Genomic DNA, 48921 nt, shown 5'->3' on the forward strand with positions numbered 1-48921 from the left:
CGCCCGAGGCCGGCGCGGCGACGCTCGATCGCGGCGGGCCCGGCCCGGGCGAGGCGTCGGCCCCGCTGCTGGAGCGCGGCACGGGCGGGGGCGAGCCGCTGGCGGGCCTGCGCGAGGGCGCCCGGGCGCCGGCGCTCGACGGGGCAAGCTTCGCGGGCGTCTCGGCCAGCCGTGCCTCGAGCGTGGTCTATGCGGTGGACGGCAGCGGGGCGATGGTCACCAGCCTGCCCTTCGTGCTCGAGGAGCTGCGCCGGTCGGTCTCGGCCCTGGGCGACGACCAGCGGTTCGCCGTGGTGCTCTTCGGGCGCCGCGCGAGCGATGAGGACGCGGGCGTGCGCGCCTTTCCGCCCCAAGGCCTGCGCCGCGCGACGCCGGGCAGCAAGGCCGAGCTGTTCGCCTGGCTCGACGGCGTGCAGGCCCGCGGGGCGAGCAATCCGCTGGACGGCCTGCTGGCGGCGATCGATCGCGAGCCGGAGGTGGTGTTCCTGCTCTCGCGGAGCATCCGCCGGACCGATGGCAGCGGCGTGGGCGGCTCGACGGGCGCGGGCGACTGGGGCCCGGGCCGCGAAGCGATCCTGAGCGAACTGGAGCGCGCCAACCCGGTGCGCAGGAGCATCTTCGGCCCGCCCGCGAGGCTGGTGCAGGTCAAGTGCGTGCAGTTCCTGGAAGAAGACCCAACCGGCGTGATGCGCGCCATCGCGCGCGAGCACGGGGGCGGGCCGGGCTCGTACCGCCTGCTGCCCGAGTCGGAGCTGCGCCGGCGATGAGGGCGTGGTGCGTCGCAGCGTTGTGGCTGGTTGGTGCGGCGGCCCAGAGTCCGGTCCAGGCGCAGGATCCTGCTGGTGAGCGCGCTTTGATGGTGGCGCGCGTCGACGCGGCGGTGGCCAGCGCGGCCCGCCCGGGCGCCACGGCGCAGGAGCGCATCGCCGCGCTCGACCTGGCGATCGCCGAGCGGGCCGCGCTGATGCGCGCCCTGCCCGAGGACGCCCACGCGCCGATCTGGATGCTCGACCAGGCCGCCGACGAGCTGGCCCGGCTGACGCTCTCGCTGGCCGATGCGCGGCTGGTGGTGGGGCTGATGGGCCAGTGGCGCCGCGACGAGGCGCTGCGCGCGGCCGAGTCGGCCTACGGCATGGCCCGGCGCGCGGGCGAGCGCATCGAGGCGCGGTTCGAGCGGCAGCGGGCGATCCTTGACGCGGGGGGCGAGCTGGCGCCCGGCGATCGCACGCTCAACCGCCGGCTGGCCGAGACCGAACAGGCCGTCCGCCGCCCGCTCTTGATGGGCCGCGCCATGGCCCTGCGCGTGGCCGGCGGGGGGCGCGATGCCGACGCGGCCGAGGCGGCCAACCTGCTGGAGGGCCTGCGCGTGGGCTCGGGCGAGGCGGCGGCGATCCGCGATGCGTCGCTGGCGATCGCAGAGGTGCACCTGCCCGGTCGCAAGCAGCGGGCGCTCGAACGGCTCGACGCGTTGCGCGCCGGCGAGCGGGCGCCGCCCGGCTCGCCCACGCACGCCGAGGCGGCCCTGCTTCGCGCCCGCCTGGAACGCGGCGTTGATGCGCAGGCCCGCGCGATCGCCGACGCCGCCGAGACCCTGCCGTTCGTTGATCGCCAGGGCATGGTCGATCCGGCGCTGCTGGTGCTGGCCACCGAAGCGCGGGCGCGGGTGCTCGTGGAAGGCGGCCGCCTGGAATCGGGCGCTCGTGCGTTGATGGGCCTGGAAGAACGCGCCGAACTCGGCGGGACGCGCGCCCAGCGCGCCGGGTTGGCCGATGATCGCCTGGCGGCCATCGCGCAGGTCTACGACGGCTGGGCTGCCGTCGCGCCCGACGTTGTTCTCCGCGCCGCGCGAGCGCTGGTGGCGCAGGATCGTCCGGATCTGGACGAACGGGCCATTCCGCTGCTGGTCGGACTGATCGAGCGGGACCAGACGGGCGATGGGGCGGATGACGGGGCGGGCGCGGCGATGGCCGAGCGCGTTCCGGCGATGGAATTGCTGGCCCGGCTCTGGCTGGCCACCGCCCAGGACGCGAGCGAGGATGACGCCACTCTGGCGCGGCGCACGGCGGCGCTGGGGCTCGTGCGAGCGCTTCTCGACGAGCCCGAGGCGAACCTCGATGGACTGTTGCCGACGGCCGCCACGCTTTCGCTCGGACGGGCGGGCGAGGCGCTCGAGCCCGCGGACCGGCGCGCGCTGCTGGATGCGGCGCTGCGGCAGGCCCCCGGGCACGCGTCGGCCGATCGCTGGCGGCTGGGCCTGGCCGCAAGCTTGATGGCCGCCGACCGGGACTGGCGCCGGGCGCTGGACCTGGCCCAATCGGCGATGGCCAGCGACGATGCGCGGACGCGGGCCGACGCGGTGGCGCTCGCTGGTGCGGCCCACACGCTGCTCGTCGGGCGCGCGGGCGACGATGCGGCATCGCTGGAGACGCTGGAGGCCGCCCTGAAGTTTGCTCGGGCCCACCCGGAGGCGACCGAGATCGATCCGGCAGCGCTGGGCTTGCGATTGGCCTCGGCGCTCATCGATCGCGGACGCCGGGAAGACGCCGTGGGCGTGATCTCCGCGGTCAAGGACGTGCCGGGGCTGGATGCGCTGATCCTGCGGGCCCGCGCCAGCGACGTGCTCGATCTGCCCGAGCAGGCATTCGCGGCGTACCTGGAGGCATCCGGGTCGCTGCAGCCGGATGACCCGAAGGGACGCTACTGGCTGGTGTGGACGCGGCTGCTCGAACTGCTCAACGACGAGCGGCGGGTGCGCGCCGGCGCCGGGAGCCAGCGCAGCGCCGAGCAGATCGAGGCCCGTCTTCGCGGCTACCTGCTGAAGCTGCGCGGCATCGACGAAGAGCTTGGCGGCGAGCCGTGGGGCCAGCGCCTGCGGGCGGTCGAAGCCAGCCTCGATCGCTGAGGGTGCTGTTGCGATCCCTGACTCGAATCAGACTGATTCAGAGTTCCTGCTCGAGCCAGGCGAGGAACTTGTCGGGGCTGGCGTAGCCCTCGAGCATCGCCACGGGCTTGCCGTCTCGCAGCACGATGGTGCTGGGGAAGGCACGCACGCCGAGTTGCTCGAGCGTGGGCATGGCGACCTGGGTGTCGGTGCCGTCGATCATCACCGGCTGAGCGCGCTGCGAGAGCAGTTCACGCACGCGATCATCGGCAAGCGTCGATCGCTTGAGTTCCTGGCAGGGCCCGCACCAGTCGGCGGTGACGACCGCGACGACGGGAAGGTCGGCGCCGAAGGTCATGGACGACAGATCGGTCGTTACCGGCATGAACTCGGGCGCCGGCGCGGGCGGGCCACCACCGACGATCATGCGGGCCAGCAGCAGGCCCGCAGCGACGACGATCGTGAGCGTGAAGAAGATGCCCGCGATGGGCCGCCCCGATCGGGTCTGTGGTTCCTCGGTGACTGGGGGCTGCGTCGTCGCGTCGTCCATGGCGGGTCCTTTCCGTTGCGGTGTGCGCAGCGGCCCAACCGACGAATCGGCGGCTCTATTCGCGTGCGGGGCGGCACTCGAGAAGCAGTTTCGGGTTATTGGATGAGCAGCGTCTCGGCCAGATCGTTCAAGCTGACGACGCCGACCGGCTTGCCGTTCTGCACCACGATCGCCAGGTCGGCCTCGGCCGCCAGGATGCGCCGGATGGCGACCACCGAGGGCGTGTCGGGCGACACGAGCACCGCCGGACGCAGCCGATCGGGCTCGGTGGGTTCGCCCGCCAGCAGCGAAATGGCCGACGCGACGCCAAGGACGCGGCCGTGGCCATCGGTGACGGGCACGGTCGTCGCCGGCGTGGGGCCCAGTGCACGACGGATGCGCTGGTGCGACCAGTCGGCGTGGACCTTCTGTGCCATCGACCAGGACAGCATCTCGTCGCCCACGCGGCCGCGGCCGAGTGCCAGAGCGCGGTCGAGCAGGGTGGAGTGCTCGTCGCTCATCCCGGTGGGGCCGCCCGCTTCCTTGAGGATGTTGGCCATGCGTTGCCGCGCGTCCGACGAGCCACCCAGGCCGGCGCCGCCGATGAGCGAGGTCATCGCGCGGCCCGCCAGCATGACCAGCGGCACGACCCCCAGCATGACGTAGAACACGCGTAGGCCGCGCAGGATCGGCGCGAACAGGTACGTCAGCCGGTCGGCGCCGGTGCGGAACAGTTCCTTGGGCAGTGACTCGCCGAAGATCAGGATGATGGGCGTCACAACGACCGATTGCACGACGAGCGTCAGGATGGGGCCCATGCCCGCCGCACCGAGCAGGGCCGAGACGCCCAGCACGCCGATGTAGTTGCAGACGTTGTTGTGCACCAGCAGCGTGGACAGCAGGCGATCGGTGCGACGGATCTCGGTGCGCAGCGTGAGTGCCGCGGGATCGCCGCCCAGCGCGCGGGTCTCCAGTCCCAGCCGACCCAGCGAATAGAGGCCCATCTCGAGCCCGCTGGCCAGTGCCGAACCGAGCAATCCCAGCAGGGCGACCAGCGACCAGATGACGGCTTCGCCGCTGCTCACTTTGAGGCCTCCGGTTGCGACGGTGGCTCGAGCACCTGCGACGAGAGTCGGAGCAGCACGCGATCGATGGTGCGCCCGGAGACCACTTCGACCTCGACGTGCACGGGTCCGAAGTCGACCTGATCACCCGGCTCGGCCAGGCGTCCGAGCGAAGCCATGACGGCTCCGGCGATCGTCACGGCCTCGGGCGGCAGGTCGAAGTCCTGGGCGCGATGCTCGGTGAACAGGCGAGCCAGTTCGCTGACGGGCATGCGTCCGGGCACGCTCCAGCAGCCCAGGCCAACCATGATGATGCCGTCGGCCCCGGTCTCGCCGTGTTCGATGGGCATGCCGACCAACCCGCGCAACAGGTCGGCAAAGTCGAGCAGTCCGGTGCTCTCGCCATGCTCGTCGACGCACACTGCGGTGCGTGCCTTGCGTTCTCGAAGCTGGTTGAGCACGCGGTCGAGCCTGGCGTTCTCGGGCACATAGATGGGCTTCTCGAGCATGGGTCGGCCGCGTGCGAGGGTCGCCTTGACGTCGAGGATGCGCGTGATCGTGGCGCCGCGATCATCGAATACCGGCAGGCGATGGGCGCCGGTGCGATGCACGAACTGCACGAGGTCGCCGATGGGCATGTGCGGCGACACCGCGGGCAGGTCGAGTCGCGGCGTCATTGCCACGCGGGCCCGGACGTTGCTCAACCCGACGACGCCCTCGAGCAATTCCTGCTCGTGGTCGTCGATCGTGCCGCCGTGTGCGCCTGCCCGGATGAGCGTGCGGATCGCCGACGCATCGTGGGGCGTGTAGATAGGCGCCAAGTGGATCAATCGTGAGAGCGGCGCCACGACGAGGGCGTCGATGGCCATCAACAGGCCGCCAAGTGCAACGCTGACCGACATGAGCATGGGCGCTGCCAGGCGCGCCCAGCGCGTGCGGAACGTGTCGGCCGCGAGCTTCGCGAGGATCTCACCGAAGAGGATGATCGAGACCAGGGGCAACACCGCCGCGAGCACGCCGAGCAGCGGCGATCGCGTGGTCTGGAGCAGCAGCGCCGCGGCTGCGAAGTACAGCACGTTCACCACCATGTTGAGCAGCAGAACGCAAATGAGGAGGCGTCGTGGCTTGGCCAGCAGGTCGTCGATCGTCTTGGCCGCCTTGGGCGTGTGACGGCGCAACGCCACGCGCTCGCCGTGGGTCAGGCCGAACAGGGCGGTTTCGCTGCCCGAGGCGGCGGCCGAGCCGACCAGCAATACGGCCATCAGGGCGATGAGCCCGATGGCAAGGCTGCTCCCGCCTTCGGCGGCGGCTTGCAGGCCTTGGGTCATCGACTCGGTCGAGGTATCGGTGCTGGGCGTCATGGGTCGGCCTGCGCGAATCAGGCGTCCGGTGCGTGCGCGGGCACGCCCACCTGCTCAAGCATTCGCTCGAAGTATCGCCATTGCTGGAGCACCCCGGCGGCCGTTGACGCACGCATCGGGTCGAGCGGTTCGCTACCCGAGCCGAGCAGCGTGCCCAATTCGGCCGCGAGATCGGCCCTCCGGTCCGTCGCCCATTGGCGCCAGCGCGCCACGGCGTCCTCGTCGCCGGAGGCCACGGCTTCTTCGGCTTCCTGGCGGACCTCCAGGATCTCGGCCAGGAAGTCCGGCGAAAGAGGTGGCGCCTTCGCATCGGGTGCTCGAATTGCCAGAAGGGCGCGAGCACGTCTTTCGGGGTCCAGCAGGGTCGTTCGAGCTTCGTTCAGGGTCGAAGGATCTGCGTCGCCGTCGCCCGCGGCAAGATCCGGATGGGCCTTGGCAATGCGTGCGAGGTACGCCTGTTCGATTTTTGATCGGTCTAGATCGAAGCGTGCGGGCAAGCCGAGAATGTCAAACGGGCTGCTTGGCATGGAGCAGACAGGATAGGCCGGGCTCGATTTGGGGTTGACCCGTCGGCTCGAATCGGCGAGGATGACCCCGGCGGAGGGGCCGGTATCGCGGGGACCGGCATGGAATGGAGGCCGACCTTGCCATCACATCACGTCGGGATCGTGGCCGTGAGCCCCGAGGGCGCCGTCCTTACGTACCGCCAGTTCCACCGCCACGCCACGCGGATGACCATGCCCGAGGACCGTCCGTGCGTCACCATGCACGGCGAGCCCTTCGACCAGTATCTTCGCGCCATCGGCGAACAGGACTGGGAATCTGTGGGCGTCTTATTGAGGCGGTCTGCCGAGTGTCTGGCGGCGGCGGGGGCCCAGTTCTGCCTGACGCCCGACCACGTGGTGCAGCACGCCGTGCAGATGGCCGAGACAGGCTGCCCGATTCCCTGGCTGACAATGGCATCGCTGTTGGCTGATCAGGTTGGCCAGGATGGCCGTCAGAGCGTCGGAATCCTCGGCACGCGGATGGTCACCAACGGATCGGCCTACCAGACGCACCTGGGTTTGCGGGGCGTCAAGGTCATGACGCCCAGCCCGGAAGAGGTCGACGAGGTCGACTCGATCATCTTTCAGGAACTCGTGCTGGGTGAGACGCGTGAGGCCTCCCGGCGACGGCTGGGCGAGATCATCGGTCGCCTGGCCGACCGCGGTGCTGAAGCCATCGTGATGGGCTCCAGCGAGGTTCCCCTGCTGCTTTCGAGCTCGAATTGCCCGCTGCCGCTGTACGACCCGGGCGAAATCCAGGTCGTCACGGCGGTCCAAAGGGCCGTGGGACCTACGGCGGCCTAGCGGTGCTGAAACCGTACAGAGGCAGGACCTGCGCGGTTCCCGGGCCTTGGCCTGATAGCCGGATCTCGACAAGGTGGAGTGCAACCCTGGCTCGCTCGGGGGCGAATACGTAGGTGACGAGACGCTCGGGTTGGAAAAATGGGCTGGACAAGTGGGGGTGCCCGCTGGTATCCTGACCCCGAGCAGATCCGCGTGCAAGGCGGGAGCCGTCGACAGGCGGTATCCTTCGCCGACCGAGAGCGTACACGGTCGAGCGCAGGCCCTGCATCCCGCCCCACGTGAGCGTGCCGGTGAACCACGTCACCGGTGAACAAGCAGGCCCCCTGACCGACCAGCCCCGGGCAGGATGGCAACCGCACCAACCCCGCCAAGGGTCCCACGAGCACCCCAGCCGGCCAGACGCCGATCCATAACTGGAGCATCATCATGAGTGGCCAACGTACCGGTTCGTCCCGCCACGCCAAGTCCACCTTCGGCCTTGGCCGTCTCAGTTCGCTGTATCGCTCGGCCGGCAAGGCCCTGAGCCAGCAAGGGAGCACCGAGCGTTCCGGCACGGGCCAGATCGTCGAGCAGTTGGAAGCCCGCATCCTGCTGGGTGGCGACCACCCGAGCTTCGAATTGCCGCTGACGCCCACCTCGGGCACCGAGATCGTGCTCGACGGCATGACCGGCGAAGGCACGGTCGATGGCGAGATCGAGGACGTCACGCCCGCGCTGGCCGACGATCTGTTCCGCTTCACGGCCCCGCAGACCGACTTCGTGACCGTTTGGGCCGACACGCTCAACGTGGCGGGCGGCTCCGACCTGGACTCGCGCGTCGAGATCTACGACATCGACGGCATGTTGGTCGCGCAGGGATCCTCGCAGGGCGAGTTGTCCGACGGGCTGTTCACCGATGGCTGGGCCGGGTTCCTGGCCGAGGCTGGCGAGACCTACTTCGTTCGCGTGCTCAGCGACGTCGACAACGCCGGCCAGATGACCACCGGCGAGTACACCGTGCGGGTCGACGCCATCACGAACACCGACCTGGTGATCGAGACTGATCCCATGCCCACGCCCCCGGCCCGATTCGGCGCCGGCTCGGCCGCGGGCAGCCTGACGATGGTCGGCGAGGACGTGGTCTACCGGATCGAGGCTGGCAGCGACAGCGCGTTCAACTCGCTGGCGACGTTCTACGCCGCCCTTCCCGCGATGCCGCCCTCGCAGCTCGACACCCGGATCGACATTTACGACGAGCAGGGTCGCTTCGTGGCCGGCGACAGTGATACGGGCCGTTTGCTCACCGGCTTCGAGGTGGTCGAGTCGGCCGCCGACGCCGTGTTCTACGTCCGCGTGCGCAGCGACCGCTTCGATTCGACCGATCCGAGGTCGACGGGCGCCTATCAGCTCAACGCCGAAATGGCGGCGACGACGGTCGATATCGACCCGGTCATCCGCCGTGGCCAGGTGACCGACGCCATCTCCAGCGCGTTCGACACGCGCATCTACCGATTCACCACGCAGGGCTCGGGACTGACCTTCGTCGGCGCGGTGGGCACGGGCCTGGTGCCGCTGCCCGAGCCCGCAGTTCGCCTGTACGACAGCAACGCCACGCTCGATGGCTTCAGCGACCTGGCCGGCATTGCCGACCTGCAGATCCAGCTCGATGGCAACACCGAGTACTTCGTTGTTGTTGAAACCTTCGACAACCCGCCCGGCGGCCAGTACGACCTGCTGATCGAGAGCAACCACACCTTCCTGCCGACGCAGGACGTGGATGATCACGTCGATCGCCTGGAAGGCGATGATCCCGATGGCAACCCCATCGAGTTCTCTCCCGGCGAGGGCTACACCAACCCCGATCAGTTTGATCTGGTCCGGCGCCAGTTCGATGCCGCCACGCCGCTGCGATTCAGCGATCCCTTCCTCTACACCCGCACGTTCGTCGACCCCAACGGGCTCTTCGACGACGTCGTGAACCCGGTGGCCGATCGCTCCTACGTGCAGCAGGCCCTGGGCACCGGACGCATCCACAGCTTCGGCGACACCGACCTGTTCCAGTTCACGCTTCCCGTAGACATGCTGGGCGACTACGCCGGCGACGATGACGATGCGGGCGACGCGCTCTTTGCCGGCGGCGAGGGCTCGTTCATCATCAAGGGCACCGACAACGACACCGGTGGCCCGATCACGCGCGACTTCCTGGGCATCTGGGATGCGCAGGACTGGTGGCCCGTCCGCGCTGGCGTCGACATGACGATCTACACGATGACGACCTGGGAGTACGATCCCTCGGCCGACATCGGCGGCACGGCGCTCATCCTGGGTGGTGAGTTCCAGTTTGCCGACTTCCAGGCCGCTCCGTTCATCGCGGCGTATGCCTACGACCCGACGCCCGGCGTCGAGGAATACGTGCTCACGCCGCTCGCGGGCGGGCTCGACGGCGCGGTCTTCGACTTCGGCGTCTTCGACCTGGACCCCGAGGACGACATCGAGAGCCAGCTCATCGTGGGCGGCGAGTTCACCGGCGGCATCCGCTCGTACACCGTCCAGCCGGGCGACTTCATCGCCGATGGCGCCTTTGCGCCGCTGCCGGCCCCGGCTCCGCCGGCCGGCGGCAACGTTTACGCCATCGAGGTATGGGATCCGGCCGATCCGGAGATGGGCGATCCCAACGAGTTGGGCCTGTACTACGCGGGCGACAGCGGCGTGGTGCGATCGGTGGTGCTCGAAGACGATGGCCTGGCCGTCGGACCGACCATCAACATCGGCCTTGGCGCCGGCGATGGCATCGTACTGGACATGAAGACGATCCTCATCCCGCAGGACGAGGGCGATCCGATCCAGGCCATGGCAATTGGCGGTACCTTTGATGATGTCGAAGGCAACGGCGCGAACAACGTGGTGCTCGTGAGCGTCGACCCCGGCGCCGCGATGGGACCCGGCGAGTTCGATTTCGACATCATGGGCGGCGGCGTCAACGACACCGTTCGCGCCCTGGAAGCCTGGGACCGCGACGGCTCGGGCGAGGACCTGTTCGACGAGTTGATCGTCGGCGGCGACTTCACGGCGACCGACTTCGGCCAGCCCCTGGGATTCATCGGCTCGTTCGTTCCCGGTGGCGGGTGGACGTCCCTGGGCTCGGACCTGCCCTTCGGCGGTCCGATCGACTTCAACGCTCCAGTGCACAGCCTTGTCGTGTTCGTGGACCAGGAATTCGGCGTGGGTTCGGCGCCGTTTGCCGAGAACCCCGTGCTGTATGCCGGCGGCGAGTTCACGCTTGCCGATGGCCAGACCGTCTCGCGCATGGCCCAACTCACGTTCGATACGGCGCTGCTGGTGTGGACGTGGACGCCCATGGGGCTGGGCTCGACCGACACGGTCTTCGCGCTGCAGAACTTCAACGATGAACTGCCCGGCGTGTGGGACCGCGACGACCGGCCTGCGACGCGTGTCTCGCTGGTTGTCAGCCCCGACTTCCTGCCCGGTGCGCAGACTTTCGTTCGCATTTACGACTCGGCCTTCCGCGTGGTGTATACCAACGACACCATCGCACCGCCGTTCCCCGATCCCTCGGGCGCGTTCGATCCGTCCATCCAGGGCTCGGAGTTCAGCGCCGACGATTTGGTCATCGACATCGGCGACGGCCAGGAATCGCAGTTCTGGGCCGGCGAGAAGTACTACCTCGAGATCAGCTCGGTGGGTGGCAACGGCCGCTACAACGTGTCCATGATCGTCGATGCGCTGCCGCCCGACGTGGACGGCGACGGTACGTTCGACGACGTCATCAGCCAGTATGCCGAGCCGGGCGGCCTCGACCTGATCCGCTCGGAGTTCGACGCGGCTCCCGAGATCGTGCTGGGCTCGACCGGCGCCGGTGACGGCCGGAACTTCCTGGGCTTGCCCAACGCCGCGTACCAAGTGCGTCAATACGACGTGACGCCCAGCGGTTTCCTGGTGACGCAGTACCAGGAACTGGGCGCCATCGAGCGCATCGAAGACTTTGACATCTACTTCTTCCGGGCGCCCGACAACGGGATGACCGAGATTCGCCTCGCGACCCAGCAGATCACCGATGAATTCGTCGAGGACATCGTTGATCTGAATGTCTTCCCGCCGGCGCTCGACCGCCGCATCGTCAACAAGACCTACGACAGCCCGCTGGACGGCAAGATCCGCGTGTTCAACAACGACCTCCAGCTGCTGGCCACCAACAACGATAATGAGGGCTTTGCCGGCGTTCGCCAGGAGCAGCCGATTGGCACGCTCGACCTGACCGGCGACAACGCCGACTTCTTCTACGGCGACAGCGGCAACGGCGAGATCGAGGGCCGCGTGTTCAACAACGTCGACCCACGCGTGGTGGTGCCCACCGAGCGTGGCGAGGTGTACTTCATCGTGGTCGAAAGCGGCCAGCTCGACGCCTACTCGAGCGATCCGGACCTGGTCGACTGGCGTCGTGCCCTCGGGTCGTACGAACTGCTGATCAACAGCTCGCCGAACCTCGAGTTTGCCGACGACCACCAGGACTTCAGCCCGCTGTTCTTTGACTTCTACACCTACGACACGCCGCTGGCCATCGACGAGATGGGCCAGGGCGAGATCCGCGGCGAGATCCGAACCCGCTCGGGTGGGGTCGAGGACAGCGACGCGTTCTTCGCGTATGCCGTGGGTACCGGAGACGTGACCGTCACGGTCAGCGCCGATGTGCCCACCGAGTTCCAGCCTCGCGTGACGATCTACGACAGCGAGGGCAACGTTCGCGTGAACCCGACAGCGGCTACGCGGACCGCGCCGGCCGAAGTCACGTTCTTCGCCAACAAGGGCGATCAGTACATCATCCGCGTGGACGCGAACGTGGGCCTGCAGGGTCAGTACACCGTCGAGGTCGACGGCGCACCGGCAGCCGACGACTACGCCGACGCGCATCGCCCGATCGACGCCACGGAGATCGAGATCCTTGACTTCCTGGGCCTGGGAGAGATCTCGGGTGCCATCGAGAACCCGGGTGACACTGATATCTTCCGCTTCACGACGCCCGGCTACGACGAGCTGACCATCGACGTCGAGTCGACCAGCTTTGGCTTTGACCCGCTGGTCCGCGTGTACGAGGTGAGCGAGGATCCTGCGGGCAACCAGATCTTCCTGCAGATCGCGTTCAATGACAACATCAACGCCGGTACCGTGAACTCCCGCGTGACGTTCCCGGTCACCGGCGCCGATCGCACGTCGTCGGCGACGATGCGGACGTACAACGACTACTACATCGTGGTCGAGGGTGCCGATCAGCAGGGCAGCAGCGGCACCTACGACCTGACCATTACCTCGACGCCCACCGACGACCATCCCGACGAGGGCGAGTTCGCCTTCGCCTCGCCCCTGAACGTTGCGCCGCTGACCGGCCAGGGCGAGCGTGCGGGCGTCATCGAGACTTCCGACGACACCGACCTCTTCGTGTTCACCGCTCCTGGCGGCGGCGAGGCACTGCTCTCGGCCGTCAGCAACGAGTTGAGCACCCTGCGTCCGACGATCCGGGTGTTCGACGCCGACTTCAACCCGGTCATCAACCTGGGCACCGGTACCGATGCAACGGTCATCGGCCCCGACGCGATCTTCTCGGCCGCGAGCTTCCGCTTCGACGTGACCCGCTCGGCCCAGTACTACGTGCTGGTCGGCAGCGATGGCACGGGCGGCGTGACCACCGACACCGGGTCGTACTCGCTCAACGCGACGACGCCCACCGCCGACGAGACGCCCAACGAGGGCGAGTTCGAGATCGCTCGCGAGATCGGTCTTTCGACCGAGACGGGCGATGGCCAGGCCGACGGCATCATCGGCACGGTGAACGATACCGACCTGTTCTTCTTCGACACCATCGTCGATGCATCCACGACGCCCCAACAGCACGTCGTGCGGGTCGATGCGACGGACGAGATGGTGACCCCGGTGCTGAGCGTCTTCGACGCGGGCACCAGCCTGCTCACGCAGATCGTCGACGGCGGCGCGGGCGATCTCGCGCCCGAGGCGGGCGTCATCGAGACCAACATCGTGGCGTCGGGCATGCCCGGCCAGCGATTCTTCCTGCTCGTTGAGCTCGACGATTCGAGCATGTTCCCCACCGGGGCCTACACGGTTTCGATCGATGGTCCGACGCCCGACGTCATCCCGACGCCCGGCGATGACCACGCCAACCGCGGCCAGTTCAGCCAGGCAACCGTCATCGAACTCGATGAGCGCACCGGCAACGCCGAGATCACCGGCCGCATCGACCCGGCGCGCGACAGCGACCTGTTCCGCATCAACCCATTGGCTGGCGGCCGGACCTTTGTCCAGGTCGTCACGCCCACCGGTGCGTTGCTCGACGTCGACCTCACCGTGTTCGAGCAGGTCGGCGGGGGCGCCACGCCCGCGCAGATCGCCAAGGACACCACCGGGTTCCAGGGCGTCAACGCCTCGGTCGAGTTCGACATCGCCGGTGCTGGTACGCCCTACTACCTGCTCGTCAGCGGCCTGAACTCGGCCACGGGCGAGTACACCCTGCGGATCGACACGCAGCCCGAGACGTTCTTCCTCTACTACCCCGAGGGCTTCGTCAACGATTCGATCAGCGAGTACGTGTCGATCAGCAACCCCAGCCAGAGCCAGTCGGTCAGCTATACCATCCGCCTGTACTACGAAAACCCCGATCTTGGCGAGATGACCCTCGTCGAGAACGAGACGCTCGAGCCGGGCAGCCGTGGCGGCGTCACCATCGCCGACCGTGGGCAGTTCATCTTCCCCGGCGTGGCGACCGACGAGCCCTACTCGATCGTGATCGAGTCAGATGGCCAGCTCGGCGCAACGCTCTCGCACTACGACTTCGAGGGTGCCGTGGGCGAGGCGTTCACGCCCGTCACCAGCGACACCTGGGCCTTTGGTCGCCTGGAGCGCAGCCCCGGGCAGGTCGAGTCGTTCCTGGTCTTCTTCAATCCCAACGACCACGACGTGGTGGTGACCCTGAGCACCGTCGTTGCCGGCAGCGAAGTGCAGATCCAGCAGACCGTCCAGGCCTCCAGCCGAGGCGGTTGGGAGTTGAGCAACCTTGGTCAGCTCCCGCTTGGCGTGTTCGGCGCCACGCTCACCAGCGAGCCCGCCGATGGCTCCATTACCGAGAGCATCGGCATCGTCGCCGCCCTCAGCCAGTATGACCTGGTGAACGGCGAGGCATTCGGCGTGCTGGGTGACCCGACCGGTGGGGCCACCTTCAACGTGGTGCCCAGCTTCACCTCGGGCGCCGAGGTGACGGGCGAACTCGTCCTCTACAACCCCAACGATTCGATCGCTACGGTCACCATTACGAGCGACTACATCACCGCGCCGCTGCCGAACGTCCGCGTGTCGCGCGAGATCGGTGCGGGCCAGACGGTCGTGCTCCGTGCCGCGGACCTCAGCCTGGCTGCGGACGTGTCCGCCGGCCTGACCATCGAGTCGAGCCTGCCGCTGGCGGGCGTCTCGCTCGAGCGTCAGAACGGCGACGCCAACGCGATCGCCACGCAGAACACCGCCGCGTCCACGTGGTTCTTCGGTGACGCATTCCTCAACAGTGCCGAGGCTGGCCTGACGTACTTCGAAACGCTCAGCTTCTTCAACCCCACGGGCGAGTCGATCGCGGTCGAGATCACCCTGTTCTTCAACGATGGCTCCACCGAGAACACCGTGCGTCAGGTGGGTGCCGGCGGGTTCAACAACCTGCGTCTGGACACCTTCGCCCCGATCATCGATCGTCAGGCCCTGAACTTCTTCTCGATCCAGGTGAGCTCGAACCTGCCCATCATCGCTTCGCTGACTCACTACGACCTGGTGCTCGACGGTGGTTGGACCAACGCCGGCGCGCCGCTGGGCCTGACCAACCCGCTCGAGCGCATCATCACCTGACGCCTCGTTCGGATCGGTCTGCGACAATTGAAATAGCACACGCCCCCGGGAATCGCTTCCGGGGGGCGTTGTGTTTATGGTCTCGGAATGTTCGATCGGCTCAGGGCACCGGGCGACGGACGTCGCGAGGCGTGGGCTTGGGGGCCTCGTTCACGGGCTGGCCCTGGGCGATCGGGAACCCGGCGTCGGACCACTCCACCACGCCCCCGCCGAACAGACGCGTCTGGTCATATCCGAGCACCAGCAGCCGCTTGGTCATGGCCCGCCCGGATAGGGCGCCAGGGCCTTCGGCATACACGATGATGTGCTCGTACTGGCTCACGTTCGGGTCCGTGCGAGACTGGAGCGCCAGGTCTGGCAGCGTTACGTGGACGGCGCCGGGCAGCCTTGCCCCCTCGAACGCATCCCGGCGGCGGGGGTCGACGAGCATGAGCAGTGGCTCGTCGGGGTTCTCCTGCTGTTCGAGCCAGAGCAAGCGAACCTCGGTCAGCGACACGTTTTCGATGTCGGCGTCGGTGATGCCCATGTTGCAACCGCCAGCGGCGACCGCCAGGCACAGCCCGAGGGCGGACGCATGACGCATGGCGTTTCGCGGATCGATCGCAGTTGTAGGGGGCATCCTGTATCCTTGTGTTTCCGTTCCGGAACCTTGGAAATATTGGCTGGGTGGGTCACGTTATGCGATCACCCGTCTCGCGGGATCAGCCGGAGGTGCGCTTGGACACAACGCCTGCAATCGTCGCGATCTTGGCAACCCTGGCGGCGTCTGCCCTGCCCGCCGTGGCCCAGGATGCCGAAGACGTCTCCAAGGTAGAACTGATTGCAGAGGCAGCCGAGGTGCATCCGGGGCAGACGGTATTGCTTGGCCTTCGCTTCGAGTTGGCCGACCACTGGCACATCTATTGGGACGGACGCAACGATACCGGCTTTGCCCCCATGGTGGACTGGACGGTGCCCGAGGGTGTGAGCGTGGGCCCCATGCTCTGGCCCGCACCGCAGCGATACGTGTCGCCCGGCAACATCCTGGACCATGTCTACGAGGGGAGCCCGACGATCCTGGTGCCCGTGACGATTTCACCCGACGCGGCAGCCGGCACGAGCCTGGCAATCTCTGGCGAAGTTGAGTGGCTGGTGTGCAATGACATCTGCCTGCCCGGCTTCGGCCCGGTGTCCACGGAACTGAACGTTGTAGCACCTCAGGGCGATGCGGGCGAAGAGCAGGGCCGCCTGTCGACTAACTCCGACTTGGGCAAGGCGGCCGCGAAGCTGCCGGAGCCCATTACAGAACAAACCGCTCCGGAAGAGCTTTCGCTGCATTGGAGCGATGAGGCGGTGAGCGTTCGATTTGCGGGCGCCTCGGCGATGGCGTTCTACCCCGCCATGGCCTCGGCCTCGCTCGTCTCGACGCTCGACGACGGACAGGTCGAGCGTGACACGCTCATGCTCCGGCTTGCACCGGCAGAGCGCGACCTTTCGACGGCCGACGAGCGACGCCTCGTGGGCGTTCTGGAGGTGCGTCGCGGCGATGGACCGGCCTCGTGGTATCAGATCGACTTCGGACCCGATGGCCTGAAGTCGCCCGAGAATGCACGGATTCTGACTCGTGTCCGCCAGCGCGTGGGGCAAAGCTCTGCGCGAGGCGGTTGATAAACCATTGCATCGAAACCGGCCGAACACCCGGCCCAGAGGAACAAGGAGCCCGACATGGGATGGCTGAAACGCAACGGCATGGCGATGATGAGCACGATCGCGGCGGTTACCGCCGCCACGAGCCTTTCCGTGGCCCTGGCCGGCCAGGATGGCAACATGAACGGCCAGGCGGCCCAGCAGGGCGTGACCGCGGGCGAGAAGGCTCCCATGTTCACCCTGAAGGACCTGGACGGCAAGGAGCACAGCCTCAAGGACGTGCTGGCTAAGGAAAGCACCAAGGCCGTCGTGATCGAGTGGTTCAACCCTGACTGCCCGTTCGTCAAGAAGCACCACCAGACGGCCAAGACGATGAAGGAACTGGCCAAGAAGTACGCCGACCAGGGCGTCGTGTGGATGGCCATCAACTCCAACTACCCCGGATCTCAGGGGTCGGGTGAAGAGCGAAACAAGAAGGCCGTCGAAGAGTACAAAATCGAGTATCCTTTGCTGATGGATCCCGAGAGCAAGGTCGGCAAGGCCTATGGCGCCAAGCGCACCCCCGAGATGTACGTCATCGCCAAGGATGGCACCGTTGTCTACCACGGGGCCATCGACAGCGACCGCAGCGCACGCACCATGGGTGAGGTCAACTACGTCGACGAAGCCCTCAAGGCTCACCTGGCCGGCGAGACCATCGCCAACAGCCGCACGCAGGCCTACGGCTGCACCGTGAAGTACCGCAACTGAGCGTCCAGACTCTTGCGACCCGTTCGGGCGGGCGTTAATACGCCCCCCCGGGCTTCGTTTCAGGCCAGCCGCCTCGACCTCCGATCTATGATCCGGACATGGCCCAACTCCTCCCCCTGTTTTCGACCGTTTTCGACCTGCTGCTGGTGGTGGTGGGCTTCGGGCTGATCATCGTCATCCACGAATTGGGCCACTTCGTGGCGGCCCGCTGGGCTGGCATCCGCGTCTTCGCGTTCGCCGTCGGATTCGGCCCCGCGATGTTCAGCTATCGCAAGGGTCTGGGCATTCGCCGGGGCAGCAGCGAGCCGGCATACCGGGCCATGCTGGCCGATCGCGGGCTGACGATCCACCAGGAGCCGCCCAGCGATGTCAGCCCGACCGAGTATCGACTGAACTGGCTGCCCTTCGGGGGCTACGTCAAGATGCTGGGCCAGGAGGACGCCAACCCCGGCGCCACCAGCCACGCGCCCGACAGCTATCAGCGATGCCATCCCGCCAAGCGCCTGGTGGTCATCTCCGCGGGGGTCGTTGCCAACGTCGTTCTCGCGGCGTTCATCTTCATGTTCGTATTCATGATCGGCTTGAAGACCGAGCCGCCGCGTATCGGGGCGGTCGCGTCGAACGGCCCCGCGGCCGCGGCGCAGCCGGTCGAGCAAGACTCCGTCGAGCCGGGGCTCAAGCCGGGTGACACGGTCCTCCGGATCAACGGACGGGAAGCGCGCAGCTTCAACGACCTGATGCTTGCCACCGCCATGGCGACTCCCGGCAGGCCGATCGACCTCGTGGTGGAGCGCGATGGCTTCGATCAGCCGCTGGAGTTCATCGTTGAGCCTCGGAAGAGTGAACTCACAAATCTCCAGGACATCGGCGTCGCGCCCGCCCGGTCGACGCGGGTGTACAAAGATGGTGGCGACCGGGCGGGCTACGACCGCGTCATGCAGCGGCTCGGCCTTGAGGGCGTTCCTCCGGGCAGCACGCTCGTGTCCGTCGAGCCGGCCGGTGGCACGGCCCGGCCGATCAACGATGCCGGGCTGTTGTCGGAAGTCTTCGCCCAGTCGCAGGGCCAACCCGTGGTGCTCGAATTCGAGCAGGATGGCCGGACCAGCCGCGTCCGGGTCGAGCCACGGCCCGAGTTCCAGGAAACGCTGGTGTCGATGCCGTCGGGCGCCAGTTCCCCCCAGACCCATCTCATCGGGCTGACGCCCGTGATGACCGTGGGCGAACTCGACACGGTCGCCCGGGGCTACGAGCAGGGGCTGCGGACCGGCGATCTGTTCGCACGTCTCGGCTCGCTGGAGTACCCGAGCATCACCGCTGGCATCGCGGAAATCAAACGCCACGCCGGACGAGACATCCCCATCGTCGTGGTCCGCGAAGGCAAGCAGGCGTCGCTAAACGCAAGCGTGCAGCGCGACGGCACCATCGGCTTTTATCCAGATCAGGATCTCGATGCTGCCAGGGTGTCGCTCCCGCCAGCGGGCTTCGAGTCGCGCCCGATCGCCATCGATCGTCCGGGCCTGCGAATTGCCTCGGTGGATGGCCGAGCGGTTTCGGACTTTGCGGAGATTCGTTCGGCGTTGATCGACGCAACGGCGGAAGCATTCGATCGCGGATCTCTTGCAGAGATACCGGTGAGCCTGTACCTCCCCGAAGACGCCGAGGGCGCAGAGCCTGTGCAACGCACGCTCTCGTTGACCGCCGAGCAGGTGGCAGAACTCCATGAATTGGGATTTGGTCCGCCAGCGGGGCTGCTGAGCATTTTTCAGCCCGCCGAGTTCACGCTTCGGGCCGATGGACCCATCGACGCGATCGGCGTGGGCCTGGCCGAGACGCATCGCGTGATGATGATGACCTACCTGACCTTTGCTCGCCTGGTGCAGGGCAGCGTGAAGGTCGAGCACTTGAAGGGGCCCGTGGGCATCGCCCACCTCGGCACGCGTGTGGCGGACCGTGGGATCATCTGGCTACTTTTCTTTATGGCGCTCATCAGCGTGAACCTGGCGGTCGTGAACTTCCTGCCGTTGCCGATCGTCGACGGCGGCCAGTTCCTGTTCATCCTGTTCGAGTGGGTGCGGGGCAAGCCCGTGCCCGAAGCCGTGCAGAGCGTGGCAACCGTCGCGGGCTTGCTGCTTATTGGCGCGGCGTTCCTCCTGGTCACGTTCAACGACATCCGAAACGTCTTCACCGGGCTCTGAACGGTGGAGGGCGTGCTCGGACTCCTGCTGCTGCTCTTCATCGGCGCGGCGATCTACTGGCTCGCGCTCGTCGTCCTGACGGCCCGCACGCTCACCCATCCGTCCAGGCAGACCTACGCCAGCGCCGTCGCACGCGGCAGGCCCGGGGATCCGAGCGAACTCGACGAACCGAGAGGCTTCGAGACCTGGACCCTGCAGAGCCAAGGTAGGGAGTTGGCGGTCTGGGACGTCGCCGGCGAGGTAGAGGATGGGCCAGTGGCCATCATGACCCATGGCTGGGGCAGTGGCAAAGTGCATTCGATACGGCGCCTTTCCCTCCTGGCCAGTCTCTGCTCGCGCGTGATCTTCTGGGACATGCCCGGTCATGGCGAGAGCGGGGGTCGATGCACGTTGGGCATCCTCGAGACCGCCGACCTGCGCGCCCTGATCGATCGCGTTCGCGATAATCGGCCGCTGGTGTTGTGCGGGTCTTCGATGGGGTCGGCCGTCACGATCGCAGCCGCGGCCGGCGCCAACGGCATCGCACGGGTGATCGTCGAAGCGCCGTATCGTCTTCCGGTGACGCCGGCCCGCAATGTCATGCGATTCCAGCGCTCCCCGATCTGGTTCAATCTCAAGCCTGCCTTGGCCTACATCGGCTTGGCCTCGACGGGCCGCTGGACTGGCCCGGGCCTGACCGGTCCGAACCGGCAGCCGTTCGACCGCGCCGCCTTCGCGGCACGGCTTACCTGCCCCCTGCTGGTCTTACATGGCGATGCCGACCCAACCTGCCCGATCGAGGACGGTCGGAAGATCGCAGAGGCATGCCCGCAGGGACGATTCGTTGAAATTCCCGGCGGAACCCATCAGAACCTGTGGAAGAATCCGCCGTGCCGTGCGATGATGGAGCGTGAGTACACCAACGCCATCGCAGCCATCGCTCAAACCTGAGTTGCTCCGCCATCTGGTGGGGGTGCTCGACCTGACCACCCTCGAGGCCACCGATACCGCCCAACGCGTCCGGAAGCTGTGTGCTACCGGACTCGATCCTCTCGGCGACGGGTCGGCCACGGTTGCGGCCATATGCGTGTATCCGACCATGGCGCCCTCTGCAGCCGAGGCGCTGGAAGGCTCGGCCGTGAAACTCGCGTCCGTTGCGGGCGCCTTTCCCAGCGGCATGAGCCCGCTGCACCTCCGCGTCGCCGAGGCAGCATGGGCATGCGAGCAGGGGGCCGCGGAAATCGACATGGTGATCAGCCGGGGCGAATTCCTGGCAGGTCGCGTTGAGCGCGTCGTCGAAGAGGTGTCCGAGATCCGCGATGCCGTCGGCGAAGCCCGGCTGAAGGTCATCCTCGAGACCGGTGAACTCGGCGGCGATGGCAACATTCGCGCCGCCAGCGAACTCATCGCGCCCCTGCTGCGAGACGGCGACTTCATCAAGACGAGCACGGGCAAGACCCAGCCAGCCGCCACGCTCGATGCAACGGGGATCATGCTCGACGTGCTGGCCGAGTGCTGGCGGACTGGTGGCCCACGGGTCGGCCTCAAGGTCGCGGGCGGAGTGCGCACGGCCCACGACGCGATCGCGTACTGGTCTCAAGCGGCACGAGCGATGTGTGATCATCGGGAATGGCACGCGCCGAACAGCCAGTACTTCCGCATTGGCGCGTCCAGCCTCCTGGACTCGCTTCGTAACTCAATCCATCAGGGGCCGGACGAGCCCAGGTAGCGTTCCAGGAGATCCTGCCAGCCGGCGCTGCTGGTTTCGGCCAGAATAGCTCGGTTGATCGCCTCGCGTTGGTCGCTGCCCTCGGGCAGGGCCATGCCGTAACTCTGCGGTGCGAAGGTTGCCTCGAGCACGCGAACCTCTGATCGCTTCCGAGCCAGCGAGCGCAGGACCGGTGCGTCGTGAACCACGGCATCAACCTCACCATCGGCCAGCATCCGCAACGCGTCCTCGACCGACTCGACCTCCCGCGGTCGCACACCGTTGTCACGAAGGTACTCCGCCGCGGTCGTGCCCTGTGGCGCGGCAACGCGCACGTTGGGCAGGTCTTCGGGGCCGCGAACCTTGCCATCCAGCGCGCCCACGGTGATGGCGCTCGCGATTCCTCCGGTGAAGGCCGCGATGATGATGATGCTCGTGAACATCCAGATCAACGCAATCACCCGGCCGGCAAAGGTCACGGGCGCCTTGTCTCCATATCCCACGGTGGTCATGGTCACGGCGCTCCACCAGAAGCCGTCTCCCAGCCCTCGGACGCCGCCGGGGAACTGTTCGCTGTTGGCCTTGCGTTCGAACAACCACATGAGCAAGCCGCTGATCAGGAGCACGAGCGCCAACGCGCCCACCGCCTGGAGGAACGCAAGGCTGACCAGGCCCCGGGCGATCGAGAAAAGCCCCGCACCGCCCGAGTTCGAGCTGTCTACGGCGATGCCCAGGCCCGAATTGAAGTAGGCGTGCGTAAAGTCCATCTCGGCTTCGCGCTCACGCGAGATGGTCAGCGCCGCGATTCCCACGTCCGAGTCGCCGCTGCGTACCGAGTCCAACGCGTCCTTCAGCGTCGTGACGTTCCACTCGGTCTGCACGCCCAGTCGGTCGGCCACGCGATTCCACAATTCCACGTCGATGCCGGTCAGGCCTGCGTCACCGTCCTGGATGACGAACGGGGGCGTGATCGTCGTGGAAACGCGGAGCGTTTGGGGCGTTTCCGCGGCTGCATCTTGACCAAAGACTGGGGGCGCCAGCATTGCAAACAACACTGTCACGAGCAGGAGAACGTGTTTCATGTGCTCACGTTACGGGCCTCGGGCAAGTCAGGCCACCGCGCTCGATCCTTGCGGGACCTTACCCATCATCGCGCGGGGCCACCACGACACGCCGACGAAGATCGGGCACCATGATGCCGCCCGGCTCTTCGACCGTCACGGCGAACAACGCCACGCGTCCCAGATCCAGCGCCGGATCGATCGGCACGATCACCTCGCCATCGGCCGTTGCGTTGAACACGCCGCCGCTGACCTTCTGCTCCATGCCGCGATCGTCGATGACCCACACCTGGTATTGCTCCTTGGTCGGGTCATTGACGTCAAGATTGACGAATCGCAGGTAGCCCTGCTCCAACTCATCGTTCCAGACGACGTCGCCGCGCACGTCCTGTTGCTCGGCCGGCGAGTCGGGAAGGTCGAACGGCGTCCAGGCGAGCCTTACCGAGCCGGGAAGTTCGAGCAGCTTCTGGCGATTCGCCGCCAGGGTTGCCGGGTCGACCGGTTCCTCGTAGCGCGCGATGCGAAGCTCGGCCTGTTCCAGGTCGCTCGTGGCCGTTGCCAGCCGTTCGGCCAACTGGAGCCGCCGTTCTTCCGCGGCGGCCAGGGCGGTCTGGGCCTCGTCGAGTTCGCCCTGACGCGAGTCCAATTGCGTGCGCAGCTCGGCCAGGAACGCCTGGTTCTGTTCGACCTGGGCCCGAGCCCGCGAGAGCTGCGTCTCCAGTTCGGCGATGCGATCGTTCTTGCCCTGCATCGTCACGGTGAGAACGGCCAGCCCGATGCCCGCGCCCACCATGAGTGCCGCGGCGATGCCAAGCAGCGCCCAGGGAACGCGCATGGGCTTTGAATCGTGCGATCGAACATCATCGATCTTCGGACCTTCGTCTTCACGCATCGCGGCCTGTCCCTGCTGCTCGATCGCCGATGCCAAGGCCGCGGGCAAGCGCTCTTCCTCGGCCATGGCGGCCAGGGCCAGCGCTTCGGCTTGTTCATCGGCAGTCACGGGCTCGAAGCCGGCGGTGTCGTGTGGGCGATGCACGCTCATGTTGCGGCCCCTCCCATGTCCTGCCGCTTGCTCGCTGGTTGCTGCCCCTCGGCCCGTACGTCCTCACGGATCCTGGCCAATCCCCGGCGGATGTGGCTCTTGACCGTCCCCAGCGGAATGCCGGTGGCGTCTGCGATCTGTTCGTGGGTGTGGCCCGAAACGATGAACAATCGGAGCACGATTCGCTGTGGTTGCGGCAGATTCTCCAGGGCGGCGGCGGCTTTCCGGACGTCATCGGCATCGCTCGACGTCCCCGGAAGCGGGCGATCGTCGATCTGGCCGTCGAGGCGATCGGCGTCCACCGCGGTCTCTCGCGCGGGTCCGACCCGCCGCAGCCGATCGATGACCCGCCGACGGGCGATCACCGCGATGAACGTCTTCTCGCTGCCCTTGCCCGGGTCGAATCGATCCGCGTGCTTCCAGATGGAGGCGAACACGTCCTGGACGACTTCCTCGGCGTCGTGCTGCTGCGCGGGTCCGGGGAAGCGCGCCCGCACGATGCTCCACACGAAGCCGCCGTAGGCGTCGATGAGCGGGCGGACCGCCGACGCGTCGCCGCGGGCGATGCGCTCCAGCAGCGACTGCCGATCGACCCTCGCCGCCTCGAGTTGGGGCGCCGCGCCCGTCATGGTCCAGAGTGTAACCCCGGGCCGCAGAAAAGCGCGGCGCCGGTGCATCGCAAACCGCCGCGTGCGCGAACCGGGCATCCGAAGACGAAAGAGAACCCACCACAGGAGGAAGACCCCCATGCGCTGCTCGCACGCCCTGACCATTGCCCTCGCCGCCGCCGGCCTGGCCGCCCCCGCCCACGCCCAGCTCGTCTACGGCCTGACCGACACCCAGTCGCTCGTGACGTTCGACGCCGCCAGCCCCGGCACGATCCAGGGCGGCGCGTTCCTCAGCGGCCTGGCCGGCGGCGAGCGGGCCATCGGCATCGACTTCCGCCCGGCCACCGGCGAGCTGTTCGCCCTGGGCAGCCAGAACAACCTGTACACCGTCAACCCGGGCACCGGGCAGGCCACGCGCATCGGCTCGGGCTTCAGCGATCGCCTCGATGGCTCGAGCTTCGGCTTCGACTTCAACCCAACGATCGACCGCATCCGCGTGGTCAGCGACGCCGACCAGAACCTTGTCCTGAATCCCATCACCGGCGGCAGCACGATGGTGACCGACCTCTTCTATCGCGCCGGAGATATCAACGAGGGCGCCGACCCCAACGTCGTCGGTTCGGCGTACACCAACTCGGTCCCGGGCGCGACCACCACGCAGCTCTACGGCATCGACACGGGCCTGGACGTCCTCGTGCGGCAGGACAACAGCGCCGGCACGCTCGACACCGTGGGCTCGCTGGGCGTCGACCTGACCGACGTGGTCGGCTTCGACATCGACGGCGCCACCAACACGGCCTACGCCGCCGTGCAGGACATCGCCCTGGGCCGCTCGACGTTCTGGTCGATCGACCTGGACACCGGCGCGGCCACGCAGATCGACGAGATCGGCGGCGGCGCGCTCGTGGGCTCCATCGCCATCGTCCCCGCGCCCGGCACGCTGGCCATGCTCGGCCTTGCTGGCGTTGTCGCGACACGCCGCCGACGCTGATCGCGCCCTTTCCTTGCCGGCAGCGCCGGCGCTTGTAGCTTCGCAATGAGAGCGCCGCCCCGATCCGTCGGGGCGGGACACCACGCATCGAAGGAGGAACCCATGCATCCCATCCACGCCATCACCATCGCGGCCGGGATCGGCCTGTCGTCCACGCTGGCCAGCGCCCAGCTGCTCGAGTACGACTTCGTCATCAACGTCGAGCAGACCGTGCCCCGGGCCGACGTCGGCGCGGCCACCCCCTCGGGCACCGGCCTGGTGACCCTCGACCTGGCCACCAACGAGCTGACCTGGGACGTCGCCTACCAGGGCCTGACCGGCGACATCGTCGACCCGGGGGCCCACTTCCATGGGCCCGCCGACTTCGGCGAGACCGCCGGGGTCGAGGTCTTCTTCGCCGGCGGGCCCAGCGGCGTGCCCCTGCCCCAGCCGGCCAGCGGGCGGCTCATGGGCTCGACCATGCTCACCGCCGACCAGGCCCGCGACGTCCAGGCGGGCCTCTGGTACGTCAACATCCACACCGCTCTGAACCCCTCGGGCGAGATCCGCGGCCAGGTCATCCCCGCCCCGGCGAGCGCCGCGGTGCTCGGCCTGGCCGGGCTGACCGCCCTGCGCCGCCGGCGCTAGGGCCCGAGCCCGGCGATCCGCGGCCCTGCTGGCCTCGGGATCGCGGGGTTTCCCGAACAGTTCCGCCCCATTGGGCGCCAAGAGCCCCATGCACCGCCCCCGATCGGACCCGATCGGGGGTTTTTCGCCATTTCTGGGGGTTTCTGCGTGCCCGATCGCGCCGAGATCGTCGCGATTCGGCGGCCGACCATCGAGAGTCGGCCGCTGACTCTCGATGGTTGCCCGCCGATCATCGTGAATCACGGCGCGATCCACGACGCTCGGGCCCGGATCATCGTGGATCACGGCCCGATCCACGACGCCCAAGTCCCGATCCACGACGCCCGGGTCCTGATCCACGACGCTCAGCCGCCGATCCACGACGCCCAGGCCCGGATCGGCGACGCCCGGCTCCCGATCCACGACGCCCGCGTGCCCGGCCCGGCCGCTTCCCGGTCCCACTCCGCGGCGGTCTGTCGCGTTCGCGACGCGGCGCGGCCCGCGGGGGTGCACATGGAGTCAAGTTGCCCCACCCCGGGCGCGGGCCAAGATCTCTTTGTGCCCCGCGCGACCACCGGCGCGAGCCCGCGGCCGCCGGCGGGGCCGAGCCGCGAGACACGAGGAGGCCTCCCCATGCCACGACGCCAGATTTACACGAACCCCGCCGCGATCATGATCGCCGCCGGCCTGGCCCTTTCGGCCGCGCTGGCCATCCCCGCCTGCCAGCGCGAGAGCGCCGCCGCGCGCACGCCCGCGGCGATCACCGCGCCCACCACCACGCCGGCCCTCTACGCCGGCTTCGGCGGCTACCACAGGACCGTCAGCACCGACTCGGCCGAGGCCCAGCAATGGTTCGACCAGGGCCTGCAGCTGCTGTACGGCTTCAACCACGACGAGGCGATCCGCAGCTTCCAGCGCGCCGCCGAGATCGATCCCGATCTTGCCATGGCCCACTGGGGCGAAGCCTACGCGCTCGGCCTGCACATCAACAACCCGCAGATGGGCGAGCAGCAGAGCGAGAAGGCCTACGCCGCCGCGCAGCGCGCGATGGAGAAGATCGCAAACGCCTCGCCCGTGGAGGCCGCACTGATCCGCGCGGTCGCGGCGCGCTACGCGATGCCCGTGCCCGAGGATCGCACGCCCCTGGACGAGGCCTACGCCGCCGCGATGGAGAAGGTCTGGAACCAATACCCGAACGACGCCGACGTGGGCGCGCTCTTCGCCGAGAGCCTGATGAACCTGCAGCCCTGGGACCTGTGGGAGAAGGACGGCACGCCGAAGGGCCGCACGCTCGATGTGGTTGCGACGCTCGAGCGCGTGCTCGAGATCAACGAGAACCATCCGGGCGCGAACCACTTCTACATCCACACGGTCGAGGCGTCGAACGAGCCGCAGCGCGGCGTGGCGTCCGCCGACCGCCTGCGCACGCTCGTGCCCGGCAGCGGGCACCTGGTGCACATGCCCGCGCACATCTATGCGAGAGTTGGCCGGTGGGCCGAGGCCAGCGACGCCAACGTCGCGGCGATCAAGGCCGACCGCGCGTACTTCGAGAAGGCGCCGGCGCCCGAGTTCTACGCCCTGTACTTCATCCACAACATCCACTTCCTCTCGTGGAGCGCGATGATGGAGGGGCGGTACGAGACGGCCATGGCCGCCGCCCGCGAGCTGGAGCGCGACATCCCGCAGAGCTTCCTGCGCGAATGGACGTTCATCGCCGACGGCTTCATGCCCGTGACCTACCACGCGATGATCCGCTTCGGCAAGTGGGAGGACATCCTGCAGGAGGAGCGGCCCGAGGACTATCGCCGCCTGAGCCTGGCCCTGTGGCACTACGCCCGCGGCATCGCGCTCGCAAACACGCAGCGGGTCAGCGAAGCGCGCGATGAGCTCGCCGCGTTCGAGGAAGTCGCCGCCACGGTGCCCGAGGACTGGGTGGTGGGCAACAGCCCGGCCGCCGACGTGCTCGCCGTGGCGCGGCACATGCTCAAGGGCGAGATCGCCTTCAAGGCCGGCAACGCCGAGGAAGCGTTTACCTACCTGCGTCGCGGCGTCGAACTCGAAGACCAACTGAGTTACGATGAGCCGCCGGACTGGATGCAGCCCGTCCGCCACGCCCTGGGCGCACTGCTCCTGGCCGAGGGGCGGCACGAAGAGGCCAAGGCCGTCTACCTCGAGGACCTCGAGAAGTACCCCGAGAACGGGTGGGCGTTGCTTGGCTTGAGCAAGGCGATGGACGCCGCCGGCGAGGACACGGCCGCGGTGGACGCCCGCCGCGCGAAGGTCTGGGCCCGCGCCGACGTGGCGCCCGTCGCCTCGTGCTACTGCCACCCCGACGCGAGCTAGCGGGCCGCTACAGTCCTCCATGGACCGAGGCGAGGGGCAGCCCTCCATCACCGACCGCCTGGCCGCCGACCGCACCCGCCTGGCCAACGAGCGCACGCTCCTGGCCTACGTGCGCACGGCCCTGGGCATGCTGGTGGTGGGGGGCTCGCTGCTGAAGTTCTTCGACGGCGGCCTGACCAACACGCTCGGGGCGGTGTTCCTGCTGGCCGGCGGCGCGACGGCGTGCCTGGGCTTCTACCGGGCCGTGCGCACGCAGCGGGCGATCAATCGCGTGATGCGGGCGGCGAGTTCTGGCGGGCCGGCGTCCGAATCGCCGAGATGAAGCGCCCAAGGAGACCACCATGCGCCGCAGAACGACTCGCCGTGCCCTTGCCACCCTCGCCGCGCTGGCCGCGCTCGGGGCCCTCTCGGCCTGCAAGCCCGACGTGCCGCTGATTCCCTTCATCAAGAGCGACCGCGCGCCCGCCGGAGCGATGGCCGAGCTCACACCCCGCGATCACTCCCCCCAAGCGTCGCCAGCTCATCCCCATACCGCGCCCTGAGCGGCTCGACGACCTCCTTCAAGAACCGCTCGGTCTGCTCGACCGAGCGCCCGACATACTTCATCGGGTCCAGCAGCTGGTCCTCGGTCAGCAGGTGATGCACGGCCGCGAACGCCTCGTCCCCGCGCAGCCGCTCGATGAGGTCGTTCTCCAGCCCCTCCTGCTTCACCTTCATGCCCGCGGCCTGGGCGTGCACGCGGATCTTCTCGTGCAGGGCTTGCCGGTCGCCGCCGGCCTTCACCGCCTCCATAAGAATGTTCTCGGTGGCCAGGAAGGGCAACTCGGCCATCAGGTTCTTCCGCACCATCGCCTCGTGCACCACCAATCCCGACGCCACCTGGTGCATCAGGTCGAGGGCGCCATCCAATGCTAAGAACGCCTCGGGCAGGCTCAGCCGGCGGTTGCTGGAATCATCGAGCGTGCGCTCCAGCCACTGCGTGGCGGCGGTGTCATACGCGTTGCCCACCAGGTTCATCACGAAACGCGTCAGCCCGCAGATCCGCTCGCACTTCATCGGGTTGCGCTTGTAGGGCATGGCCGATGAGCCGATTTGCTTCTCGCCGAAGGGCTCGTCGATCTCCTTGCGGTTGCTGAGCAGGCGGATGTCGGTGGCGATCTTGTGGAGGACGGCGGCGACCGAGGCGAGGTCGCCAAGTAGGGCACAGTCGAGCACACGCGGGTACGTTTGTGTGGTGAGCTGGAGTGCGTTCACGCGTTGGAGCCCGACATACGCCTCTCGAATCGTGCGTCTTGGGTCTGAATCATTGGCATAATCGCTTGCAAAGTCGCATAGATCGATCGATGCGAGGAAATAGCCTTCAAGGCGGGATACCAACTCATGGTCATCGTCCAGCAGCTTCAGAAACGACGCTTGAGTCCCGGTTGCCCCGCGCAGGCCCCGGAGTCCGAACCAGTGGAGCCGCCCAATGAAGCAGTCGTCGGCAAGGTGCAAGTCGCTCGCCCATTGTGCGAGTCGTCGGCCGACGGTCAATGGCTGCGCTGACTGATAGTGGGTGAAGCCCAAAGTTGCTAGGCCGATGTGCTCACGAGCGGTGCGGCCCAAAGACACAATCGTTCTCGCGACTTTTGTCGCAACTAGTTTCGATGCTTCATGGATCTGCAGCAAATCCGCATTACACACCACATCCTGGCTCGTACACCCCAGATGGATGATCCCCTTCGCCTTCGGGCACTGCTCGCCCAGGCAATGCACGTGCGCCATCACGTCGTGGCGCAGGTCGCGTTCGAGCTCCCCCGCACGGGCGATCTCCTCGTCGGTGATGCCGCGCTCGACGACCGCCCGCAGCTCGCCCAGTTGCTCCTGCGAGACAAGCGGCGTGTCCCACCCCTTGGTCACCTCGTGCTGGGCCTCGGCCACCGCCAGCCAGATCCGCCGCCAGGTGTTGAACTTGTGCCGCGGGCTCCAGATGCGGAGCATTTCCGGGGACGCGTTGCGGGAGGCGAGCGGGCTCGTGTACGTGTCGTTGGCTGATGTGGTCATGCGGGCGATGATATTCGCGCGACCAGGCAAACTTGAGCGAAGACCCGAGCCAAAACCCGAGCGTTTACGCGCTTCGGATCGCCGCCGCGTCCATCTTTCGCTGCTCGGCTCGCTCGTACTGCGCGCGGATGATGGGCAGCAGGCCCCCGAAGATGACCGACGCCACCAGGCCGGGCAGCAGGAACACGAACCACACGTACCACGGCTGGCCCAGGATCAGCGCTGCCAGCCCGGTCAGCATCAGCCCGACGCCCAGCACCAGACCGAGCCCGAAGATGCCCAGCACGAGCCCGCGCGCCTTGCCCGCCGCCGCCAGGGGCCCGCCGATGCCGCCGCCCAGGCCGCCGAATCCGGCTCCCAGGCCCACGCCGATGGCCGCCCCGATCATCCCCGCCGCCTGCTCAGAAAACCACGGATCCATCACGAGCCCCCTTTCGATGTGTCGTGTGAAGTGCCACGCTCTTCCGCGGCCGCCAGCACGCGCCGGGCCCCGGAAGCGGTCAGTTCCCCTCGTTGCACCAGTTCGGCCAGAGCCTCGGCCAGCGGATCCCTCGGCCGATCCTCGACCGCCGCCCGCAGCCGCCCGATGACGCCATCCAGCCGCGCGCGGATGGTCGGGTAGCTCACGCCCACGTCCTTGGCCAGGTCCTTCAGCGAGCCCGAACGCAGGACGAACTGGACGATGAGGGCAAGGTCGTCGGCGGGCAGTTGGCCCAGGGGCGAGGCGGCCAGTTCCCTGGGCGAGGCGGGTAAACCCGGCTTTTCACTGATCTGGACGCCGGATTTGTGATTGATTGAAGTCACATTCAACAATATGCAAGTTTTCTTGATATTGTCAAGGTTGACCTTCAAGAAGTTGCGATTCCCCATGGACCGGGAGCAATTCCCGATGGATCCATTGTCGTTCCCGATGGAGGAAGAGCCGCTCCCGATGGAACTTTTGTGGTTCCCGATCCATGGGGCGTCGCTCCCGATGGAACTCTTGCTGCTCTCGATCCACGGGGAATGGCTCCCCATGGATCTCTTGCGGCACCCGATGGACCTCGCTTGGTTCCCGGTGGGCCCCGAGTCGCGCCCGCCGGGCCGGATAGCCTTGGGGATGACCGCACGTCGCCCCATCCTGACCGCCATCGTGGCCCTGAGCGCCCTGCTGTTCATGACCGCCCCGGCGCTGGGGCAGGAGTCCACGCCGCTCGAGGGGATCGAGGCCATCCGGTCCCAGCTGGGCGTGCCCGCTTTGGCCGCCCACGGCGTGCGATGGGACGGCGACCATGCGATCACCGCCGGCCCCTGGGCGGTGGGGGACCGGGCCATCGGCCCGGACGGGCCCTCGGGCGTGCCCGCCACCGTCGGCGACCTCTGGCACATCGGCTCGTGCGCCAAGGCCGTGACCGCGACGCTGCTTGCCACCTACGTCGCCGAGGGCAAGCTTGCGTGGACCGACACGCTCGTCGAGGCGCTGCCCGAACTTGCCGACGAGATGAGCGAGACGGCCGCCAGCGCGACGATCGCCGATCTCCTGCGCCATCGGGCGGGGCTGCCGCCGAACCCAACGGGCGTCCTGATGCTCCGACTGTTCGAAGAAGAGGCACGCACCGGACGAGAGGCCGCGATCCTCGAAGCGCTGGCCGAAGCGCGCGATGCGCCCGGGCCGGGGGAGCCATCGCGGTACTCGAACTTCGGGTACATGGTGGCGGGCGTGATCGCCGAGCGCCTGGGTGGCAGAGCGTACGAGGACCTGGTCTTCGAGCGCGTGCTCGCGCCGCTGGGCGTCCGAGCACACGACTTCGGGTTTGGTCCGCCGCCCGCCGGTGAGGATGCGAGCCAGCCCGAGCAGCCCATGGGCCACCGACGGCGACCGGACGAGTCCTGGGTTGCCCAGTTGCCCGTTCGCCAACGCGGGCAGTTGCCTTCGGACAACCCGCCGGCGTTCGGCCCCGCGGGCACGATGCACATGTCGCTCGATGCGTGGGGGCGGTTCTGCATGGCCCATGCGCGGGGCGATGACCTGGCCGACGGCGAGCGTGACGCCCTGGGGCTGCGCCGCGAGGACTACGCCGAGTTGCACAGGCCCGTCGAGACCTTCGCCTGTGGCTGGGTCGTCTCTCAACGTGGCTGGGCGGGCGACGGCGAGGGGGGTGGTCGCACCCTGAGTCACAACGGCAGCAACACGCTGTGGTTCGCCACTGCGTGGATTGCACCCGAGAAGGACTGGGTCATGCTGGCGACCACGAACGCGGCGGGGGCCAGTGCCCCGCTGGCATGCGACCGGGCCATCGGTGTTGCGCTCGACGCGCTCCGCGAGACGAACAGTCCGTCGTCAGGCGGGCAAGCCCGGCCAGAGCAGGGCGAAGATGAGTCCGGTCAATAGGCCGTACATCACGCCATCAATGAAGTCCATCACCTTGGCGCGCAGCGGCTTGGTGAACCAGATCTCGCCCAGGATGCCACCGGCCGTGTGCGCCAGCACGCCCGCGATGGCGGTGAACGTGAAGACGTCGGCGAACGCCGCGCCGCGCCCGAACGCCACGCTGGCCAGGTAGCCGATCACCGCCGACACGATCAGGAACATCGTGAACGTGGCGGCGAGGTTCTTGGGCATGCTGACCTCGCCTGGCCAGACGCGCAGCAATCCCCAGGGGCCGGCCTTATAGCGGGCGACCGCGTCGGGGTTCTTCATATCCGCGTGCTCGCACTTGGGGAACATGTACTGGCCCGGCGTCAGGTTCTGCTCCTTGATGATCGCGAACAGGGAGTCTTCGTTGGGCAGGAACTTGACGTCGGGCTTGTGGTGGGGCGAGAGCGCCCACGCCACGAAGCTGGCAAAGAACAGCACGACCGCGCACACCAGGATCGGCAGCCACAGCGAAAGGAACAGTTCCATGATGTCATCCTCCGCCCGCGGTCGGCGACCCCCCCGAGAGCCCCCGCGCCGCCGGCAATCATTTGGGCCACGTCCGGCCCGTCCAGTACCCGAATCCTAGTGCCTTCCGCGCGGGCGGGCCCTACCATGGCCATTGCACACCGAAACCGCTTCCGTGGAGCTCCGCACCGTGACCACCATGACCGCCCATCAGTCGAAGAAGCCCTCTTCCAGCCGGGACATCGCCTCCATCCTCGGCTCCGATGCCGACAGCCTGCTGGGCTACTCGGCCACCGGCTTCGACAAGAGCAGCCTCTACCTGCCCGGCCCGGACTTCATCGACCGCGTGGTCGCCCAGAGCGACCGGCCCGTGCCGGTACTGCGAAACTACCAGACCATGCTCAACCACGGGCGCCTGGGCGGCACGGGCTACGTGAGCATCCTGCCCGTCGACCAGGGCGTGGAGCACTCGGCCGGCGCCAGCTTCGCGCCCAACCCCGAGTACTTCGACCCGGAGAACATCGTGAAGTTGGCCATCGAGGGCGGCTGCAACGCGGTGGCCAGCACCTTCGGCGTCCTTGGCTCGGTCGCGCGCAAGTATGCGCACAAGATTCCCTTCCTGGTGAAGTTCAACCACAACGAACTGCTGACCTACCCGAACGTCCACAGCCAGACGCTCTACGGCACCATCCAGCAGTGCTACGAGATGGGCGCCATCGCCGTGGGAGCCACGATCTACTTCGGCAGCGACAACTCGCGCGAGCAGATCCAGTACGTCAGCGAGATGTTCGCCCACGCCCACGCGCTGGGCATGGTCACCGTGCTCTGGTGCTACACGCGCAACGACGCGTTCAAGGCGACGGGCCCCGACGGCAAGAAGACCGACTACCACGACGCCGCCGACCTGACCGGCCAGGCCAACCACCTGGGCGCGACGATCCAGGCCGACATCGTCAAGCAGAAGCTTGCAACGAAGAACGGCGGCTACGTCGCGCTCAACACCGGCGACTCCAGCTACGGCAAGTTCAAGAAGGAGATCTACACCAAGCTCGCCGGCGGCGACGACAAGGGCCAGGGCGGCCACCCCATCGAGCTGGTTCGCTACCAGCTTGCCAACTGCTACATGGGCCGCGTGCCGCTGATCAACTCCGGCGGCGAGAGCAAGGGCGAGAGCGATCTCCAGGACGCCGTGCGAACCGCCGTCATCAACAAGCGTGCCGGCGGCATGGGCCTGATCTCGGGCCGCAAGGCCTTCCAGCGTCCCATGAACGATGGCGTCGATCTGTTGCACGCGATCCAGGACGTATACCTCGACAGCAACGTCACCATCGCGTAAGGCATGAAGCGAGCGATCCAGGTCATCCTCGTGGTCGGCGCCATGGTCGCCCTGGCGTCGGCTGCAGCGTGGGGCGTGGCCGTCTGGTTCCTTGGCCCCTACCTGCTGTGGGCGCCCGTGGGCATCCACGTCAGCGCCGAGACGCCCCAGAGCGTGGCGGTGGGGGATGCCATCGAGATGACCGTCCGCGTGCGCAACGATGGGCCCGAAGACCGCGTGCTCTCGGCTATCACCGTCGAGATGGGGTTCCTTGGGGGGTTCACCGTCGATCAGATCGAGCCGCCGGCAACGACCAGCGAGCGGGCAACCGACTACAGGATCTACCGGTTCGATACGTTGATCCCGGCCGGCCAGGTCACCCCTGTTCGCTTCACGCTGCGTGCAACCGGACAGGGCGTCGGCGAAGGGTTGGGCATGCGTCAGGGCCGCGTCGAGATCCAGTTCGAGGATGAAAGCCGGATCAGTTCCACCACGGTTTCCGTGGCCGTGCGTGAGCAGTAGCCACCACGCCATGCCGCTTGCGACCCGATGTAGAACTCTGGCGGCGTCGCCGGCCGCCGGTCGATGCTACAAACAGGGTCTGGCGTGGGAGTCACGCCAGGGTAATCGCAGGTCCACCGAGGGAGCGACGAGTTGACCTTGTTCCAACGATTCATGCGCGTTCTGACCCACCCCCAGCACGCTGGCGAGCCACTGCCGAAGAAGAAGCCCAAGGCGCCCAGGCCCGTGGCCCGGCCCAAGGCCGCCGCCTCGATGAAGCCTGCGGGAAAGCCCAAGGCGCCCGAGACCGCCGCCGCCCTTCGACCGGCTTCCAATGCGGCCTCCGCCACTGCCGTGGCCGAAAAGCCCACGATGCCCGGCTCCACCGGCAAGCCAGTGGAGGTCTTCGCACCTGATCGGCCGGCCAAGGCCCCGGTGTCAAAGCACGATGATCCCAAGCCCCAGGATGCCGACTTGGGAACTGGTCCGCTCATGGATGACCTGGACGACTCGACGCTGGGGCTGGGCGATCCGAAGCCTCAGGCCGAAAGCAAGCCCGATCCTGCCCCATCGGAGAAGGCCATCGAGCGCACGCCAGAGCCCCGTGCTCCGGAGGCCACCAAGGGGCCCGAGATCGGCGAGGTCGTGGATCTCATCGAGAAGCTGCGGACCCACGTTGATGCCCAGGGGGGACGGTTCGACCACGCGATGGGCGTGCTCGACCAGATCCGCGAATCGGCCGCTGCGTTGCCCGAGATCCGCGAGCGGATCGACACGATGCTGGCATCGATCGACGAGCTCAAGGCCAATCAGTTCAAGGGGCACGAGAAGGTCGAGCGGGCGCTCTCGGCCCAGAGTTCCCGCCTGGACGAGATCTTCAAGGCAATCGAGCGGGCGACCCAGCGGGAGGAGAAGCTCGCCCAGAGCCTTGCCGAGATCAATCAGACAATCCTGGCCGTCTCGGGGACCAATGACCGCCTCGCGAGCGCCATCGACGCCATGCGACGCCACGAGGCCGAGCGTGACGCCCGCATCGGGCGAGCCCTGACTGGGGCCCAGCGTTGGCTCATCGTGCTGACCCTGGTGATGGGCGTGGGCATGATCGCCACGATCATCACTGCGGTCGTGGCAGGCGGGTAGACCCGCGACGATTCGAGTTTGAGGATTGTGTGAGCATCAGCCGACCCCCGCTCTTGGGGGGTACGGTTGTCCAATGAACAAGGCCCATCCTCGAACGTTCCGCCCGCTCCTTCTCAGTCTTGCCTTGGCCGGCCTGGCCATGGGCGCCTGCTCAGAAGATGGCCCTCCGGCTGAACCGGTGTCCACCGGGGCCGCGACGACGCTCATCGAGCCCATCGCATGGACCGGCAGCCAGACCATTACGCTGGACGGCGACGTCAGCGAGTGGCCCCAGGACGTGGCCGCGGTCGCCGATGCGCATTGGCTGTACATGCGGTTCAAGCTCGAAGGCCCCATCCGCACGCTCCAGGGCATGGATACCCCGGTTTCGATTCATCTGGATGCCGACGGGGATCCGTCGACCGGGGCCACGCTGGAAGAGCCCGCCATTGCGGGCGGCCTTGGCGCCGACATCGAGATCGTCTTCTCCCCTCGCGAAGTCGACGCGCCCCGTCCGGGTGCGGGCGTCATGTTCCGAGTCAACCAGCCCGACGGGACCGCCCGCGTCGTGCGCCATGAGCAACTGGGATTCTCGTTCACGCCCACGCACGCCGCCGAGTGGTACGAGCTTCGCATCGCCCGCGAATCGGCCGAGCAACTCGGTTTGAGGCCAAGCGGTCTTGGCGGCTCGGGGCGCATCGCCGGCGTCGTGGTCATGCGTGATGGGCGGGGCCAGATCACCGGGTGGGCCGATCCGTTCGAGGTCGACGCGCCCTCTGCCGAGCCGCTCGAGGCTTCGGACGTGCGTCTTCCGGCCAAGCCGCAAGACGCAGTCCGCGTGGTCACGTACAACGTCGAGCACTCGAGCCCGGTCAAGAACCCCGAGCCCTTCGCGCGCGTGATCAACGTCCTTGATCCCGACGTGCTGCTCTTCCAGGAGTGGGTGGAGGGCGATGCCGATGCGCTCAAGGCGTGGCTTACCGCGCACGTCGACGACAACGTCGACTGGTACGTGCTCAAGGGCCCGGCCTGGGGTGTTGCCGTCGCTTCGAAGCACCCGCTGTCCGTGCTCACGCCACTGGACACGCCCAACCCTGTCAACGCGGAGAACGCGCTGCGTTTCGTCGGCGGGCTTGCCCAGACCCCTGTTGGGCCGCTCGCGGTGGGGTCGACGCACCTGAAGTGCTGTGGCACGAAGGACAGCCGTGAAGACCGGCAGCGATCGGCCGAAGCGACGGCCATCGCCGAGCTGATGGCTCAGGCGCTCGAGCAATCGCCCGGCAGCAAGGCGTGGGGCGTGGTGATCGGGGGAGACATGAACCTCGTCGGCTCCCGCCCGCCGCTGGACGCCATCGCCCGAGGCGTCGATCTGGACGGCTCGGCCCTCCTGGTCGCCGAGCCCATGCGACTTGGGGACCAGGCGATGTATACCTGGTTCGATGCGGGTAACGCGTACACGCCGGGCAGGCTCGACTTCCTGCTCTACAGCAATGCGGTGACCGAGGCGACGAACAGCTTCGTGCTTGACACGAGCGTGATGAGCGAGGCCGCGCTTGCTCGTTTGGGCCTCGACGCAACGGACACCGCCGCCAGCGACCACCTCCCGGTGGTGCTGGACGTCCGGCCTTCGAAGTAAGCAAAACCGGACGCCCTACTTGGCGTCGGCCGACTCGATCAGACGGATCTCTCCGTCGTGGGTCCGCTCGATCAGCCCGAACTCGCGAAGGGCCTCGAGCGCGGCCAGTTGCTCGGCTCGCTTCTTGCTCTGACCCCATTGGGCGGGGTACTGGCGCCCATCGATCTCGACGGCGATCTTGAAGCTCTTGGCGTGATCAGGGCCCTGCTCGTCGATGACGCGATAGTGGGGGGTCGAGCCGAGCTGCTGCTGGGCGTGTTGCTGGAGAACGCTCTTGAAGTTCTCCTGGTGACCCAGGCGTGCGGCCTTCTGGATGCACGGGTCCAGGTGGGGCGCCAGGAATTCGCGGGCGGCATCCAGGCCGCCATCGAGATAGATGGCCGCGATGATGGCCTCGAGCGCTGCCGCCGCCAGCGAGCGTGGCAACGGTGCGCCGGCGCGCATGCCCTTGCCCAACAGCAACAAATCGATCAGGCCCATGGCATCGGCGATGTCCGCGCACGTACGTCGCGAGACCGCCGTGGACTTGATCTTGGTCATCTCGCCTTCGAGGAGGTTGGGGAAGAGCGTGAAGATCCGTTCGCTGGTGACAAGGCCGAGGACCGAATCGCCGAGGAACTCCAGCCGTTCGTTGGAATCGACGCGCGCGTCGGTGACCGATGCGTGTGTGAGCGCCTTCACGAGCAGGCAGGAATTCTTGAACGTGTATCCGATCGCGCGTTCGGCAGTTTCGATACACAACTCGCCGGAATCTCGCATGGGAACCTCGGCACCGCCGGCGCCATCCGGGGGCAACCAGCCTCAACAACAGCCAAGCGATTCCGGCATCTCGCGGTCGACCACCTCCTGTGGTCGCCGACAGCGGGATGCGGGAACCCGGATCACTCCAGTCTACACGATCATCGGCTGAGGGCCAAGCCAATTTGAGTCCGGATATGGGCATGTTTCGCCATTGCTTGGCCACGGGGCAGAGCGGGCCTACACTCCGGGCCCCGCAGCGCGGGTCCGGTCCTGCAATTAAGGGTTATCCCGAGGTTTCGAGCCATGCATTATCCCCGTCGCCTCAGCAAACTCTCTCGCGCCCGCAAGATGGGCTTCCGCGCCCGCATGCGGACCAAGGGCGGCCGCAAGATGATTAACCGCCGCCGCCGCATCGGTCGGTCGCTGAATTTTAAGAAGTAGAGCCGGACAACGCCGGTCAGAGATGAGCCCCGGGCGTTCCCCCGGGGTTTTTGCATGGGCAGACAGGTCAGGGAAGCGAGCGGTCCAACTGCCGACGAAGGCGATCGGCTTCTCGATCTCGCCCTGCCTCGCGGAGCAATGCCTCGTATCGCTCGCCGACGGCCATGAAGGCGCTGGCGCGAACCTCGGCTTCCTGCGACGACCGCGGCGCTCGCAGGCGGCGGTGGGTCCGCCCGTACAGGCCCAGGAGTTCATCGCCCCGGCCGTCCTGGGTCAGCATGGTGTCCAGCCGGGCGAGGGCGTCGAGGGCCAGGGGGGTCTCGTCGGCCTGTCGGTTTACCAGGTCCTCGTAGATCTTCATGGCCGCGGCCCGGTCACCCTGGGCAAGCGTCAGGTCGCCCATGGCAAGCTGTGCCGCCGCATAGCTGATCGCATCGCGACGATTCGTGAGCGAGAACCACTCAAGCAACTCGGCCTTGCCGCTGTCCATCCGTTGGATTGCGTCCAGGGCAAGCTGCGTGGCAAACACCGGAGATCGTTGGCCGAGGCGGCCGAGGAATTCGGTGAGGACGCGTTGCGGGCCGTCGGGCTCGTCCGAAGCCTGCTCGAGCCGGATCGCCAGCGAGTGTCGCCACGCCTCGGGGAAGCCGCCACTTGCTTCGATCGACGCGTTGACCAGGGACACGCGCGTGGATTCGTCCGCAAGCCTTGCCGCTTTGAGGAGGGCCCATGCGGTGCGAACTTGGGCCGGACCGTCCTGCGCGAGGTCGGCAATCAGCAGCAGTTCGGCAATCGCCATGTGTTCGCCCGTAACGGCGTGGCGGGTGGTGCCGAGCGCAAGACCGGGGTGCTCGGGTAATGCCTGCAGGTTCCATCGATAGCCGCGACGGTCTCGTTCGAGGAACACTGGCGCCGTGAATCGCTCGTCGCCTCGATGGCCCGTGGCCAGTGCAACCGGATAGCCGAAAGCCTGGCCGAGTTGCTCGGCGTAGAAGCTGCGCAAGGGACCAAGGCCGCCGCGTTCGGCGATGCGGTCGAACGTGAATTCCTCGGGCGGCAGTGCCGGCTCGCCCGCCAGCAGCCCCGCCTGCTTATACGGAACGCGACCGTACAACTCGGCTGGGTCCGTCTGGCGACGCTCCTGGATGAAGGTCAGCAGGCCTTCGCCGGTCATCGCGATGTCTGTTAAGTAGACCAGGACTTCGGCTGGCAAGTCGTCTAGGGGTAAGGCCATGACCCGTCGGTCCTGATGGGCGAACACCAACGCATCGAAGACCTCCGGCGCCGCCGGCAGGATGGAACCCAGCCCGGGATACTCGTGTGGTCGATCGAGCACGACGCACACCGCGGCTGCGAGATCCGGATACGTCGCCATGGCCTCGGGCTGGCCCGTTGCGATGGCGTGGGCGATCGTGGCGACCGTGGCGTCATCGTTCGAATCGGTGAACACTCGGACCAGCGCCCCCATGAACTCGGGATGGCTCGCCCAGACTTCCAGCATCAGGCTTCGAGCAGACGCGGGGAGCGGCGCGATGAGCTGCACGATCGCGTGATGCTCGACGGCGTCGACCAGGCTGGCCACTTCGATCGACGGCCACGCATTGACGGCGGCATCGCGAGCCCGCTGGGCCTCGGCCTGAGCGAGTTGAGGGTCATCCGCCAGTTGCTCGATGGCCACCGACGCCGGACTCTGTGGAGCATCCTGGGCCGTGCTGAGCGGGGGAAGCCACAACGCCAGCGTCATGGCCACGATGCCGGATTTGGTTGCCTTGTTCATGCGGGGCATTGTTTCACCCCAGAGCACCGAAATCGGCCCGAGCAAGGATTTGGGATGCGGAGGCGCTCAGGTGCCCACGCGGACGCCCACCGGCTGGGGCGTCGACTGGTGGGTCGGCTGCACGGCGATGCCCAGGGGCACCCGCTTGCCGCCGGGACCCTTGGGGGGGATGCCGTCCTCGTCGATGATTCGCTGGATGGCCATGATGCCTTCGAGCAGCATCTCGGGCCTGGGGGGGCAGCCGGGGATGTAGACGTCCACCGGGATGAACTGGTCGATGCCCTGGACGGTGGCGTAGGTATCAAAGACGCCGCCCGTCGAGGCGCACGCACCCATGGAGATGACCCACTTGGGCTCGGCCACCTGCTGGTAGATGCGCTGGAGCACCGGCATCATCTTGATCCCGATCCGTCCGGCGACGATCACCAGATCGCTCTGGCGAGGGCTGAAGCTCATCCGCTCCATGCCGAAGCGGGCCAGGTCATAGCGGCTGCTGGCAGTGGCCATCAGTTCGATGCCGCAGCAGGCAGTGGCGAAGGGGATCGGCCAGATGCTGCTGCGTCGGGCCCAATTGATGACACGCTGGAGCTGGGTGGTCAGGATGGCGTCGGTTGGCAGTGCGGCTTCGATGCCCATGGTGGCTCCGGGGTCAGAAAACAAATGGCTGGAAACAGAGTTTAGGCCCTAGGGCCGCTGCCGCTCGCTTGCGGGGCGGGCATCCCTGCGTTCGCGCCGGCTTTCGGTGGTCATGAAGTCGAGCGGGCGATGTTCGTACTCGCTACGGAGCTTGGTGCTATCGGCGCCGATGCCCCGGGAACTCACTACCTTGCGGTAGCAGCCCCCCGCGGCGCATGCTAAAACCCCGGTGGCGCTTGCTACCAGAAGAACCCGGCTGATGCGTGTCCGATTCATTCGTTGCCACGTCCTTCGTCCCGATTCGGTACGTCCTCCGAGGCCGTCGGGTTTTCGGGCTTCGCACTCAGGCGTGATTGTAGGGTGGCCTCCCCGAGCGACTCGACGGCCGTCTTGGAGAGTTGCGAAGCCGCCGAGCCCTCGCGAGCCGCGGTGGGAGAGGGTGCGGCCGTGGCAATATCGGCCAAGCGAATACGCTCGGCCGGACGCGAGAGCGTGTATCCACCGCCGTTGTCCAATTGCCTGACGAATCCGCCCCGTTGGAGGGCGTCGATGATGCGGGAGCATTGGTCGTTGGCCAGGGCCAGTTCGTCGGCCACGTCCGAGGTTCGCGCGCCCTGCCCCTCCGCGAATCGCCGGCCGATGACGGTGGCTGCGTCGATGAGTACGCCCGGGCCGGCGAGCATCAAGGCCGGATCGTCGGAATCTTCATCCTGCTCGATGCCGTCTTCGAGCATCTGCACGCCATAGGCGACCTGAAGACCAAAGAGGATGATGAGCCAGGTCAGGAAGACCCACAGCATGAAGATCGGGATGAGCGCCAGCGAGCCGTAGAGCGTCGCGTACGTGGAATTGGTGGAGTACCCGAGGTACTGCGTGAATCCCCACTTGGCCGCTTCCCACCCGATCGCCGCCACGGTGGCGCCGGCCAGGGTTGGTCGCAGCCGCAGCCGTCGATTGGGGAGGATCATGTACGCCAGCGAAAGCAGGCCGGTGCTGATGACGACGGTGACGAGGAAGCCGGCGGCCCCGACGATGAACCGGCCGAAGGCGTCGCCCTCGCCGGCCATGTTCTTGACCCATTCTCGGAATTGCACGCCGACGAGAAACGTGAGGGCGATGAGGATGGCGCCCAGCGTCATGAGTGTCCAATACTGGGTGATCCGTCTGACCCAACTGCGGCCCGACTTGGCTCGACAGATCTGGTTGAAGCAGCGTTCGACTTCGACCACCATGGCAAGCGCAGCGTAGATCAGGACGAGGCCGCCGATGAGCCCGATGGCGTCGAATCGCACCGAACCGAATCGCTCGACCCAGCCATCGATCAGTTGATCAAGGCTTTCGGGCGTGGGGTTCATCGTTTCGGGAGGGTTGAGCAGGCCCGTGCCGTTTTCTTCTACTTCCTCGGGCGTGCCGACCATCGCCATCGCCGCGTGCATGCGGAGCGACGGGCTCAGGGGCCAGGGCATCGAAAGAACGCCGCCGGCAGAAGGATTGATCGGTGCGTCGTCCGATGGATCATTTGGGGTGGTCTGGCCAACGTCGGATTGGATCACCTCGGCGATGCCCGTGAACTGGACGGCCTGCTCCATCAGACGCTTCAGGTCGTCGTCGCCCACGAACATGCGCACGATGACCAGCGCCACGATGCTGATCGGAAGCAGGCCGAAGAGCGTGCGATACGCCAACGCGGCGGCCATCTGGGGCAGCCGGGTTCGCAACAAAGACCGCAGGGCCATGCGGCTGACGTGTGCGGCGCGGCCCATCTCCTTGCTGCTGGGCAGCCTCAGCCAGTCCGGCCATCGTGCCATCGCCTAGGACCTCCCAGAGCCGCCGTGCCTGGCGGGGCCGTTGCGTGATTCATCGCGTTGGAGTCCCACGGCTTTCTTCAGGGCCTTCAATTCGCTCGGCCGAATGTCTCGCCAGTGCCCGCGACGAAGGTCGGCCAGTTTCACCGGGCCGATGGCGACCCGCTCGAGCTTGCGCACGGGGCAACCAACGCGTGCCAGCACGCGGCGGACCTCGCGGTTGCGACCCTCGGTCAGCGTGATCTCGAGGTGGGCCCGGTCTCGCAGTTGCTTCGTAACGGTCACCCGGACGGCCTGCGTTCGCTCGGCGCCCTCCGTCCTGCCGTGGGTTCGATGGGCGAGCACGACCCCGCGTTCGAGGTCGGCCAGGCTCTCCTTGGTCATTACGCCGCTGACGATGGCGCGATAGGTCTTGGGGATTTCGTAGCGGGGGTGGGCCAGGCGATTGGCCAGTTCTCCGTCATTCGTGAGAATGAGCAGGCCGGTCGTGTCGTAGTCGAGGCGACCCACGGGAAACAGCCTGGGAGCCAGGGGGTGCTGCACGATGTCGAGCACCGTCCGGCGGTCCATGCCGGGTTCGTCCGCGGCGGTGGTCAGCGTGGCCGTCGGCTTGTTGAGCAGGACCGTGACGTTTGCCTCGGGCTGGCGGATGCGGCGCCCGTTGACGCGGATGTCGTCGCGGGCGGGGTCCGCGAAGGCGGGTAGATCGGTCACGATCTGGCCGTTGACCTCGACGTGTCCTTCCCGAATGAGTTGTTCGCAGGCACGCCTGCTGGCAACGCCGGCATCGGCAAGCACGCGGTGCAGGCGGTCCTGCCCGCCGGATCGAAGGCTGTTCTTGGGTGGCGGCACGGTGGATTGTACGCGCAGGCCGCGGCCGTACGTCGGCGTCACACCGGGGTGACGTCCGACCATCCCGCCAGTTCATCGATGACCCGTCGGGCAAGAGGTGGTTCCTGATCGCTGCGTGTCTTGGAGCGGTCGGACCCCAGCACGATACGGGCCAGCGGGCTCCACCAGTTGGTCGAGGTGTCCTCTTCGTGGCTCTTCCCTTCGACGAACAGCCCGATCAGTTCGGGCATCGAGCGGGCAGCATCCGAACTAATGGCACGCATGCCGAATCGCTCGAATCGGCGCTCGCCGGTGTCTTCGGTCAGGATGTGCGTGACCGAGGCGTGCCGATGGTCTTCGCGGATGACCTCGAACAGGGGTTCGACGGCGTCCTTCGCGCCCTCGAGGACCTGGAAGAAGTACTTCTCATCGAACCACAGGCATCCGGTGATGCCGAGCTCTCGATTCTTGGTAATGGCTGGCAACACGATCCCGTCGACGATGTCCTCGTCGGTGACGTGTTCGTGCCTCTTACTGAGATATGCGAGTTGGAAAATAGGATCACCCATTTCTTAGGGAGAGATGGTGCTCGTGTGATGCTGCCGTGATTCAAGCGGTGTACACTGGGGGGCCGCCGTTCTGTCGTGTTTGTTCGCGATGAGGTGCCTGCGATGAGCCGGAAAGAATCGGAATTCAACGAAGCCGCCGTGGATGGCGCCCGTACGGCCATTGAAGGACTGAACGTCATCGTGGCACACGATCGCGAAGATACACTTCGCCAACTCATTTCGATCGTGGAGCGACGGCACACGGTTCTCTGCCATTGCGAGAGCGTGACGGGCATGCTCGAGACCGCCGCAGAGCAGCGACCCGACATGATCATTACGGGCGTCTCGTTCCGCGATGGCGACGGCATCGACACCGTCATTCGCATCGGCGCCGAACGACCGGTGCCCTCGGTCATCGTGGCTGAGCGTGGATCGCTCGACATGGTCGAGAAGGCGATGGCTGATCACGTCATGGCCTACTTGGTCATGCCCGTGGATCCGGCGGACCTCGAGGCCGCCATGGTGGTGGCCCAGGCCCGATTCGATCAATTCCAAGAAGTCGTCAGCGAGGTCGATTCCCTTCGGCAGGCGTTGGCCGATCGAAAGGTCATCGAGCGAGCTAAGGGCGCCATCATGGCCGACCGGAAAATCGAGGAAGACGCCGCTTTCGCCATGCTGCGCACGCGAGCGCAGAACGCGCGGATGAAGCTGATCGATGTCGCCAATGGCGTACTGGAGCACGGCCCCGGCTTCGTACCCGAGCGCACCGGATCCATCGGCGGGGCGCTCGGCCGACCGGATACCGATTCGGCGTGATGGGGAAGCGTTGCGCATGGATTCGCCGACACAAAGGGGCTGACGGGACGAGACGGCCTCAACGACTCGAATGCAGCCTCTGGCGGCGTCGGCAGAGGTGGTTCAAAGCGTTGACGGCCCAGCAGGCGAAATCAAGGCTCGTGATACCGGGAACCCAGATTGTGTCGGGTGTTTTCCCTATGTTCTACGCGGCGGTTGTGCCATCGTCCGCCCGAACGCCCCGCGCCTCGGCGTCTTCCTGACCCTCTTCGACCATCTCAGAGCCCTCGGCATGGTCTGATTGATCGGCCTCCGGTTCTGGGGGCTTGGCCTCGGCGGCCGGCTCCAGCGCGACTGTCGCGAGCACGCCAAAATGATCCGAGCCGGGCAATCGCACCCGGTCGAGGCGGCCGATCCGCAGCCCCGGCGCCAGGAAGAGGTGATCGACGGGGAACCGAAGATACCAGTGCTTGGCGTGGAAGGTATTCATCAGCTTCCGGCCGACGCGCGGATCCTTCAGACCACTTAGTCGCTGAAAGAGCCTCGTCGTGTGGGACCAAGCCACATCGTTGAAGTCGCCGGCAACGATCCAGTTTCGCGAAGGACCGCGCGCGATGTCGCGGGCCAGGAGCACGAGTTCGCCATCGCGCACGCGGCTGTCGCGTCGGTCTTCGCCGGTGCTGTCTTGCAGCCCCGGTGGCGTGGGGTGGAGCCCCACGAAGCGAAGCGCTCGACCATCGGGCATCTGGAGATCCGCGAAGATGGACGGTCGACGTTCACTGATGAGGTGTTCGATGCTCTCGTTGCTCAGCGGACGCTTGGACCAGAGTCCCAGGCCGAGCCCTTCGCCGGCAATGCTCTCGACGCGATGAGGGAATCGATCCGCGAGGTCTGCCAAGGCATCGCGCCATTTGGTATCCAGTTCGATGAGCAGCAAGATGTCCGGATCTGCACGAGAGATGCTGTCGGCGACCGCGCGATGTTCTTCGTTCTCATAGCAGATGTTTGCCACCAGGATCGTCAGCATGGCGGACTCTTCGGTGCTGTCGATGAGGTCTTGCACTTCTCTGCGCCACAGCCGCGTAAAGGGCGCCATCTGGACCAGGCCTGAGCATGCCATCAGGATCAGCAGGACGAGCAGGATGGATGCTGCAAGCGGTTCGCTGCCTCGAGCGAGCAATGCGAGCAACGGAACGGCCGGCAAGATCGTCAATGCGCTGAGTTGGAGGCGCGGAAAGTCCCAGGCGCGTACCACCCAGGTTCCGGAGTTGAGGATGAGCGGGGCTGCCGTGAGCACGGCCAACGGGCCGAACAGCGAAATGGCGAGCCACCAAAGGAAGACGTCGAGCATGCGCGAACTCTCTCGGGCTCTCGCGAGGACGGGGGCTTCGCCGAGCCGCGGATGCTAGGCCCCGGGATGCGGTATGCCCGGGGTCAAAAAGCGACAGCCCGCCCCCAGGGAGGAGGGGCGGGCTGCCACGAATAGGAGGCCGCTTCTGCGAATCCAGCCGATCAGCAGCCGGCGTCGAAGGCGTTCTGGAACGCCAGGAAATCGAAGAGCGTGAGGCTGCCATCGCCGTCGAAGTCGGCGCTGGTTTCGCCCGCGTCGAAGGCGTTCTGGAACGCCAGGAAGTCAAAGAGCGTGAGGTCGCCATCGCCGTCGAAGTCAGCCGGGCAGCTCGAACCGCCGCCGAACACGATGTCGTCGATCAGGATGCGCGGCAGGCTGAATTCGTCACCGAAGGTGGCGTACAGGTGCAGCTCATCGAACTCAACGCCCGAGATGGAGAGCTCGCCCAGGGCGATGTTGTCGCGGCCGCCTAGATCACTGATGGTGATCGGGTCGGCGCTGCCGACGACCTCGCCGAGTTGGATGGCGTCCAGGTGGAACTGGATACCGCCCCATGGGCCGTTCTCGTAATAAGCAATCTGCATCGACACGCTGGTCTGGTCCTCGTCAAGCACGATGGTGGCCGAGGAGATGCGTCCGATCGACAGGTTCTCGCCGGGCACGAACGCGCTGCCGAAGGTCAGGGCGTTCACCGGGCTGCCCCACATGGGGAAGTCGTTGTAGAAGAACGTCGCGTCCTCGATGGTGACCTCATCAAACTCCTGAGGGCCAAAGGTCGAGCCATCGGGGAACACGCCCGACACCTGATTGATGTCCTGGAAGAACATGCCGGCGTACTCGAACGTCGCGCCCTTGAAGCCCTCGGTCAGGTCCTCGAAGTCGACGGTCTGGGCGAGCGAGGCGGTGGGAGCCGCCAGAAGGGCGGCGATCATGGCATTACGGATCGTGGACATTTCTTACCTCCAAGGGTGTGCGAATCGGCCCCCACCAAAACGAGTGACGTGTGTTCAGGCCTCCAGCCAGTCTGGGGGCTCGGGCAGATCGTGTCGGATCATCACCGAGGTCGACAGCGGCGGATACGCCATGCGGACCCGGTAAAGGTCGAATTCGTCGGCTTGCCAGCCGCAGCGGTCGAAGACCGATCGGAGCAGCGCGGCATACCCGGGTGCATCGGGCGTGTGCACGCGAGACAGCCCGTTGCCAAGGCGCTGGATCTGCTCCGGCACGCGGAGCCGATCTTGCTCATCGTGCGTGTAGGGACGCCCCAACTCACCGAAAACGCAGAGCTCTCGCTCGATGCCTCGGAAGAGGTCCTTGTGCACGAAGTGGTCGTAGATCATCGCTTCGGCCGGGGTGGTGATACCAGTGCCAAAGTGCGCGCGCTGGCCGGGTTCGATCGCAAACGCGGGCGCCAGTTCTCGGATGGTTTCGCCCGTGGTAATGGTCAGCTTGCCTGCCTGGCCGATCTGCCCGGGGAGCAGTTCGTCGATCGCTGCGCCCGAGTCCGAGACGCGTCGCTCAAGCGTCGGCAGCGGATTCGTGGTGAATTCGCCGATGACCGGGACGCCGCCGGCAGATTGCGCAGCTTCGGGATCCAGCGGCTGGCGATTGGGTACTCCGGGCTCTTCGCCATTGCCCAGCACCATGGCTTGGCCGATCATCCAGCGCGTGTCGGGCCGCGTTCGACGTAGATCAATGAGGCTGCGCACCTGCGCGACGTCGAGCCATCCACGCCGCGTGGCCGAGGGCGAAAGCACCGAGAACGCCACCATGGAGCGGGCCTGGACGCCCCAGACGTAGCTGTTGCCCTCGAAAGCACGCAGTCGCCAGCGGGTATCGATGTCTTCGCTGGGCTCGGCGACGCATGACTCGAGCAGCATGTCCATCGCCGTACGCGTACCCGCGTGCGTCTGAACCAGATCTTCGAACTTGGCCGACACGGTGCGGACGCGGTCGAGCAGGTCGGCGTCAACGCCGCGCGCCTCGGCCGAACGGACCCAGGTGTCCAGCGCCTTGGGCGAGGGCATGTAGCGAGCGGCGTAGAACGGGTCGTCGCCATAGGCGACCTTGGTGAGTTGCCAGGCAAGCTTGCGGTGGATGCCAAAGCCGTCGCAGATGTCGGTCAGGCCGATGCCCGCACCGCACTTGGACTCGATGACCCGGGCAAAGAGATCGCGGATCTCCGCCACCACGGTGGTCGTTTCGTCTTGGAACGTTGCGGGCATCAGGCACAGCCTACCACGGATCGGCGGTGTGTCAATAACAGTTTCTGAAACAATTCCCGGCAATGCTATGTTATAGGACTATGTGACGCGGCTATGAGAAAACCCCGCCACGGGGCGGGGTCTTTTCAAAAGCGGAGAGGGGGGGATTCGAACCCCCGATACCCTTGCGAGTATGCCGCATTTCGAGTGCGGTGCATTCGACCACTCTGCCACCTCTCCATTATGAGTCGTGGTACGCATTGGCGTCGCTCGGGCTTCCTGCCCTCGCTGGTATCCGGCGCTCTCCGGCCGGGCTTCCTGCCCGGCGC

General features: G+C 67.0%; 41 protein-coding genes and 1 tRNA gene. 20 read left to right on the forward strand and 22 right to left on the reverse strand.

What is annotated here, in order from left to right:
• A partial coding sequence (locus RIE32_09835; protein MEQ9096551.1) for a hypothetical protein occupies positions 1 to 767 on the forward strand: 767 nt, incomplete at its 5' end.
• Entirely contained in the window at positions 764 to 2902 is a 2139-nt protein-coding gene (locus RIE32_09840; protein MEQ9096552.1) for a hypothetical protein, read from the forward strand. The genes RIE32_09835 and RIE32_09840, both read left to right, overlap by 4 nt.
• A gap of 37 nt (positions 2903 to 2939) precedes the next feature.
• Here RIE32_09840 and RIE32_09845 read toward each other — a convergent pair whose 3' ends face one another.
• From RIE32_09845 to RIE32_09860, 4 genes are all read right to left on the reverse strand, one after another.
• Entirely contained in the window at positions 2940 to 3431 is a 492-nt protein-coding gene (locus RIE32_09845) for a thioredoxin family protein (GenBank protein ID MEQ9096553.1), read from the reverse strand.
• A 95-nt stretch (positions 3432 to 3526) separates the two neighbouring features.
• A complete protein-coding gene (locus tag RIE32_09850) occupies positions 3527 to 4495 on the reverse strand; it encodes a CNNM domain-containing protein (protein MEQ9096554.1) in 969 nt (322 codons plus the stop codon).
• Positions 4492 to 5835, reverse strand: a complete 1344-nt coding sequence (locus tag RIE32_09855) for a CNNM domain-containing protein (GenBank protein MEQ9096555.1) — start codon at positions 5833 to 5835, stop codon at positions 4492 to 4494. Before RIE32_09855 ends, RIE32_09850 begins: the two co-directional genes overlap by 4 nt.
• A 17-nt stretch (positions 5836 to 5852) precedes the next feature.
• Positions 5853 to 6362, reverse strand: coding sequence for an iron-sulfur cluster co-chaperone HscB C-terminal domain-containing protein (locus RIE32_09860; GenBank protein MEQ9096556.1), 510 nt, complete (start codon positions 6360 to 6362; stop codon positions 5853 to 5855).
• Positions 6363 to 6479: 117 nt separating this feature from the next.
• Here RIE32_09860 and RIE32_09865 point away from each other — a divergent pair, with 117 nt between their 5' ends.
• The gene (locus tag RIE32_09865) at positions 6480 to 7184 is read left to right on the forward strand and encodes an amino acid racemase (protein ID MEQ9096557.1); all 705 of its coding nucleotides are present in this window, start codon (positions 6480 to 6482) and stop codon (positions 7182 to 7184) included.
• Positions 7185 to 7610: 426 nt separating this feature from the next.
• Positions 7611 to 15077 carry a hypothetical protein gene (locus RIE32_09870; GenBank protein ID MEQ9096558.1) on the forward strand — a complete coding sequence of 2489 codons (7467 nt, stop codon included), beginning with the start codon at positions 7611 to 7613 and terminating at the stop codon, positions 15075 to 15077.
• Positions 15078 to 15177: 100 nt separating this feature from the next.
• On the opposite strand, the gene RIE32_09875 is transcribed toward RIE32_09870, so the two are convergent.
• On the reverse strand, positions 15178 to 15696 hold the full coding sequence (locus RIE32_09875) for a rhodanese-like domain-containing protein (protein MEQ9096559.1): 519 nt from the start codon (positions 15694 to 15696) through the stop codon (positions 15178 to 15180).
• A gap of 98 nt (positions 15697 to 15794) precedes the next feature.
• Here RIE32_09875 and RIE32_09880 point away from each other — a divergent pair, with 98 nt between their 5' ends.
• From RIE32_09880 to deoC, 5 genes are all read left to right on the forward strand, one after another.
• Positions 15795 to 16724 (forward strand): protein-disulfide reductase DsbD family protein, encoded by a 930-nt coding sequence (locus tag RIE32_09880; GenBank protein MEQ9096560.1) that lies wholly within the window; start codon positions 15795 to 15797, stop codon positions 16722 to 16724.
• Positions 16725 to 16781: 57 nt separating this feature from the next.
• Positions 16782 to 17453 (forward strand): thioredoxin family protein, encoded by a 672-nt coding sequence (locus RIE32_09885; GenBank protein ID MEQ9096561.1) that lies wholly within the window; start codon positions 16782 to 16784, stop codon positions 17451 to 17453.
• Between the two features lie 98 nt (positions 17454 to 17551).
• Positions 17552 to 19648: a site-2 protease family protein gene (locus tag RIE32_09890; protein ID MEQ9096562.1), complete on the forward strand. Its 2097-nt coding sequence runs from the start codon at positions 17552 to 17554 to the stop codon at positions 19646 to 19648.
• A gap of 12 nt (positions 19649 to 19660) precedes the next feature.
• Positions 19661 to 20578 carry an alpha/beta hydrolase gene (locus RIE32_09895; GenBank protein ID MEQ9096563.1) on the forward strand — a complete coding sequence of 306 codons (918 nt, stop codon included), beginning with the start codon at positions 19661 to 19663 and terminating at the stop codon, positions 20576 to 20578.
• Positions 20538 to 21356, forward strand: coding sequence for a deoxyribose-phosphate aldolase (gene deoC / locus RIE32_09900; protein ID MEQ9096564.1), 819 nt, complete (start codon positions 20538 to 20540; stop codon positions 21354 to 21356). Before RIE32_09895 ends, deoC begins: the two co-directional genes overlap by 41 nt.
• Here the strand turns inward: deoC and RIE32_09905 are convergent.
• Genes RIE32_09905 through RIE32_09915 form a run of 3 tightly spaced genes read right to left on the reverse strand, consistent with a single transcriptional unit; the run spans position 21332 to position 24067 of the window.
• Positions 21332 to 22417 (reverse strand): transporter substrate-binding domain-containing protein, encoded by a 1086-nt coding sequence (locus RIE32_09905; protein ID MEQ9096565.1) that lies wholly within the window; start codon positions 22415 to 22417, stop codon positions 21332 to 21334. The two genes, deoC and RIE32_09905, sit on opposite strands and share 25 nt — an antisense overlap.
• Positions 22418 to 22475: 58 nt before the next feature.
• The gene (locus RIE32_09910; protein MEQ9096566.1) at positions 22476 to 23438 is read right to left on the reverse strand and encodes an anti-sigma factor; all 963 of its coding nucleotides are present in this window, start codon (positions 23436 to 23438) and stop codon (positions 22476 to 22478) included.
• Positions 23435 to 24067 (reverse strand): sigma-70 family RNA polymerase sigma factor, encoded by a 633-nt coding sequence (locus RIE32_09915; GenBank protein MEQ9096567.1) that lies wholly within the window; start codon positions 24065 to 24067, stop codon positions 23435 to 23437. Before RIE32_09915 ends, RIE32_09910 begins: the two co-directional genes overlap by 4 nt.
• 118 nt (positions 24068 to 24185) lie before the next feature.
• On the opposite strand from RIE32_09915, the gene RIE32_09920 reads away from it, so the two are divergent.
• The 4 genes from RIE32_09920 to RIE32_09935 all read left to right on the forward strand — a co-directional run bounded on the left by RIE32_09920 (position 24186) and on the right by RIE32_09935 (position 28308).
• Positions 24186 to 25037, forward strand: coding sequence for a DUF4394 domain-containing protein (locus tag RIE32_09920; protein ID MEQ9096568.1), 852 nt, complete (start codon positions 24186 to 24188; stop codon positions 25035 to 25037).
• 102 nt (positions 25038 to 25139) lie between these two features.
• Positions 25140 to 25664 (forward strand): CHRD domain-containing protein, encoded by a 525-nt coding sequence (locus RIE32_09925; GenBank protein ID MEQ9096569.1) that lies wholly within the window; start codon positions 25140 to 25142, stop codon positions 25662 to 25664.
• A 612-nt stretch (positions 25665 to 26276) separates the two neighbouring features.
• Complete coding sequence (locus RIE32_09930; GenBank protein ID MEQ9096570.1) at positions 26277 to 27986, forward strand: hypothetical protein; 1710 nt, start codon at positions 26277 to 26279, stop codon at positions 27984 to 27986.
• Positions 27987 to 28005: 19 nt separating this feature from the next.
• A complete protein-coding gene (locus tag RIE32_09935) occupies positions 28006 to 28308 on the forward strand; it encodes a DUF202 domain-containing protein (protein ID MEQ9096571.1) in 303 nt (100 codons plus the stop codon).
• 161 nt (positions 28309 to 28469) lie between these two features.
• Here RIE32_09935 and RIE32_09940 read toward each other — a convergent pair whose 3' ends face one another.
• From RIE32_09940 to RIE32_09950, 3 genes are all read right to left on the reverse strand, one after another.
• Positions 28470 to 30029 (reverse strand): lyase family protein, encoded by a 1560-nt coding sequence (locus RIE32_09940; GenBank protein MEQ9096572.1) that lies wholly within the window; start codon positions 30027 to 30029, stop codon positions 28470 to 28472.
• A gap of 64 nt (positions 30030 to 30093) precedes the next feature.
• Positions 30094 to 30450, reverse strand: coding sequence for a hypothetical protein (locus RIE32_09945; protein MEQ9096573.1), 357 nt, complete (start codon positions 30448 to 30450; stop codon positions 30094 to 30096).
• Positions 30450 to 30833: a DUF2089 family protein gene (locus tag RIE32_09950; GenBank protein MEQ9096574.1), complete on the reverse strand. Its 384-nt coding sequence runs from the start codon at positions 30831 to 30833 to the stop codon at positions 30450 to 30452. The genes RIE32_09945 and RIE32_09950 overlap by 1 nt, the downstream gene beginning before the upstream one ends.
• A gap of 295 nt (positions 30834 to 31128) precedes the next feature.
• On the opposite strand from RIE32_09950, the gene RIE32_09955 reads away from it, so the two are divergent.
• Positions 31129 to 32400, forward strand: coding sequence for a serine hydrolase domain-containing protein (locus tag RIE32_09955; GenBank protein ID MEQ9096575.1), 1272 nt, complete (start codon positions 31129 to 31131; stop codon positions 32398 to 32400).
• Here RIE32_09955 and RIE32_09960 read toward each other — a convergent pair.
• Positions 32350 to 32913 carry a hypothetical protein gene (locus RIE32_09960; GenBank protein MEQ9096576.1) on the reverse strand — a complete coding sequence of 188 codons (564 nt, stop codon included), beginning with the start codon at positions 32911 to 32913 and terminating at the stop codon, positions 32350 to 32352. The two genes, RIE32_09955 and RIE32_09960, sit on opposite strands and share 51 nt — an antisense overlap.
• 133 nt (positions 32914 to 33046) lie before the next feature.
• On the opposite strand from RIE32_09960, the gene RIE32_09965 reads away from it, so the two are divergent.
• The 4 genes from RIE32_09965 (at position 33047) to RIE32_09980 (ending at position 37463) form a co-directional block, all read left to right on the forward strand.
• Positions 33047 to 34228 carry a class I fructose-bisphosphate aldolase gene (locus RIE32_09965; protein MEQ9096577.1) on the forward strand — a complete coding sequence of 394 codons (1182 nt, stop codon included), beginning with the start codon at positions 33047 to 33049 and terminating at the stop codon, positions 34226 to 34228.
• 3 nt (positions 34229 to 34231) lie between these two features.
• Entirely contained in the window at positions 34232 to 34729 is a 498-nt protein-coding gene (locus RIE32_09970; protein MEQ9096578.1) for a hypothetical protein, read from the forward strand.
• 153 nt (positions 34730 to 34882) lie between these two features.
• Positions 34883 to 35848 carry a hypothetical protein gene (locus RIE32_09975; protein MEQ9096579.1) on the forward strand — a complete coding sequence of 322 codons (966 nt, stop codon included), beginning with the start codon at positions 34883 to 34885 and terminating at the stop codon, positions 35846 to 35848.
• A gap of 73 nt (positions 35849 to 35921) precedes the next feature.
• A complete protein-coding gene (locus tag RIE32_09980) occupies positions 35922 to 37463 on the forward strand; it encodes an endonuclease/exonuclease/phosphatase family protein (GenBank protein MEQ9096580.1) in 1542 nt (513 codons plus the stop codon).
• Between the two features lie 15 nt (positions 37464 to 37478).
• Here RIE32_09980 and rnc read toward each other — a convergent pair whose 3' ends face one another.
• Positions 37479 to 38222: a ribonuclease III gene (rnc, locus tag RIE32_09985; GenBank protein ID MEQ9096581.1), complete on the reverse strand. Its 744-nt coding sequence runs from the start codon at positions 38220 to 38222 to the stop codon at positions 37479 to 37481.
• Between the two features lie 285 nt (positions 38223 to 38507).
• Here rnc and RIE32_09990 point away from each other — a divergent pair, with 285 nt between their 5' ends.
• Entirely contained in the window at positions 38508 to 38645 is a 138-nt protein-coding gene (locus tag RIE32_09990) for a bL34 family ribosomal protein (protein MEQ9096582.1), read from the forward strand.
• 67 nt (positions 38646 to 38712) lie between these two features.
• On the opposite strand, the gene RIE32_09995 is transcribed toward RIE32_09990, so the two are convergent.
• From RIE32_09995 to RIE32_10015, 5 genes are all read right to left on the reverse strand, one after another.
• Positions 38713 to 40422, reverse strand: a complete 1710-nt coding sequence (locus RIE32_09995; protein MEQ9096583.1) for a hypothetical protein — start codon at positions 40420 to 40422, stop codon at positions 38713 to 38715.
• A 66-nt stretch (positions 40423 to 40488) separates the two neighbouring features.
• On the reverse strand, positions 40489 to 41058 hold the full coding sequence (gene nuoB / locus RIE32_10000; protein MEQ9096584.1) for an NADH-quinone oxidoreductase subunit NuoB: 570 nt from the start codon (positions 41056 to 41058) through the stop codon (positions 40489 to 40491).
• 272 nt (positions 41059 to 41330) lie between these two features.
• Entirely contained in the window at positions 41331 to 42866 is a 1536-nt protein-coding gene (locus tag RIE32_10005) for a YhjD/YihY/BrkB family envelope integrity protein (protein ID MEQ9096585.1), read from the reverse strand.
• A 3-nt stretch (positions 42867 to 42869) separates the two neighbouring features.
• Positions 42870 to 43715 (reverse strand): pseudouridine synthase, encoded by an 846-nt coding sequence (locus RIE32_10010; protein ID MEQ9096586.1) that lies wholly within the window; start codon positions 43713 to 43715, stop codon positions 42870 to 42872.
• A 38-nt stretch (positions 43716 to 43753) separates the two neighbouring features.
• Positions 43754 to 44263, reverse strand: a complete 510-nt coding sequence (locus RIE32_10015) for a BLUF domain-containing protein (protein ID MEQ9096587.1) — start codon at positions 44261 to 44263, stop codon at positions 43754 to 43756.
• A 102-nt stretch (positions 44264 to 44365) separates the two neighbouring features.
• On the opposite strand from RIE32_10015, the gene RIE32_10020 reads away from it, so the two are divergent.
• Entirely contained in the window at positions 44366 to 45058 is a 693-nt protein-coding gene (locus RIE32_10020) for an ANTAR domain-containing protein (GenBank protein MEQ9096588.1), read from the forward strand.
• Between the two features lie 184 nt (positions 45059 to 45242).
• Here the strand turns inward: RIE32_10020 and RIE32_10025 are convergent, their stop codons facing one another.
• The 4 genes from RIE32_10025 to RIE32_10040 form a co-directional block, all read right to left on the reverse strand.
• Positions 45243 to 46388 carry an endonuclease/exonuclease/phosphatase family protein gene (locus tag RIE32_10025; protein ID MEQ9096589.1) on the reverse strand — a complete coding sequence of 382 codons (1146 nt, stop codon included), beginning with the start codon at positions 46386 to 46388 and terminating at the stop codon, positions 45243 to 45245.
• A 161-nt stretch (positions 46389 to 46549) separates the two neighbouring features.
• Positions 46550 to 47341, reverse strand: a complete 792-nt coding sequence (locus RIE32_10030) for a GC-type dockerin domain-anchored protein (protein ID MEQ9096590.1) — start codon at positions 47339 to 47341, stop codon at positions 46550 to 46552.
• 54 nt (positions 47342 to 47395) lie between these two features.
• Complete coding sequence (locus RIE32_10035) at positions 47396 to 48613, reverse strand: hypothetical protein (protein ID MEQ9096591.1); 1218 nt, start codon at positions 48611 to 48613, stop codon at positions 47396 to 47398.
• Positions 48614 to 48745: 132 nt separating this feature from the next.
• A tRNA-Ser gene (locus tag RIE32_10040) sits at positions 48746 to 48832 on the reverse strand.
• Between the last annotated feature and the right edge of the window lie 89 nt (positions 48833 to 48921).

The organism is Phycisphaerales bacterium, from assembly GCA_040221175.1.
In the GTDB taxonomy this organism is placed as follows: Bacteria; Planctomycetota; Phycisphaerae; order Phycisphaerales; family UBA1924; genus JAHCJI01.

Bases quoted from the DNA above. Each gene is read 5' to 3' on its own strand.
- RIE32_09875 (MEQ9096559.1), bottom strand. From the start codon at position 15,696: ATGCCCCCTACAACTGCGATCGATCCGCGAAACGCCATGCGTCATGCG.
- RIE32_10030 (MEQ9096590.1), bottom strand. From the start codon at position 47,341: ATGTCCACGATCCGTAATGCCATGATCGCCGCCCTTCTGGCGGCTCCC.
- RIE32_09980 (MEQ9096580.1), top strand. From the start codon at position 35,922: ATGAACAAGGCCCATCCTCGAACGTTCCGCCCGCTCCTTCTCAGTCTT.
- RIE32_10015 (MEQ9096587.1), bottom strand. From the start codon at position 44,263: ATGGGTGATCCTATTTTCCAACTCGCATATCTCAGTAAGAGGCACGAA.
- RIE32_10025 (MEQ9096589.1), bottom strand. From the start codon at position 46,388: ATGCTCGACGTCTTCCTTTGGTGGCTCGCCATTTCGCTGTTCGGCCCG.
- RIE32_09860 (MEQ9096556.1), bottom strand. From the start codon at position 6,362: ATGCCAAGCAGCCCGTTTGACATTCTCGGCTTGCCCGCACGCTTCGAT.
- RIE32_09925 (MEQ9096569.1), top strand. From the start codon at position 25,140: ATGCATCCCATCCACGCCATCACCATCGCGGCCGGGATCGGCCTGTCG.
- RIE32_09930 (MEQ9096570.1), top strand. From the start codon at position 26,277: ATGCCACGACGCCAGATTTACACGAACCCCGCCGCGATCATGATCGCC.
- RIE32_09945 (MEQ9096573.1), bottom strand. From the start codon at position 30,450: ATGGATCCGTGGTTTTCTGAGCAGGCGGCGGGGATGATCGGGGCGGCC.
- RIE32_09905 (MEQ9096565.1), bottom strand. From the start codon at position 22,417: ATGAAACACGTTCTCCTGCTCGTGACAGTGTTGTTTGCAATGCTGGCG.
- RIE32_09990 (MEQ9096582.1), top strand. From the start codon at position 38,508: ATGCATTATCCCCGTCGCCTCAGCAAACTCTCTCGCGCCCGCAAGATG.
- RIE32_09885 (MEQ9096561.1), top strand. From the start codon at position 16,782: ATGGGATGGCTGAAACGCAACGGCATGGCGATGATGAGCACGATCGCG.
- RIE32_09840 (MEQ9096552.1), top strand. From the start codon at position 764: ATGAGGGCGTGGTGCGTCGCAGCGTTGTGGCTGGTTGGTGCGGCGGCC.
- RIE32_09855 (MEQ9096555.1), bottom strand. From the start codon at position 5,835: ATGACGCCCAGCACCGATACCTCGACCGAGTCGATGACCCAAGGCCTG.
- RIE32_09940 (MEQ9096572.1), bottom strand. From the start codon at position 30,029: ATGACCACATCAGCCAACGACACGTACACGAGCCCGCTCGCCTCCCGC.
- RIE32_09845 (MEQ9096553.1), bottom strand. From the start codon at position 3,431: ATGGACGACGCGACGACGCAGCCCCCAGTCACCGAGGAACCACAGACC.
- RIE32_10005 (MEQ9096585.1), bottom strand. From the start codon at position 42,866: ATGGCACGATGGCCGGACTGGCTGAGGCTGCCCAGCAGCAAGGAGATG.
- RIE32_10035 (MEQ9096591.1), bottom strand. From the start codon at position 48,613: ATGCCCGCAACGTTCCAAGACGAAACGACCACCGTGGTGGCGGAGATC.
- RIE32_09910 (MEQ9096566.1), bottom strand. From the start codon at position 23,438: ATGAGCGTGCATCGCCCACACGACACCGCCGGCTTCGAGCCCGTGACT.
- rnc (MEQ9096581.1), bottom strand. From the start codon at position 38,222: ATGCGAGATTCCGGCGAGTTGTGTATCGAAACTGCCGAACGCGCGATC.
- RIE32_09915 (MEQ9096567.1), bottom strand. From the start codon at position 24,067: ATGACGGGCGCGGCGCCCCAACTCGAGGCGGCGAGGGTCGATCGGCAG.
- RIE32_09995 (MEQ9096583.1), bottom strand. From the start codon at position 40,422: ATGAACAAGGCAACCAAATCCGGCATCGTGGCCATGACGCTGGCGTTG.
- RIE32_09970 (MEQ9096578.1), top strand. From the start codon at position 34,232: ATGAAGCGAGCGATCCAGGTCATCCTCGTGGTCGGCGCCATGGTCGCC.
- RIE32_09955 (MEQ9096575.1), top strand. From the start codon at position 31,129: ATGACCGCACGTCGCCCCATCCTGACCGCCATCGTGGCCCTGAGCGCC.
- RIE32_09960 (MEQ9096576.1), bottom strand. From the start codon at position 32,913: ATGGAACTGTTCCTTTCGCTGTGGCTGCCGATCCTGGTGTGCGCGGTC.
- RIE32_09890 (MEQ9096562.1), top strand. From the start codon at position 17,552: ATGGCCCAACTCCTCCCCCTGTTTTCGACCGTTTTCGACCTGCTGCTG.
- RIE32_09975 (MEQ9096579.1), top strand. From the start codon at position 34,883: ATGCGCGTTCTGACCCACCCCCAGCACGCTGGCGAGCCACTGCCGAAG.
- RIE32_09870 (MEQ9096558.1), top strand. From the start codon at position 7,611: ATGAGTGGCCAACGTACCGGTTCGTCCCGCCACGCCAAGTCCACCTTC.
- RIE32_09935 (MEQ9096571.1), top strand. From the start codon at position 28,006: ATGGACCGAGGCGAGGGGCAGCCCTCCATCACCGACCGCCTGGCCGCC.
- RIE32_09920 (MEQ9096568.1), top strand. From the start codon at position 24,186: ATGCGCTGCTCGCACGCCCTGACCATTGCCCTCGCCGCCGCCGGCCTG.
- RIE32_10020 (MEQ9096588.1), top strand. From the start codon at position 44,366: ATGAGCCGGAAAGAATCGGAATTCAACGAAGCCGCCGTGGATGGCGCC.
- nuoB (MEQ9096584.1), bottom strand. From the start codon at position 41,058: ATGGGCATCGAAGCCGCACTGCCAACCGACGCCATCCTGACCACCCAG.